A 56,842-nucleotide genomic window follows, 5' to 3' on the forward strand; every position below is an offset into this window, starting at 1 on the left:
ACAGGTCGTTCATGATCAATCTCCTCCCGGAGCCTGAATCACATCGCCTCTCGCCAATCAATGGGTCCTGAGCCTAGAAACCGAAGCGGCCGAAGCGGCTCCGATGGCGGTCGACGGACAGCCGGTTGCCGGTGACTATACCGTGACCGCTGCAGACGGTTCGACCATGTCGGTCACGCTGACCGAAGACGGCAAGGCGACATATACCAACGCTGACGGCGAAGTATCGACCGGCACCTACACTGGCGGCACGGCAGAAGAGCCCTATTGCGTCACTTCCGACGAAAGCGGGAATCAGGCCTGCTATGCACAGTCAATGGTAGACGGCGTCTGGACTTCGACTGCGGTCGACGATCCTGAAAGCGTCGGCACGGTGACGCGCGTCGTCGCCGAATAAGCCGGGCTGACAAGTGCGGCAGGGGGGGCGTTGAAAGCTGATCTAGCCCCCCTGCAAAGCATTCTGGCTGGCATACTGTGGGCCATGCGCGCATCTGCCTTGCATGGCCAATGCTGCAACCACTCCCGGACGGGTCTTTCTCGTCGGCGCAGGACCGGGTGATCCGGACCTGCTGACGCTGCGCGCTGCGCGGCTGCTTACCTCGGCAAGGCTCGTCGTTCACGACGGGCTGGTCGAACCCGCGATCCTTGCCATGGCGCACCCGCATGCCAAGCTGGTCTCGGTCGCCAAGCGCCGCGCGCACCACACCATGCCGCAGGAAGACATCTGCGCCCTGCTGGTCCGCGAAGCGCTGGCCGGTAACGACGTCGTGCGCCTGAAAGGCGGCGATCCGCTGGTCTTCGGACGCGGCGGCGAAGAGGCAGAGGCCTGCCGCGCCGCTGGCGTTCCGGTCGAAATCGTCCCCGGCATTTCCGCCGCCAACGCCGCCGGTGCCGCCGCGCAGATCGCCCTCACTCACCGCGACCATGCCAGCGTCGTCAGCTTCGTCGCGGGCCAGTGCAAGGGCCTGTCGGATCAGGACTGGTCGGGCCTTGCAGGGGTCGGCCGCACGCTCGTCATCTACATGGGCGTGAAGACCGCGCCGCAGATCGCGGACAAGCTGATGGCCGACGGCCTTGCCCCCGAAATGGCCGTTGCCGTCATCGAAAACGCCGCGCGCCCCGAGATGCGGGTGCTGCGCGGCCTTCTCGCCGGTCTGCCCGATCTGGTCGAGGACAATCGGGTGAAGAGCCCGGCGCTTATCGTCATCGGCGAAGTCACGCGTGAACGTGACGACGCACTCGCCGCCCTTGCTGTGGAAGCCAACAAATGAAGATCCTGACCGGAAACGACCTCAAGACCGGCGACGTGACCTGGTGGGACGGCCAGGGCTGGTCGCGCCACGTCAACGATGCCGTCGATGTCGGCGAAAAGGCCGACGAGATCGCCGCGCGCGAGGAAGCTTCGCGCAATGTCGTTGGCGCCTACGCCATCGACGCGGCAACGGACGAAAACGGCGTGCGCCCCGCGCACATCAAGGAACGCATCCGCGCCCTTGGCCCGACGGTCCGCCCCGACCTGACCCTCAAACCTGCCGACCCCGAAGCCGGCAACTGGGTGATCTGAGATGTACAAGTACGACAACTACGACCAGCAGATGGTCGATGCCCGCGTCGAGGAATTCCGCGACCAGACCCGTCGCCGCCTGTCGGGCGAGCTTTCGGAAGAGAAGTTCCGCCCGCTGCGCCTGATGAACGGCCTCTACCTGCAGCTTCACGCCTATATGCTGCGCGTCGCCGTGCCCTATGGCACGCTGTCGGGTGCGCAGATGAAAGTGCTGGGCGACATCGCGGACAAGTACGACCGCGGCTACGGCCACTTCACCACGCGCCAGAACATCCAGTACAACTGGATCAAGCTGGAAGAAGCGCCCGATCTCCTGGCTGATCTCGCCAAGGTCGAGATGCACGCCATTCAGACCAGCGGCAATTGCATCCGCAACATCAGTTCCGATCACTTCGCCGGTGCCGCCGCCGACGAACTGGTCGACCCGCGCCCCTATGCCGAACTGCTGCGCCAGTGGTCGAGCTTCCACCCCGAATTCAGCTACCTTCCGCGCAAGTTCAAGATCGCCGTGATCGCATCGGATACCGACCGCGCGGCCATGCGCCTGCACGACATCGGCATCCAGATCGTGAAGAATGAAGCAGGCGAAATCGGCGCTGCATTCTACGTCGGTGGCGGCATGGGCCGCACCCCAATGGTCGCGCCCTGCATCAACGAATTCGTGCCGATCGACCAGCTGGTGACGTATTCGGAGGCGTGCCTGCGCGTCTACAACCGCCACGGTCGCCGCGACAACAAGTACAAGGCTCGCATCAAGATCCTCGTCCACGAAATGGGCAAGGATGAATACACGCGTCAGGTCGAGGAAGAGTTCGCCCACCTGCTTACGCAGGGCATCGAGCCTCCGCTCGCAGAGCTTGAGCGGATCAAGCCCTACTTTGCCGACCCCGCCTTCAAGGCCGGCCTGTCGGACGAGATCGACCGTACCGACCCCGACTTCGCGCTCTGGGTCGATCGCAACACTGTTGCGCACAAGGCCCCCGGCTATGTCAGCGCGGTCATTTCGCTGAAGCCCGTCGGCGGTATCCCCGGTGACGCCAGCGCGGACCAGATCCGCCTGATGGGCGAGCTTGCGACCGACTATTCGTTCGACGAATGCCGCGTCACACACACGCAGAACATCGTCTTGCCGCACGTCGAAAAGGCGCGCCTCAAGGACCTGTTCGACGTGCTCGACGCGAATGGCCTGTCCTCACCCAATCTCGACACGATCGAGGACATCATTGCCTGCCCCGGCCTTGATTACTGCACGCTGGCCAATGCGCGCTCGATCCCTGTCGCACAGAAGATTTCGGAGCGTTTCTCGGGCAACGGCAAGACCGCCGAACTGGGCGAGTTGAAGCTGAAGATTTCCGGCTGCATCAACGCCTGCGGCCACCATCACGCGGGCCACATCGGCATCCTTGGCGTCGACCGCAAGGGCGTGGAGAACTACCAGCTCCTCCTCGGCGGAAGCGAGGCGGAGGACACTTCGCTCGGCAAGATCACCGGCCCCGGTTTCGACGAGGACGGCATCGTCGACGCGGTCGAGAAGGCCGCCGACGTCTACATCGCCAATCGCGAGGATGGCGAACGCTTCCTCGATACCTATCGCCGTATCGGCATGGATCCGTTCAAGGAGGCGATCTATGGTTGAGTTTCTCCGTTTCCGCGACGACGAAGTATCGGAAAGCCCCGCCGTCACCGTCGATGCTTTCGGCGACCAGTCGAACGCCGGCGCCGTCCGCATCGAACCGGGCGACGACGCACGCGAACTGCTGCCCCACCTTGCCCACATCGCCCGCGTGGAAGTGAACTTCCCCGTGTTCGGCGACGGGCGCGGCTATTCGGCGGCACGGATCCTGCGCGAGGCCGGTTACGAAGGTGAAATCCGCGCCGTCGGCGATGTCGCGGTGGATCAGATCGCCTATATGCGCCGTTGCGGTTTCGACGCGTTCGAACCCGAAAAGGCCATGAACGAGGCCGACGTGAAGACCGCGCTGGAGCGTTGGGAAAACGTCTATCAGAAGACCGTCGACGGCCGCACGCCGATCTGGGCGCTCAGGCACGGCTGATGACCGAAGCTGCCCGCCGCCTCGACCGTATCGACACTGCCCCGCGCTTCACCGCCGAGGACGCCGCCGCGCTCAACGCGCGCTTCGCGGATGCTTCGGCGGCTGAGATCCTGCACGCGGTTCTGGTCGAAGGCGTCGTGGGCCGCGCGGCGGTGGTTTCCAGCTTCGGGGCGGAAAGCTCGGTCCTGCTCGACATCGTGTCGGGGGTCGAACCGCAGGCGCCCGTCCTGTTCCTGGAAACCGGCAAGCACTTCCCCGAAACGCTGGAATATCGCGACCTGCTGGTAGGCAAGCTGGGCCTCAAGAACCTCGTCAACCTGACGCCCGATGCCGAGGCGCTGGCCGCGAAGGACGAGAGCGGCCTGCGCTGGTCCTACGACCCGGACGGCTGCTGCGAAATCCGCAAGGTGATCCCGCTGGCCAAGGAACTGGCGGGCTATGACGCGTCGATCACGGGGCGCAAGGCGTTCCAGTCGGCTACCCGCGCCGACTTGCCGATCTTCGAACTCGACACCTCCGACACGGCGGGCCGCCTCAAGGTGAACCCGCTGATCGGGTGGAGCCGCGACGACCTCAACACCTACATGGATGAACGCGATCTGCCCCGCCATCCGCTGGTGGCGCAGGGCTACCCGTCGATCGGCTGCATGCCCTGCACCAGCACGGTCGCAGACGGCGAAGACCCCCGCTCGGGCCGCTGGCGCGGTTGGGACAAGACCGAATGCGGTATCCACCAGGTGCCGGGCCTGACCAAGGACGGCGACCTGCCGCCGGACTACGATCCGGTTTTCTGAGGTGGTCGCCGCGAAGTAACGGCGATCAGGAAGGCTCGTCGCTTCGCGTGCTCAGTAGTTCCGCCACAACGGTGACGCGTTGTTGCAAGCTGTCCAGAAATGGTTTGCCGTATTTCTGCATTCGGTCCGGCGGGTAATTGCGGATCGTATCGCGATAGCGCGCTACTTCATTTTCCAGCGCCGAGAGCAACCGCTCCAGTTCGCTAGTCGTCAGATCGGTGCGTCGTTCATAGGCTTTGTCGATATGCATTGTGCTTACGCCACCTGAACCTAAAGCCACCCCTCGGCGCGATACCACTGGGCCGTCTGCTTCAACCCTTCCCCCGTCGCGATCTGGGGTTGCCACAGATCGGCAGGCGGGCGGTGTGCCGGGTCGGCGGTCCAGTCGGGGTGGACCATGTAGCTGGCGCGATCGGGGGTCAGTTTCGCCTTTGTCCCGCGCACCATGCGGTCGATGCGCGCCGCGCCTTTCACCAGCATCGCGGGCATCGATAGCGGCGTGACCTTGCGGCCCACCGCCTCACCGATGGCCTTTGCCATCTCGACATGGCGCCAGCCGCCTTCGCGTCCGTCGTCGGGGTCATAGACCTTGCCCGCATGCGCGCCGCCGTCGGTGGCCAGCGCCAGCAACAGCGCGGCAAGGTCGGCGGCGTGGATCATGGAGGCGCGGCCTTCGGGCGGCAGGGGCACGACGCCCAGCTTCGCCGCCTTGAACAGCTCGAACATCTCGGTATCGCGGGGGCCGTAGATCGCAGGCGGGCGTACGATGGTCCAGTCGAGCGCGCTCGCTTCCACCGCGACTTCCGCGCCGAACTTGGACTTGCCGTAGTCGGACAGGAAAGGCTCCCGCGCAGAGAGCGAGGAGACATGCACGAACCGCTGCGTGCCCGCAGCCGTGGCGGCATCCAGCATCGCTTTCGTGCCGGTGACGTTGCCCGCAACGAAACCCGCCTTGTCGGGCGCGTTCACCACGCCCGCGACATGCACGACCGCGTCCACACCGGTGCACAGCGTTTCGAGCGCATCGGTAGCGGCCAGATCGCCGCGCACCCATGTCACGCCCTCGCGCTCCGGCTGTTCGCGCCGTGTCAGGGCGCGGACTTCGTGCCCCTTGCCCGCAGCGAGATCGAGCAGCGTCGAGCCAACAAAGCCCGTTGCGCCCGATATCGCGATCTTCACTTGCGGATGCTCACGATCACCATCTGGTCGCGGTGGACCACCGCGCTGCGCGGGGCATAGCCCAGCAGGCGTTCCTGGTCGTCCGAATGGCGGCCCATGATGGCGAAGACTTCCGATGCGTCGTATTCGGCAAGGCCCTTGGCGATCTGTTCGCCGTCCGGTCCCCGCACTTCGACGACGTCCCCGCGTGAGAAATTGCCGGTGACGTCGGTAATGCCCTTGGCAAGCAGGCTGCGCCCGTCGTGCATGGCCTTGGCCGCACCGCTGTCGACCACCAACGTCCCGCGCATCCGGATACGTCCGCCCAACCACGCCTTGCGCCCGCTGTCGCGGCGGCGCGGCAGGAACAGTGTGCCGATCCCGCCCTGCAAAGCGCGGGCAAGCGGCGCGGTATACTGGCCATTGACGATGGCGAGCGCGATGCCGGCACGTTCTGCGATTTCTGCCGCCTGAAGCTTCGACGTCATGCCGCCCGAACCCAAGCCAGAGCCCGATCCACCGTCGGCCATGTCGTGAATCTTCTTGGTCACGCCGTGGACCAACGGGATCATCTGCGCGCCCGGTTCCTTCGGGTTGCGATCGTAGAGTCCGTCGATATCGGACAGCAGCACGACCGCATCAGCCTTGCCCGCCTGCGCCACGCGGGCGGCAAGACGGTCATTGTCGCCAAAGCGGATTTCGTGAGTCGCGACCGAATCGTTCTCGTTCACCACCGGCACGACGCCGCGATCGACCAGCCGCTTGAGCGTGGCCGAAGCATTGAGATAACGGCGGCGACCCTCAAGATCCTCCAGCGTCACGAGAAGCTGGCCCGTCGTCAGGCCATGCCCGCCCAGCAGGTCCGCCCAAAGCGCGCTAAGTTCAATTTGGCCAACAGAGGCTGCGGCCTGCGCATCGGCAAGGTTGGCGCGGCCACCCTTTTCAAGCTGCAGCCGCGACGCGCCCAGCGCGATCGCGCCTGACGATACGACAATGACTTCCTGACCGCGGATCGTGGCCGCGGAAATTTCGCCGGCCAGCGAGGCCAGCCATTCGCGGCGCGGATGCCCGTCGGGGCCGACCAGCAGCGCAGAACCGACCTTGATCACGATCCGCTTGCAAGTGCGCGGCAAAGTGAGGTCGTGGAGTTCAGTAATCTTTTCGGTTGGTTCGGATTTTTCCATCGTGCCTGTCGTGTCTGCCTTCCGGTCGTGTCTGCCTGCCGTCACGCTTAGCGCGTCAAATGGGGGACCATTCTTCCGGCGCGTCATCGCCGGAACCCTCTTCGGGCCCTTCGCGTTCCGCGCCCTTGGTTTCCGTGCGGGTCTTGTCAGGAAGATAGCCGAGGATCGCGTCCATCAGCGGTTCCAGCCCTGCACCCGTCGCGCCCGAGATCGGGAAGACCTCGTCCGCGCCTGCTGCCTTCAGCTCCTCGGCAAAGCCCGCGACCAGTTCCTCGTCAGCGAGGTCGACCTTGTTGAGCGCGACGAGACGCGGCTTGTTTTCGAGGTTTTCGCCATAGGCGGCCAGTTCTTCTTCGACGATGTGCATCGCCTCAACCGGCTCCTGCCCTTCGCCCGTGCCGGAAATGTCGATCAGGTGGATCAACACGCGGCAACGTTCGATGTGGCCGAGGAAACGGTCGCCGATGCCGGCACCTTCCGCCGCTCCCGCGATCAGGCCCGGAATGTCGGCCAGCACGAATTCGCGGCCCTTGTGGCGCACGACGCCCAGCTTGGGCACCAGCGTCGTGAAGGCATAGTCGCCGACTTTCGCGCGGGTATTGGTGACCGCGTTGATGAAAGTCGACTTGCCCGCATTGGGAAGCCCGACAAGACCGACATCGGCCAGCAGCTTCAGCCGCAGCCAGACCCACATCTCCTCACCCGGAATGCCGGGCTGATGCTGGCGCGGGGCGCGGTTGGTGCTGGACTTGTAACTGGCGTTTCCGCGCCCGCCCATCCCGCCTTCAAGCAGGACGATCCGCTGGCCGACCTCTGTAAAGTCGGCAAGAACGGTCTCGCGGTCCTCGTCAGAGATGATCTGCGTGCCGACGGGCACTTCGATTACCAGCGGCTTGGCCGACGCGCCGGTGCGGTCCTTGCCCATGCCGTGGCCGCCGCGCGGCGCCTTGAAGTGCTGCGTATAGCGGAAATCGATGAGCGTATTGAGCCCTTCGACCGCTTCGAACACGACGTCGCCGCCCGAACCGCCGTCACCGCCGTCGGGACCGCCGTACTGGATATATTTCTCGCGCCGGAACGAGACGGCACCGGGGCCGCCCCCGCCGGACTTAATGTAGATCTTGGCCTGGTCTAGAAAATGCATGGGCCGCCATTTAGGGCGCGCAACGCCATTTAGCCAGTGGGCGCGTAACCGTTGAAGTAGGCGCAGAGCCTTTCATAGGTGCCGTCAGGGGCGTGAAGCCCCATCTTGCTACGCCGCCAAAGCACGTCGTCGGCGCTTTTCGCCCATTCGTGGACGACCAGATAATCGACTTCGGACTTGGTGAGGCCTCCGCCGAAATCCTCGCCCATGTCAGCCAGCGTGCGGGCCTTGCCGATGATCACTTCCGCCTTCGTGCCATATGCGCGGGCCAGACGGCGCAGCATGTCGTGCGGCAATTTGGGATGCGCGCGGGCCAGTCCGACGAGATAATCCTCGAAATCGGCGAAATCGCCGCCGGGCAGCGTCGCGCCAGCCGTCCACGCACCGCTGGCGCGCGGCAGGTCCATTTCTTCCATCGCGTGTTCGGCAAGGCGGCGATAAGTCGTGATCTTGCCGCCGAATACGTTGAGCAGCGGCGCTTCCTCGCCCGCTCCGCGATCGAGGTCGAGCACGTAGTCGCGCGTTACGGCAGAGGCGTTCTTCGCCTGATCGTCGAACAGGGGACGCACGCCCGAATAAGTCCAGGCGATGTCGTCGCGCGTCGTGTTCTTCTCGAAATAGCGGTTTGCGGTGTCGAGCAGGTAGGCGATCTCCTCGTCCGAGATTTCCGCCTTTTCGGGGATTTCGGCACATGGGACGTCGGTCGTCCCGACGAGGGTGTAGTCATGCTCATACGGAATGGCGAAGACGATGCGCCGGTCCGGGTTCTGCAGCATGAAAGCATGGTCCCCGGGGTAGAGGCGCGGCACGATGATGTGGCTGCCCTTGATAAGCCGGACCTGCCCCTTGGGCCGCGCATTGGCGACATGGCCGATCACATCGCTGACCCACGGGCCCGCAGTGTTGACGATGGCCCCTGCCTCGACCGTGTGGATGCCGTTCGCGTCCTCGACCTTCGCGGCCCAGCCCGACCCTTCGCGGGCGGCGGAGACAAAGCGGGTGCGGGTCTTTACCACCGCGCCGTGTTCGACCGCGCTCATCGCGTTCAGGACGACAAGCCGCGCATCTTCGACCCAGCAATCGGAATAGACGAAGCCCTTGCCCTTGCGATTGGCGAGCCCTTCGCCCTGCCGCGCCTGATCGAGCCGCACGGTTTCCGTCTTGGGCAGGCGTTTGCGCCCGCCGATATGGTCGTAGAGGAACAGCCCGATGCGAACCATCCAGCCCGGCCGCGGGCTCTGCGTCTGGGGCAGCACAAAGCGCAGCGGCCAGATGATGTGCGGCGCCATGCCCCAGAGCCGTTCGCGTTCCTGCAGGGATTCGCGCACCAGCCGCACTTCGCCATATTCGAGGTAACGCAGCCCCCCGTGGATCAGCTTCGTCGACGCGGACGAGGTGTGGGAGGCAAGATCGTCCTTCTCCACCAGCAGGACCGATAGGCCCCGCCCTGCCGCATCGCGCGCGATCCCCGCACCGTTGATGCCGCCCCCGATAACGAGGAGATCGACGGACTGGGGAAGGTCATGGACTTGCTGCATTGCACCAAACCTAGCGACGACCGCGCCAAGGTTAAACCCCCCGCGGTCAGGCAGGACTTGGCATGCGGGGTTGACCATCGCGCCCTGCATCGCGACTTTCGCACGTGCACAAGCCACCAACCGGAGAGACGATGACCGCCAGCGGCCCCTATATCCTCGCCATCGACCAGGGCACGACTTCCACGCGAAGCATCCTGTTCGATGCCCGGCTCGACAGGGTCTCGGTCTCCCAACAGGAATTCGCCCAGCACTATCCGAAACCCGGCTGGGTCGAGCATGACGCCGAGGAAATCTGGACGAAGACGCTGGCAACCGCGCGCGATGCCCTGGCCAGCGCTGCGGTCATGGCCGCGAATGTCGCTGCCATCGGCATCACCAACCAGCGCGAGACGGTGGTTATCTGGGACCGCGCGACGGGTGAACCGATCCACAAGGCGATCGTGTGGCAGGACCGCCGCACCGCCGCGACGTGCGAGGCGCTTCACGAGGCGGGGCACGAGGACGTCGTGCGCCAGACGACGGGCCTGCTGCTCGATCCCTATTTCTCGGCCACGAAGATCGCGTGGATCCTTGATGAAGTGCCCGTCGCGCGCGAACGGGCCGAACGCGGCGAACTGGCCTTCGGCACGATCGACTGCTTCCTGCTCTGGCGGCTGACCGGCGGGCGGGTCCATGCGACAGACGCCACCAATGCCAGCCGCACGCTTCTGCTCGATATCGAGAAGGGCGAGTGGAGCGAGGAGCTTTGTGAACTGCTGCGCGTGCCCCCTGCCCTGCTGCCGCGCATCGGCGACAGCGCGGAAATCTACGGCGAAACCGACCCTGATTTGCTGGGTAGTGCGATTCCGGTCGCGGGCATGGCAGGCGATCAGCAGGCCGCGCTTTTCGGGCAGGCCTGCTTCCATCCGGGCATGGTGAAATCGACCTATGGCACGGGCTGTTTTGCCGTCGCCAATACCGGTGAGACGCCGCTGCGTTCGGACAACCGCTTGCTGACCACGGTCGGCTACCGGCTGGGCGGCAAGACGACTTATGCGCTGGAAGGATCGATCTTCGTCGCAGGCGCTGCGGTCAAATGGCTGCGCGACAGTCTCGACCTTGTCGAGAACTCGGCGGAAACGGCAGAGCTGGCCGCCACGCTGGACGACAATGGCGGGGTCTACATGGTGCCCGCCTTCACCGGCCTTGGCGCACCGCACTGGGATCCCCATGCGCGCGGAGCCCTGCTGGGCATGACACTGGGCACGACCCGCGCCCACATCGCCCGCGCCACGCTAGAGGCGGTGGCCTACCAGACGATGGACCTGCTCGACGCGATGAACGCCGACGGCGCGCCGCCGCCCGATGCCATGCGCGTCGATGGCGGTATGGCCGCGAACGACTGGTTCTGCGCCTTCCTTGCCGACATGCTGGCCACCCGCGTCGACCGTCCGCAGGAACTGGAGACGACTGCAAGGGGCGCAGCGGCGCTGGCGGGTCTGGGTGTCGGCCTGTTCGAAAATCTCGAGGCTATCGAGGCGCTGTCGAACTTCGACCGCAGCTTCGAGCCGACAATGGGTGAGGCCGAGCGCACTGAACTGGCCGATGGCTGGCACGAAGCGCTTTCAAGAGTGAAAGCCGGGCGCGCCTGACGCCCGGCGCAATCGAAGGTTAGTCCGCCCCGTCTTCGCGACTGGCCTGCGCGGTCAGCATGACGACTGCACCTTCCGCGCCATAGGCACCGTGCAATTGCACGATCGACAGCTTGGCATAGGCGACTCTGCCGCTGTTGTTCAGAAATCCGACTTCCATGCGCTGCGGCGGACCGCCGCGCAGGACGCCTTCCAGCGTATCGCGAAAAGCCACACGATCCTCGCGGGTCACAAGGTCGACAAGGGCAATGCCCATCAGGCGGTCTTCGTCCAGTTCGACCATGCGGGCGAAAGGATCGTCGATCCGTTCGATCGTGCCGCGGATCGAAAGGCGGACATAGCCTACCTCGCCATGAACGCTCATCGCCTCGAGGATCGAGGTTTTCACGTCGGCAAGACGGTGGCGCTGCCCGTCTTCGGTGATGTCACGGAACATGAGCACGTTGGTGCCTGCCAGCGGGAATGACTGAAAACGCAGCCACGCCCCTTCCTTGAAGGGCGAAGGAATGTCCGCCGCGCTGGGTTCACCGCCGACGACGGTGCGACGAGCGTGGACTTCCATCAGCGATCCGGCGACCGAGGGCAAAGCCTCGACCAAAAGGCGTCCGGCAAATTCTGTAGAATTCTTGCGACAGATCGCGCCTGCCACGCGGTTCGCATACTGGATACGCAAATCGGAATCGCAGATGACCAGGGCTTCGTCGATCCATCCGGCAAGTCCGACCAGTTCGTTGCCGTTCCCGACATTTTTGCCGGAATCGCTGGTCAGGTCGCGGTATTTCTCGATATCCAGAAGTACGTGGGTTTCCTTACCGTGGTTCGTAATGAAAACCGCCTTGTCGGACGCGACATCACGCCAGTGCGAAAATGCCCGGACGACCTCGGCTGCAGTAGCGGTAACACCGCTCATCGCTCGTCTCCTCGATCAGGAAAGTTCATGCTCTCCGGTTGCCTCTGACCCCACAACATATCCTCCAGTTACTAACCATATATTGATATTGCACAAAAGTCTCAGATGTTTTCGCAGATAATCATGAACCAATTGTCAGATGAAGTCCTGAAAAGGATTGCACCTGTGACAATCCCTGACATCAACATACTTGTGTGATCGCTCTCAAAGGGCGCGGAAGTGATATTTATGTATTTTGAGAAAAACTAAGTAACCGAACTATTCACCTCATCTTTTTGCCAGCACGGCGACCATCCCCTCATCCCGGAATGGGTTTAACAGGGGAGAATTCGTCATGTATTTCCAGAACAAGAACGCCCGCATTGCTATGCTGGCAACAGTAGGGATTGGCGCGCTTGCCATGTCCAGCAACGCCCAGGCGCAGACAATTACGCCTGTGGTCGACGTTTGTACCGGCCTCAGCCTCGATCCCTCGCTCGTCACAGACATCGTCGGTGAAACGGTTCAGCCGGTCGAGGATCTCGAAACGGTATTGAATGGCCTTGTCCTCAGCCCGCTGCTTGTTGGCCTGGGTCTGCCGGTCCTCAATAGCGATCTTGCCACCACGCTCGATACGATTGCCAACGGCAACCAGCTTTCGCTGACGGTGCTCGACACCGACGGCAATATCGTCACCTCGTCCGATGCCTGTAACGTGACTGCGGACGGCTTCACGCTGGACCAGGAAGCGGGCATTTCCATCGGCGGCAATGCCATCACCGGGCTTGGCGCGGACGGCCTTGGTGCGTCGGCGGGCGAGCTTGATGCGATCGCTTTCGGCAACAGCGCCTCGACCTCGGCTGGCGCCACCGGAGCGATTGCGATCGGCGCGAACGCTTCGGTCTCGGAAGTGGACGGCGTTGCCCTTGGCAACGGGGCAAGCGTCACTTTCGCCAACTCGGTCGCCATCGGTGCCGGTTCGGTCACGTCGCGCGGCGCAGTGGCGGGCTATAGCTCACCCGGCCTTACCGGCACGTTCGATTCGGTCGGCGAAGTGTCGGTCGGGGCGCCGGGTGCAGAACGCCAGATCACGAACCTCGCCCCCGGCACGGCAGCCACCGATGCCGCCACGGTCGGCCAAGTGCAGGGCGCGCTCGACGCCGTCGATGCCTTGGCCGATGTCGCGGTCCAGTACGACGACGGCACTTACGCCACCGTCACCTTGCAGGGCGCGAGCGGCACGACCGTAACCAACGTTGCCGACGGCGCGCTGAACGGCACATCGACCGACGCGGTCAACGGCTCTCAGCTGTTCGCGACCAACCAGAACGTGCAGGTCAATGCCGACGCGATCACCGCGCTTGATGGCCGTGTCACGGTCAACGAAGGCGACATCGCGAACCTCGACGGCCGCGTCACCGTGAACGAGACGGACATTGCCAACCTAGATGGTCGTGTCACCGTGAACGAAGGCGACATTGCCGCCCTTGATGGCCGGGTTACCGTCAACGAGGGGGATATCGCCAACCTCGACGGCCGCGTTACCGTCAACGAAGGCGATATCGCCAACCTCGACGGACGCGTGACCACCAACGAGACCGACATCGCCAATCTCGATGGACGCGTCACGACGAACGAGACCGACATCGCAAACCTCGATGGTCGCGTCACGACGAACGAAACCGATATCGCGAACCTCGATGGTCGGGTGACCGTCAACGAGGGCGATATTGCGAACCTCGATGGCCGCGTCACGACTAACGAGACGGACATCGCCAACATCGACAACCGGGTCACGGTGAACGAGGGCGACATCGCGAACCTCGACGGTCGGGTCACTGTCAACGAGACGGATATCGCCAATCTGGACGGCCGGGTTACGGTCAACGAAGGCGATATTGCCAACCTCGATGGTCGCGTCACTGTGAACGAAGGCGACATTGCCAACATCGACGGACGCGTCACGGTCAATGAAACCGACATCGCCAACATCGACAGCCGCGTCACCGTGAACGAAGGCGACATCGTTGCCATCGACGGCCGCGTCACCACGAACGAGACCGCGATTACCAACCTGCAGACGCAAGTTGCAAACGTTCCGCTGGGCTATGTCGACGACGTTGACGGCACCACGCCCAGCAGTTCGCCGACGCAGACGGTTGCCATGATCGGCGCCGCAGCTGGTCCGGTCACGCTGACCAACGTTGCCTCCGGCGCGCTGTCGGCCACGTCGAGCGATGCGGTGAACGGTTCGCAGCTTCACGCAACGAACATGCAGGTCGATCAGAACACGACCAACATCGCGAACAACGCTGCCGACATCACGACCAACGCCAGCAATATCGCCACCAATGCGACGAACATCGCCAACAACACGGCGAACATTTCGCAGAACACCAGCGATATCGAGATCATCCAGAACAACCTTGCCGGCAGTACGGTCGTCGCGGTCCAGTATTCGGATGCCAGCAACCCGCGATACAGCAATGGCGGCGTGGTTTCGCAGGACGTGACGCTGGTCGGTCTTGACCCCAACGCCACGGTGGGTCTGCACAACGTTGCCGACGCGGTGGATGCATTCGACGCGGTGAACCTGCGCCAGATGCAGTCGGGCATCGATGCCGCGCTCGCCACGGCCAATGCCTATACCGACATGCGCTTTGCTGAGATCGCCTTCGATCTCGACGATGTCCGCCGCGCTTCCTACGCCGGTACGGCAGGCGCGCTGGCGGTGTCGGGCCTGCCGCAAGTGATCGAGAGCGAGGGCCAGATGATCGCTGGTGCAATCGGCCACTATCGCGGGGAAACCGCCTTCGCCATCGGCTATTCCGCATCGTCCAGCGACGGGCGCGCCGTGTTCAAGTTCAACGGCACCGTCGACACGCACGGGTACGCGGGCATCAGCACCGGCGCGGGTTTCGCCTTCTGACCCTTTGACGAACCTACGCCTTGCGGGGGTGCAGCGGGGTCGTGCGACCCATTCCCTGACACCTGCGCACCCTCGGGCCAGCCCTCGCGATCTCGATCGCGGGGGCTGGTTTCTTTACGAGGTTGCGAGCCCGCGCCAAATCGATACCAACCAAAAGTGCAATGTCGGCCAAGCCGCCGAAATGCGATTGACCGCTTTGAAACAGATAGTTCGAGAGGACAGCCATGCGTAAATCGTCCCTGGTCCTGGCCGGCCCTACCCTTGCTCTTGCCTTGTCGCTCGCTGCATGCGGCGGCGCGCCTGAAGAAGCCGAGGAAGCCCCCGTCGCAGAAGTGACCGAAGAAGTGGCCGAGGTCGTCGAAGACCCGGCCATGGAACCGCCGGTCGCCGAAGAGACGGCAGAGCCCGAGGTCGAGGCAACGCCGACCCCGACGCCCACGCCGACGAAGACCGCCGAACCCAAGAAGGAAGTCGCAGCCGCGCCCGAACCCAAGCCGGAACCGGTGCAGGTCGCCGCGCTGGCCCCGCCGGCCAGCTACAGCCGCTGTGCCGTTTGCCACACCTGGGAAAAGGGCGGCGAGAACAAGCTGGGCCCGAACCTGTGGGGCACTTACGGCAAGGGTGCCGGCTTCCACGAAGGTTTCAAGTACTCGACCGCGCTCAAGGAATCGGGCGTCACCTGGGACGAGGCTTCGCTCCACCAGTGGCTGGAAAATCCGCGCAAGTTCATCCCGGGCAACCGCATGAGCTTCCCCGGCCTTCGGGACGAAGCCAAGCGCCAGGAACTTATCGACTTCCTGAAGCAGCTGAAGTGATCACGGCGTAAACGCGAGCTCAGGTATACGCCAGATAAGGGACCCGGCCTCACCTCTCTCGGCCGGGTCCCTTTTTCTATGTGCGGGTCCGTTTTACGTGCGGGTCAGGCCGTGCGGTAGATGGCCGGTTCGATATCGGTGAACTTCGCGACATCGGCCAGCACGCCGGGCGTTGCGGGCGACCCCAGCGCGGCGTCGATTTCTTCCTGACTGTCGAAGTTCAACGCGACGAGGCAGGCGAAAGGCTGCGCATCGTCATAGGGCCAGCTGACGTCCGCGCTCTTGAGGCCATGCGGGCCCCATGCCTCGTTCACGATGTCCATGTGCGTGCCGTTATAATAATCGCGGTCGAACTTGTGCCCTTCGTGACGCGGGTAATAAACCATCAGCTTGGCCATTGCGGAAAACTCCTCTTCCTTGTGAATATCAGGGTGCCGGTACGGTTACGGGTGTCGCCACGACCAGCTCTTCGCTCGTTCGCCAACCCTCTATGCCCTCGGCCAGCCACCAGACGCCTTCGTGCCCTTCGGCGGCCAAACGTTTCGCCGCGTTCCAGCCCATCCAGCAATCGGTGCGGCAGAACAGGATGACGGGCAGGTGCGGATTGTGGTGGCGGGCCTTGGTGACTTCGCCGACAAGCGCGTTCCACAGCGCCGGATCGGCATCGCCGCGCCCGGCCTCCGGATGCCAGACAGCACCGGGGATCGTCAGGTGTTCTTCCGAAAGTCGCCACTCGCCCGTATCGGGATCGCGCACGCCGCCGTTCACCGGCAGAACATCGATGAACAGCGCATCCTTGCCTGGGTCGAGTAAAAGCGCGGCGGGAAGCGCAAGACGGGCCGAAGGGTGCGGGTCCCTGTCGACCGGCGCGCGGTAGCGGGCGGTGCGATATCCGTCCTCGTCGAACTCGGCGCGCTGCTGCGCCGCCGCGGGCGCGCAAAGGCAGGATAGCCCTATGCAGGCCAGCAGGATCGCGCTTGCCTTCACCGTCTCTCCCGTTCCCTTATTCTTGGACCAAAGTGCAATGTGGCGCAGACGGTGTCCGCCCTACATTGTTCTTTGGACCTATGCGCTTGATAAAAACGATCCTGCCCTCCGCGGCCTCGGTTCTCCTCGCCGCCTCACCCGCTCTGGCAGAGGGGCTTCCGGCCGATCCGCTGGGATCGCCGATGTGGGAATATCACGCTGAAAAGCTATTCACCGGCGGGCCCGTCGTCTTCGACAACCGCGTGAAAGTAATCCTGCCCGTCATTGCAGAGGATCAGCACGTCGTTCCCGTCACGGTCGATGCGCGCAAGCTCGATGGCGTGAAGCGGATCGTGGTCTTTGCCGATCTCAACCCCATTCCCGTTGCCATCGACTATCGCCCGATGGACGCCGCGCCCTTCGTCGCCACCCGCATCAAGCTTGACCAGCGCACTCCGGTCCGCGCCGCGGTGCAGCTGGAAGATGGCAGCTGGCACGTCGCGGGCGACTGGATCGACGCGGCCGGCGGCGGCTGTTCCGCCCCGCCCCTGTCCCGCGTGCGCGGCGACTGGGCCGACCACCTTGGCGAAATGCGCGGTGCGGCATGGTCCGACGGCAATTCGACCCGCCTGCGCTTCGGCTTTCGCCATCCGATGGATACGGGGCTGGTCGAGAATATCCCGGCCTACAATATCGAGACCGTCCGCGTGACCGACGCCGAAGGCCGTGAGGTCGCGAGCATGGACGTATACGGTTCGGTCGCCGAAGACCCCGCCTTCACGCTGGTCGTCGATCGCGATGGCCCGATGGAAGTCGCCGCGCGCGATACCAGCGGGCTGGAATTCGCAGGCGAACTCTCGCCCGCCAGCGGCAAAAGGCTGTCGTCGGGGCAATGAGGCTTTCCCGCCGCACAATGTTTGCCGGTCTCGGATTGGCGGGTGTGGGGCTGGCCGGTCTTGCCCCTGCCCTCGTCTATGCCGAGCAGTTTGCAGGCACTTACAACCCGCAAGCCGAAGAAGTCGCCGATGGCATCTGGATGGTGCGCGGCGCGGACGAGCCGATCGCCTTTGCCAACGGCGGGGCGATCGCGAACACGGTGATCATCGCAACGAATGACGGCACGATCGTCGTCGATCCCGGCCCGTCGCTGTCCTACGGCAAGGCGATCCGCGCATTGGCGGAGAGCGTGACAGGAAAGCCGGTCATCCGCGTCTACATCACGCATCTCCACCCCGACCATTCGTTCGGCGCGGGCGCTTTCGATGCCGGGATCGTCCACGCGCTTTCCGCCACGCGCCACGATCTAGAACGTGACGGCGAGGGCTTTTCCGATGCCCTGTTCCGTGTGCTGGCCGACTGGATGAAGGGCACCACCGTCGTACTGCCACAAGGCGACGTAACGGCAGGAAAAACCGTGATCGGCGGGCGCAAGTTGCAGCTCTTCGCGCTGGGCGGTCATTCGAGCGGGGATCTCGCCATTCTCGACGAGGCGACCGGCACGCTCATCGGCGGCGACTTGGTCTTTCACGACCGTGCGCCTGCCACGCCCCATGCGAATATCGACGGCTGGCTATCCGCGCTCGATACGTTGGAAGGCGTGCCGCACAAGCTGGTCATTCCCGGCCACGGCCCGATCGACAGCGGTAACGTCGCGATCCCGCAGACCCGCGACTGGCTGAGCTGGCTGGACAGCATGCTCAACGAAGCGGTTCTGTCGGGCATGGACATGACCGAAGCAGGCGCGACCGAAATCCCCGCGCGGTTCGCGAACATCAAGGTCGCGCGCTACGAACTGCAGCGCAGCGTGTCGCACTTCTACCCGGGGCTTGAGGCAGAACTTTTGCCGATGGTTGGCAGTTAAGCCATCCGGCGAAGGACGTTGTCCTTCAGTACGAAGTGGTGCCGCAGCGCCGCGCCGACGTGCAGCACGATCAGGAATACCGCGACCCAGCCCATGATCTCGTGCGCTTCATGCGCGAAACCGTCGATCGCGCCGTCCGGCGTGATGCCGAACTTGGGCACGTCGAACAGGCCGAAGAAATTCAGCGGATACTTGCTGCCCGAAGACACCAGCCATCCTGTCATCGGCAGCCCGATCATCAGGACATAGAACAGCGCATGCGTCAGGTGCGCCGCGCCCTTTTCCCAGGCAGGTGTATGTGCGGGCAGCGGCGGCGCAGGGTTCATCACACGCCAGACCAACCGCATCAGCGAGAGTGCCAGAACGGTCAGCCCGAACGATTTGTGCAGCGGCATGACGTTGACGACATCTTCCAACGCATCATGGAAGAACCCGCCGATGATGTTGCCGATGATCACGACCGCGATGACCCAATGCAGGGTCCGCGCGACCGCGTTGTAGCGTTCCGTGCCCGCGCCTGCCGTCACAGGCTGAACCCTATACCCGCCCACACGGTGCGGGGGATGCCAAGGTCGATCGATCCGGACTGGTTGCGCGTCACGATTTCCTCATCGGTCAGGTTCTCGCCGCGAAGCACCAGCGAAACGCCGCCTGCCACGGGGATCCGGGCATAAGCGTCGAGTGTCGTCGCGGACGGCATGATGTTGCTTTCAAGGTCGTCCTCGAACTGCTTGCCGATGTATCGCAGCGTTGTCGAGAGCAGCCAGCCATCCATAGGTTCGATCGCCAGCGTCGCGCCCGCGACCCACTTGGGCGTCTGCGAGGGACGATTGCCGTCGAGCGCGGCGGCAAAGCCGCTGCCCTGCGCCTCGGCATCGGTATAGGCCAGCGATCCGGTGAAGCGGAAAATGCCCTGCTCAATCCCGGCCTGCAGTTCCACGCCCTTGGCGCGCACCGCGTCGATGTTCTGACGCTGGCGCAGGTTATCGGCGATGGTGACGTTGGCGATCGCGCCCTTCACCTTGTTGTGGAACGCGGTCAGCGACAGATTCACACCCTCGCCCGGCGTCAGGTCCAGTCCCGCTTCGAACCCTTCCAGCTTTTCAACGTCGAGATTCTCGTTCGCCTGCGTGACGACGGGGAAGACCACGAAGGGGCGGTACAGTTCGTTCAGCGTCGGCAGGCGCAGGCCGGTATAGGCCGCCGCCCGCAGGCTGAGCGCGTCGCTCGCAGCGAAGACCAGGCCGCCGCGGAACGATTCCTCCCAGCCAGAGCGATCGTCGAACTGCTGGTCCGATATCACCACGCCGTCGATGTCGCGGGCGGTATAGAACCCGTCGTTGATCGTGTAGCGGTCGACACGCGCCCCCGCGGTCAGCGTAAGCGCGCCGAGCAGGAAGTCGTTTTCGATGAAGAGCCCGAGATCGGTATTCGTGCCGCCGGCATTGCGGCGTTCGCGGATCGCGCCGGTGAAGCCGCTGATCGAATCTTCGTAAAGCTCGCCATCGGACTTGCGGTAATCGACGCCAAGGCGAAGCAGGTTGGCGTCGCCCACCGGCGGGCGCAGTTCGAACTTGCCGCCGATCCCGGTCGAAGGGGTATTGCGCTGGTCCAGAACCGGCACGAACAGGCTGGACGAGACGACCACGTTCGAGAAATTGCGCGACTGGATATAGCCCAGCAGATCGAAGGCCCATTCGCCCTGTCCGACGAAGCGGATGCTGGCGTCCTGCCCTTCGCTGGACGAATTCGCACCGTCGAAACGCAGTGTGCGATTGTCGTCGAACAGCAGCAGGTTGGCCTGCACCTCGACATCGTCACTGATGGGAGCAACGCCGCGAAGCTGGGTCGACCAGCTGTCGTAAGCCGCACGCGCCGTCGCCGGAACGCGCTGGTCCTGGGGAGTGGTATAGAAGCCCTTGCCCCGGTCCCAGCGGCCCGAAACGAGCGCGAAGCCCGCGCCAAGCCGGGCTGCAACCGTGCCGCTGATGTCCGTTTCCTCGCGGTTGTTGACGAGCGCATGGCCCGAGAACGTGCCGAGCGATTCCGGGTCGCCGCTGGTCAGCTCGATCGTACCGGCAAGCGCGCCCGATCCGAACGGGCCAGACCCGCCGCCGCGCGTGACGCGGGCGCTGGCAAGACGTTCGGGCGCAATCGCCGAAAGCGGGATGTAACCGAAGAACGGGTTCGCCATCGGCACGCCGTCAAGCAGGACTTGCGCGCGGCTGGAGGCATTGCCGCCCAGTGCACGCAGCGTGACGCCCTGCGCCGACGGGTTGGCCGAACGGCTATCGGAACGGCGGAACTGCTGGAAACCGGCGATGTTGCTCAGCGCATCCTCGATCCGGCCCGAACCGGTGGCGACCAGTTCGTCGTGATCCAGCACCGTGACGTCATAGGCTTCCGTCGCGGGGGTGACGGGCAGGCCTTCGCCGGTGACCACGATCGGCGGCGCATAGCGGGTGACTTCGACATCGTCGTCATCTGCATCCTGCGCCATGGCCGGAACCGCGACCAGCGCAGCGCCCGTCATCAGCGTGGCGACTATCGATTTGCGACCAAAAATGTTCATCCCTGCCCTCTTTGATCCGTCCCGAGATCTTTGTTCTGGTGTCGTAGAGACACGTTCGGCGACCACGGATCCGTGGCCGCCGACGCGTTTTTCCATAATGCAATCCGAAGTATCGGAAAACGTCAGAAGAAGAGAATTCCCCCGACCGCGATTGCATTGCTGTCCGCTTCGTTGCCGTTGTGGGCTTCTGCCTTCGAATGGATGTATTCGCCGATCAGCGTCACCCACGGCGTCAGGCCGTAGCGAACCTGTCCGACCCAGCTGGAGTTGGTGTCCACCAGCGTCGGGTTGGCTGCCTCGTCGGCCGCATTGGCATAGTCGAGACGGCTTTCACCATAGCTGCCGCCGACCGAGACCTTGCCGAAGGTGGCAAGAGCTTGGAGGTAGAAGCCGTCGCTGGAACGGGCATTGCCTGCGCCGTCGGTGTCAAACAGACCCAGCACCGTCGTGCCGAGGCCGTCGGCAGTGTAGTAGTAGCCCAATGCCGTAACCGGACCGGCCGTTACCTTCGCACCGACATCAAGACCCTTGCCGGTGTAGGAACCGCCGGCAACCAGATCATGCTTCTGCGTGATACCGCTGGTCCAAAGGTGTGCATTCACGCCGCCGAAGTCCCCGTCGTAGGTCAGCTTTGCCTGGAAACCGGGGTCCGAATTGGTCTGGTCCTGACCAGTCAGCGACTTCAAGGGCTGGAACACGCCGACGCTGGCCTGAACGCCGCCGAAGCTGGGCGATGAGTAGGTGATCTGCGGCTGGAAGTCCGAATAGATGTAGCCCGAACCGATACGGCCCAGCGTAGTATTGGCCGGAGCGACATTGCCGCCCGGAGGGCCGCTGGACAGCAGGGTGATGTCGTTCAGGATCGCGTCCGAACCGAACAGGCCGATGTCGCGGCCGATCTTGAACGTACCCAGGTTCTTCTTGCCGAACGTCATGAACGTCTGGCGGAAGTCGATGCCCGCCGTGGCAAGCGCGGTCGGCTGACCACCGTTGTTCGCGCCCAGCGCGCCCCATGCGGCCGAGTTGATGCCCGGATACATGCCGAAAGTCGCTCCGACGTCCCAGCCGGCCTGCTGCGTCGTCACGTTGATGACGAGGAAGCCGGGAAGAAGACCGTTACGAATGGCGCTGGAGTTGCTGCCCGAAACACTCGCGATACCGCCGGTCACTGCCGTCGTGGCGCTGGGCGTATCGGGATTGTCGTGCACGTAGAAGCCGTTGACCGACCCTGCGAACTTGATCGTTGCCGGGCCGACTTCGAAGCCGATGCCGCTGTCGGTCATCTTGACCATCTTTTCCGGCTCGAAAGTCGCGGGTGCCTGCGCCTGCGCCATGGCCTGCATCTGCTGGGCTTCGGCCGCCTCTTCGGCCTGTTCCTCGGCAAGCAGGGCGGCGTATTCGTCGTCCGAAAGAATACCCTTTTCGTGCAGTCGCTTGAGCAGGCTCTCGCTGGAGCCCGCGTAGGCAGGTGCAGTCGTCAGGGCAATGGCAATCGCCGCGGCAGTGCCGCGCAACATGATCTTGGAGATCATTCTCTCCCCCTTCCTTTCTTATCTGTATCGCATCCAAGCGACCAGGAAGAGGATGCTGCGCCCTTGCGCGCGGCACTATTGGACTTTGGTTCTCATACTTTGGAACAAGGCGCCAATTACTTGCGCCGACACCCGCATTTAGTTCGCGATCGCGACGCCCCACGGGCCCTTGCCGGCCTCGATACGCTTGGTCACCTCAAGGCTGGCAAGGTCGAGGAAAGCGATGTCGCCTGTCGTGCCGTTGGCGACGACGGCGGTGGTGTCATCCTCGGTTATCGCCAGGTGCCAGGGCCGTCCGCCGGTCTCGGCATATCCGGTGACCTTGCGGCTGGCGACATCGACCACGGCAACTGCGTTCGCGCGGCCCAGCGCAATGACCGCCGTCTTGCCGTCAGAGGTAAAGCGGATGCCGCAGGGCAGGACCTTGTAGGCAGGCACGCCCGGCGGTGCGAAGGAGATGGTCTCGACGATTTCCTTGCTGGCCGCGTCGACGACATGGACGGTTCCGGCGATCTCGGCCGCGATCCAAACCTGGCCTCCGTCAGGCGCGAACTCGATGTGGCGCGGGCGATAGTCGGTCTCTGTCACGTGGACGATCTCGCGCGTGGCGATATCGATCCAGTCGACGATGTTTTCCTCCTCGCTCGCCACCAGAAGGTACTTGCCATCGGTGCTCTGCGCGATGCCTTCCGGCTCCTCGCCCACGACGACCTGCCATGCAACGCGCCGCGTTTCGAGGTCGACCGCCGTCGTCGCGGCATCATCCTCGTTCGAGATGAAGAGGTACTTGCCGTCGTTCGAGACGAAGAACTGTTCGGGATCGTTGCCCGAAGGCAGAACGCCCACCAGCTCGCCCGTTTTCGCGTCGCGAATCTCCACCGCGTTGTCGATGCTGGCGCAGATAAGGACGTACTTGCCGTCCTTCGTCAGCGTAATTCCGCGCGGACGCTCACCCACGTCCCACGTCGCGACGACCTCCCGCGTGTCGAGATCGACGACCGTGACGGTGTTCGACCGCTCGTTACTGACATAGGCCGTCGCCGCCTGCACGGACGGGGCAAGGACGATGCCGAGGGCGAATGCCGCGCCGGCAAGGAGATGACGGTTTTTCATACGCTTCGGTCTACCTTCGCCCCTGTCAGCAGCAACATTGTACCAAGGTTCAATGGGTCGCTGCCGCTCGGGTCGCTATCTATAGAAGCCAAGCAAGGGGGCTTGTTGGACTGATGGCCCTCGGGTCGCAAATGAGGATGCACTGAAATGTCGAAACTGACCAGCCGGCTGGCGCTTGCCGCCACCGCGATGGCCTTTGCCGGCCTTACCACTTCACAGCTCATGGCCCACGGCGACGTCACGCCGCAGGCGGTCGACACGTCGGCTCTGCCGGACATCGGCGAAGAGTGGCTGGACGAAAACCCCTATTCGGGCAACGAAAAGGCGATCGAAATCGGCGCCTCGGCCTACAACCAGAACTGCGCACGCTGCCACGGCCTTGAAGGCATTTCGGGCGGCATCGCGCCGGACCTTCGCTACCTCGAACTCGGCCCCACGGGCGATGAATGGTATATCGAGCGCTATCGCAACGGATCCAGCCACGACGGCAAGGTCTACATGCCGCCGTTCGGCGAAGTCCTCGGCCAGAAGGCCGGCTGGGCGATCCGCAGCTGGGTCGAAACCAAGTACACGGACGACTATTAAGCCATGACATATAGGCGCAGGGCCTTTCTGGGCGGTCTCGCAGCAGGTGCGGGGTCGCTCGCCCTGCCCCGTATCTCGATGGGCGCCCCGCTCGCCAACGTGCGCGAGCTGGGCGTTCTTCGCGTCGGCCTCTATACCAACAACCGTCCGTGGTCGTGGGAAGAAGGCGGCAAGGTGATGGGCATCGATGCCGACATCGCCCGCGCCGTGGCCGAAAGCTTTGGGGTCAGAACCGACCTCGCGCTGTTTCCGGCGGACGAGGAAGTATCCGACGATCTTCGCAATGTGGTGTGGCGCGGCGGCCTTTTGGGTTTCCGCAAGTGCGACGTGATGATGCACGTCCCCTTCGACCGCACTTTTGCGGCGCAGGAAGACCAGGTCGTCATCCTTGCCCCCTATTACCACGAAGGCTTCGGCGCGGCCTGTTCGCCCGGCATGGCCGAGTGTGAAGGGACGCCGACCGAATTTCGCGGCAAGCGTCTTGCCGCCGAAATCGATTCGATCCCCGATTTCTACCTGATCGGCAGCTTCGGCGGCATCCTGCGCCCCGATGTCACGCATTACACGACCGGCTTCGAAGCCGTTGCCGCGGTCAAATCGGGCGAGGCCGATCTGGCCGTTGCCACCGATGCACAGATCGAATCGGCCCTCGCGAATGCGCCGGGCGAAGGCAAGCGGCGCAAGGGGCCGCTGCCTGCGATGCTGTCACCGGGCTGGGACATCGGCATCGCCGTCGACGAAAAGAGCCGCAGCCTTGGCTTTGCCATCGAAGAAGAAATGGACGCGATGATGGCCGACGGCCGGATGGCGGAAATCTTTGCGCGCTATGGTGTCACCTGGCGTCCTGCCAACGCAGTCGCGCCCAACGCATAAATTTGGGTGCCTGAATTTGGGCGCCTCAAGACCGCTCTCGTCCTAAGGTTCAATTGTTCCCGACAGGGGCGGGGATAGTCTCGACACCACCAAGATACCGGAACGGGCGCAAAAGCGCTCAAATCAAAGAAGACTTCGGTCTTACGAAGGAGGGAAGGATGAAGGGGCGTTTCAAGACTCTCGCCGTGGCGCTCGCGGCTTCATGTGCAGCGATGGGCGCACCGGCAGTGGCGGACAACCACGCTGGCCCGACCATGAATGACCTGCTGAACGACGCCAACTCCACTGGCGACGTCCTGACCTACGGCATGGGACCGTGGCAGCAGCGTTATTCCAAACTCAACATGGTCAATACCGAGACCGTCAACCGGCTCGTACCCGTGTTCTCCGCCTCGCTCGGCGGTGAAAAGCAGCGCGGTCAGGAAGCTCAGCCGATCGTCTATGACGGCACGATCTACGTGACGGGTTCCTATTCGCGCATGTTCGCCTTCGACGCGAAGACGGGCGAGAAGAAGTGGGAATACAATGCCCGCCTGCCCGACGGCATCATGCCGTGCTGCGACGTCGTCAACCGCGGCGCCGCCATTCACGGCGACAAGATCATCTTCGCAACGCTCGATGCGCACCTCGTTGCGCTGAACCGCGAAACCGGCAAGGTCATCTGGAACAAGGAAATCGGCGACTACAAGGCCGGTTATTCCGCGACCGCTGCTCCGATCATTGCCAAGGACATGGTGATTACCGGCAACTCGGGCGGTGAATTCGGCATCGTCGGCGCCGTTCAGGCCCGCGACGTCAACACCGGCGAACTGATCTGGGACCGTCCGACCATCGAAGGTCACATGGGCACCCTCCGCGGCAAGGACAACGGCATCTCCGGCAAGACCAACGCCACCTGGGAAGGTGACCTTTGGAAGACCGGCGGCGGCGCGACCTGGCTTGGCGGCACGTATGATCCGGGCACCAACCTGGTCTACTTCGGCACCGGTAACCCGGCACCGTGGAACAGCCACCTGCGTCCGGGCGACAACCTCTACACCTCGGCTACGGTCGCGATCGACGTCGATACCGGCAAGATCAAGTGGTACTACCAGACCACGCCGCACGACGGCTGGGACTTCGACGGCGTGAACGAATTCATTCCGTTCGACGCCACGATGAACGGCAAGAAGATGCAGCTGGGCGCGAAGGCCGACCGTAACGGTTACTTCTACGTGCTCGACCGCACCAACGGGAAGTTCATCGGCGCGCACAAGTTCGTCATGCAGACGACCTGGGCCGATGGCATCGACCAGAAGACGGGCCGCCCGAACTTCACCAGCGATGGTCGCCCCGGTGCGCCCACCGGTGCGGATAAGGGTGAAGTCGTGTTCGCATCGCCGTCGTTCCTTGGCGGCAAGAACTGGATGCCGATGGCCTATAGCCAGGACACCGGCCTGTTCTACATCCCGTCGAACGACTGGGGCATGGACATCTGGAACGAACCGATCGCCTACAAGAAGGGCGCGGCGTACCTGGGTGCAGGCTTCACCATCAAGCCGATCGCCGACGATCACATCGGCGCCCTGCGTGCGATGGATCCCAAGACCGGCAAGATCGTATGGGAAGCCAAGAACCCGGCCCCGCTGTGGGGCGGCGTGCTCGCCACGGGCGGCAACCTCGTCTTCACCGGTACGCCCGAAGGCTACCTGAAGGCATTCGATGCCAAGACGGGCCAGGAACTGTGGAAGTTCCAGACCGGTTCGGGCGTCGTCGGTTCGCCGGTGACGTGGGAAGATGGCGGCGAACAGTATGTCGCCGTGATGTCCGGCTGGGGCGGCGCAGTTCCGCTCTGGGGTGGTGAGGTCGCCAAGACCTTCAAGGACATCTCGCAGGGCGGTTCGCTCTGGGTCTTCAAACTCTACAACCAGTAAGCAAGGACATGGCCCGCCCGGCATCTGTCGCGGCGGGCCATTTTCCACTATGGCAACAGTAATCACAGACTTCCCGAGGCAGAGGATGAACGAAGCTCCCGCTCCCGATCGCGTGCTGATCGTCGACGATCACTCGCTTGTACGTGACGGGCTGCGTTCGATCCTGGAAGTCAGCTTCCCCGAATGCGAGATCCTCGAGGCAGACAGCTTCGAACAGGCTCTGGAAGCGCTGCAGAAGGCGGACGAGGTCGATCTCGTCCTGCTCGACCTCAATATTCCCGACGTGAACCGCCTGTCCGGCCTGAAACAGCTGCGCGCCGATTTCCCGAGCACGCCTGTCGTCATGGTGACCGGCGTCGTCGACCCGATCGTGATGCGCGACGCGCTGGCCGCAGGGGCCGCCGGTTACGTTCCGAAATCGCTAAAGCGTCAGGCCATCCTCGACGCGTTGCAGCAGGTGCTGGCGGGCGAGATCTACCTGCCCGACCTCGAAACCACCGAAAGCGACGATGCGCGCCTTCGCGAGGACGAGGAAATCCGCGCCCGCATCGACAGCCTCACCCCGCAGCAGCGGATCGTGCTGGGCCACCTTGTCGCAGGGCTGCTGAACAAGCAGATCGCGCACGAACTCAGCGTGTCGATGACGACGGTGAAGGCGCACGTCTCTGCCATCCTGCAGAAGATGAACGTCTATTCGCGCACGCAAGCCGTGATCATGGCCAACCGCGTGGGCTTCTCCGACTGATCTACCGATGCTTGCGGGCGGTCAGCCCGTGATCGCCAGTTGCCGCAACAGGGCGCGCAATTGTGCGGGCTTTACCGGCTTCGTCAGGATCGGCAGGCCCTGCGATCCAAGCTTCAGCTTCACCTCGTCGCTGCGGTCCGCCGTAATGATCACCGCCGGCAGGTCGCCCGCATGCTTTTCGCGCAGCATGGCCACGGCCTCGTCGCCGGTCATCCCGTCATCGAGGTGATAGTCCGCGATCAAGAGGCCGGTGCCCTGCTTCACGCTTTTCACCACGGCCGGATCGTCGGGATGCCCGCCGGTAACGACCTTAAGCCCCCAGTTTTCCAGCAGGACACGCATGCCCTGCTGCACCTGTTCGTCCTTGTCGACGACGGTCACGGTGCCTTCCCCGCTACGCCCGATGCGTTCGCCCGCCGTCGTCGTCGCGGCCTCGGTCACGCGCGGCTCGGCACGGGGCACCAGGATCGTGAACGTGGAGCCGCGCCCTTCCTCTGACTGAAGGTCGATCTCGTGGCCCAGCATGGCGCTGGCGCGGCGCACGATGGCAAGGCCAAGGCCCTTGCCCGGCGTTTTCTGCGTCTTCTTGAGGCGGCGGAATTCCTCGAAGATCGCCTCGCGCTTTTCAGGGTCGATGCCCGGGCCGGTATCGGTGACCGAAATGGCGATGTGGTCGCCTTCCTCGCGGGCCTGCACCTCGACGCCGCCTTTTTCGGTATAGCGGATGGCGTTCGACACGAAATTCTGGAGGATACGGCGCAACAGGCGAAGGTCGCTCTTCACCCAGAAACCCGTCTCGGGAATTTCGAACGTCAGCCCGTCCTTGCGGGCGAGCGGTGCAAATTCGATACGCAGGGCCGACAGGATGCGATCGAGCGGAAGCGCCGCGATCTCGGGCTGGATCGCGCCTGCATCGAGGCGCGAGATTTCGAACAGCGCCTCCAGCAGTTCCTCGACCGAATCGAGCGCCACCGCGCTCTGCCGGACGAGCCCGCGATTGGTGGCGGCAAGGCGGCGTTCGGCAAGGGCGGACACGAACAGTCGCGCTGCGTTCAGCGGTTGCAACAGGTCGTGGCTCGCCGCCGCGATGAAACTGGTCTTCGAACGGTTGGCCTGTTCGGCCTCGTTCTTCGCCTCGACCAGCTGGCGGTTCACCTCGATCAGTTCGGCCGTGCGTTCCTGCACGCGCTTTTCCAAGGTCTCGGCCTGTTCGGTCATCGATCGCTGGAACCGGATGCGGTCGGTCACGTCGTCGAAGGCATAGGCCATGCCGCCTGCCGACAGCGAAACCGAGCGGATGACGAAGTTGCGCCCCTTCAGGGTGCAGTCGGTGCTGATGCGCGGGCCCTTGCCGCTGCGCCATTCGACCGCGTGGGGCATGTCTAGCCCGCACTCGTTGACGCACCAGTCATTGAGCCGCTCATGCCGTCCGATCGCGCCGTCAAGGTCGCTCTCGATGCCGAGCATGCGTATCAGCGGTTCGTTCCAGGCGACAAGGCGGTGCTGGCTGTCGAACAGGCATGCGCCTTCGGACAAAGTGTCGAGCGAGGCCTGCAGCGCGAGGTTGCGTTCGGCCAATTCGCGGGCGCGTTCGCGCGCGTCCTCGGCCTTTACCGAGGTGATGTCAGTATAGATGCCGACCGTCCCGCCCTCGCTGGTGCGAAGCTCGTTGATCTGCAGCCAGCGTCCGTCGGACAGCAACTGGACGTGCGCGCCCGATGCGTCGCGGTACCTTGCCATGCGCTCCCGCATCCAGCGGTCGGGCGACAGGCGCGATCCCATCGTGCGTCCGCCGCGTGCAAGCTGTTCGGCAAGGTCCGTAAAGGTCGGCGAGGCTTCGGCGATGTCGGCAAATTCGGGCCAGATCTTCAGGAAGGCCTTGTTGTGCGTGACAAGGCGATCTTCGGCATCGAACAGCGCGAAACCGTCCGACAGGCTCTCGATCGCATCGCGCAGGCGCGCCCGCGCAGCATCCGCATCGCGGCTGACGGTTTCGAGGTAGGCGTTGACTTCGGCCAGCTTGCCCAGCGCGTCTTCCAGCTCGCCGGTGCGGTCGCGCACCATCGCCTCGAGCGCGATGGCGGTTTCGAACATGGAATAGGACCCTTCCATGTCGCTCGACCGTTCGGCGCGGTCGATCAGCGCCTCGTTGACCTTTTCCAGCCTGCGGACACGCTCCTTCAGCGCGGCGATTTCCGCGTCACGCTCGTCCGGGGCCGCCGGGGCCAGGTCCTTGCCCTTGGTAGCCATCAGCGTCCGATCGCAAGGCCGCTGAAGGTCTGGTTCACGTGGGCGGTGCGAAGCTGCTCGCCATAAGTGTTGAACCCGATCACGCCCTTCTCGGTATAGAGCGCGGAAACCTCGTGCGCGACTTGCCGACGTTCGGCATCGATACGGTTCAGCACGCAGTCGAAGGCGATGATGTGGTCGATCTTGCCGACTTTGCCCTCTGTCTTGTCGAACAGGTCACGCATGGCGGCGACGCGGTCGACGGGTTCTCCCACGGTCATCACGACGCCGCGATCGATCGCGCAGTAAAATGTCAGCGATCCGTCGGCATTGGCCGACTGGATCGAACGGACGTGATATTCCCCGCCCGTCCGCACCATGAGCGGGTGCGAGGCAAAGAATGCCGCATCCAGCGTCTGGCTCGGTTGACCGACGACGCGCAAGTATTCCTCCGCCGCCGGAACGGCATTGATCTCGAACGCGGTGCGCGTTTCGGCGTCTGCTTCGGTGATGACCATACGCTCGCCGCCGGGACGGTAGTGGTTGGCTGAAAAGACCTGCATCGGGCGGGACGAGGACAAGAGGCCGATGACGGCTGCGTCGCGCTGGAAATGGCCGTCGAAGAAAATGCCGGTTTCCTTGAAGGCCAGCCCATCCCCGCTCGACCCACCGATCAGCTCGATTTCGCCCAGCGCTTCCTGTGCGGTCATCGTCAGCAGTTCTTCACGATGGGAAAGCCCGTCGACAAGGAACAGCGCGACGTGGCTCAATCCCTCGCCCAGCGCCAGGGCGGCATCGTTGCGGCAACTGCCCGCGAAATGGCGCACCTGCTTGCGCGCGGTCTCGGTGTCGAAGCTGTCGAGATCGGTGAAAGGTAGCAGTTCGAGGTGGAAAGCGTCCGCCGGAAAGCCGACGAACACGATGCTGTCGCTGTCATAGCCCCGCGTCGTCAGTTCACCCGCGCTTGTACAGCCGAACAGGGGAACGCCGGGCATCAGCTTGTCGAGCGCCTTGGCCAGCTTAGCCCGTTCGAACCGGTGCGAACAGAATACGAGGCCGCCCGCCAGCGGCACGCCCGCGATGGCGCGCGCGATCTCCGCGACCGCGGCTTCGGGCTCGCTGGCATGGGTCGTGACGGCGACAAGGCCGTCCGCGCTCACCTCTGTATCAGTCAGGTGCCCTCTCCTTCATCCCCTCAGCGGCCGTGTCGCGCCCTTTTTGCGGGCGTCTTGGTCTGGCCGTATCAGATCGCCGATCCTAGCGGTTTGCGCCTCTCCGGCCAAGCGGCAAGCGACACACAGATAGCGCTAAATCGCAGCCCTCAGGCCACTTCGTCGCCGCGCAGCGGTTCGCCAGCCGCATTCAGCGCATCGACCTCTTCATCCGTGAACACGCGGCTGCGCACGATGAAGCGCACGCCTTCGGGCGCCTCCAGGCTCATGCCCGATCCGCGGCCCGGTACGACATCGATGGTGACTTGCGTGTGGCGCCAGTATTCAAACTGCGCCGCCCCGATCCAGACCGGGGTATCGGCGACCAGCGTGCCGAGAAGGACGTCCTGCTTGCCGACGCGGAATTCGCCGCGTGGAAAGCACATCGGCGCGCTGCCGTCGCAGCATCCGCCCGACTGGTGGAACATCAGCGGGCCGTGCATTTCGGTCAGCTTGAAGATCCAGTCCTCGGCCTCTGGCGTCGCGACGATGCGGGCGGGTGCGGTGGAAATCGTGGTCATGACCTTTGTCCTTACAAGGATTGCCCCGGATGCACCAAGGCCGGAGCAGGTTTGCACCTGCCCCGGCCCGGGATGGCCTCGACCCCGACCGGCACCTGGAAGATATGTCGGCAGGGGTTTCGAGGTGGGAGGTCGTAAGCCCTCAGTGGCGGCATCAGAAGAAGCCGAGCGCCTTCGGGCTGTAGCTCACCAGCATGTTCTTGGTCTGCTGGTAGTGTTCGAGCATCATCTTGTGGTTTTCGCGGCCGATACCCGACTGCTTGTAACCGCCGAACGCTGCGTGCGCCGGATAGGCGTGGTAGCAGTTGGTCCAGACGCGACCGGCCTGGATGGCGCGGCCAAAGCGGTAGCAGGTGTTGGCATCGCGGCTCCACACGCCGGCACCAAGGCCGTAGAGCGTGTCGTTCGCGATCGAGAGCGCTTCCTCGTCCGACGAGAACTTGGTCACGGCCAGAACCGGGCCGAAGATCTCTTCCTGGAAGACGCGCATCTTGTTGTGGCCTTCAAGGACGGTCGGCTTCACGTAGTAGCCGTCGGCCAGTTCACCGTCGTGCATCGCACGCTCGCCGCCGGTCAGGACCTTGGCGCCCTCGTCACGGCCGATGCCGATGTAGGACAGGATCTTTTCCAGCTGGTCGTTCGAAGCCTGCGCACCGATCATGGTGCTGGGATCGAGCGGGTTGCCCATCTTGATCGCTTCGACGCGGGCGATGGCACGTTCCATGAACCGGTCGTAGATCGATTCGTGGACCAGCGCACGGCTCGGGCAGGTGCAAACCTCGCCCTGGTTCAGCGCGAACATCGCAAAGCCTTCAAGCGCCTTGTCGAAGTAGTCGTCGTCTTCGCGCATCACGTCGGCGAAGAAGATGTTCGGGCTCTTGCCGCCCAGTTCCAGCGTGCAGGGAATGAGGTTTTCCGAAGCATACTGCATGATCAGGCGGCCGGTCGTCGTCTCGCCGGTGAAGGCGATCTTGGCGATGCGCTTGTTCGATGCCAGCGGCTTGCCCGCCTCGACGCCGAAGCCGTTGACGACGTTGAGCACGCCTTCGGGCAGCAGGTCGCCGATGACTTCCATCAGCACCATGATCGACATGGGCGTCTGTTCGGCAGGCTTAAGCACGATGCAGTTACCTGCGGCCAGCGCCGGCGCCAGCTTCCACACGGCCATCAGCAGCGGGAAGTTCCACGGAATGATCTGGCCGACAACGCCCAGCGGTTCGTGGAAGTGATAGGCCACGGTGTCGTGGTCGATTTCCGAGATCGAGCCTTCCTGCGCGCGCAGGCAGCCTGCGAAGTAGCGGAAGTGGTCGACGCCCAGCGGAAGGTCGGCCGCGGTCGTTTCGCGGATCGGCTTGCCGTTGTCGATGGTTTCCACCAGCGCCAGCATGTCGAGGTTTTCCTCCATGCGGTCGGCGATGCGGTTCAGGATGTTCGCACGCTCGGTCGTCGAGGTGCGGCCCCAGGCGTCCTTGGCCTTGTGGGCGGCATCCAGCGCCAGCTCGATATCCTCGGCAGTGCCGCGGGCCACCTGGCACACAGGCTTGCCGGTCACCGGCGAAATGTTGTCGAAATACTGTCCCTTCACGGGGGCGACCCACTTGCCGCCGATGAAGTTGTCAAAACGGTCGCGGATAAGCGACTGGCCGCTGAACTTGCTGAGAGCCTGTTCGAGCATATTGAATTCCTCCTCTCGCCAAAGACGTTTCGCCGGTCACTTTGCGCGCCGCGCCGACACTCGCCAATTATACCTTGGACCGAGACGGGCCCGGCCGGTCCGCCCATGCGGCGGGTCGGGTCATGGCGGATCGGCTTGCCGCGCGTGGCGAAGCCCCTATGTTCAGAGGCATGACGGACATGAGAAACAGCGCGAACAAGGTCGACATCACCCGGATAGAGCGGGACATCAACGCCATCGCGCAGTTCGGCTTCAACGAGAACGATCGCGGCGTTTATCGCCAGGGCTTCAGCGAAGAGGACATGGCCGCGCGCCAGTGGATGCGCGACCGGTTCGAGGAACTGGGCATGAGCCACCGGCTCGACGGGGCGGGCAATGTCATCGGGCGCTGGGGCCCTGACGACAAGCCCGCGATCATGATCGCATCGCACCTCGATTCCGTGCCCGCGGGCGGCATTTTCGACGGCGTTCTGGGCGTTGTCGCGGGGCTCGAAGTCGTGCGGACCATGCAGGAGGCAGGGATTGAGCCCGCCTTCCCCATCGAAGTCATCGGAACAAGCGAGGAGGAAGGCCGGTTCGGCGGCATGCTGGGCGCGCAGGCGATGACCGGCAAGCTGACCCGCGAGTGGCTGGACACGGCCAAGGACGAACATGGCTTTGCCCTGAAGGACGCGATGCGCGCAGCAGGGCTTGAACCCTACGACGCGCTTCACGCCTATCGCCGCCCGGATGAAATCCACGCATTTCTCGAAATCCACGTCGAGCAGGGGCCAGTGCTCGACATGGAAAAGACGACCATCGGCATCGTCGAAGGGATCTCGGGCGTCTTCAAGTGGAACTGCCGCCTGATCGGCAAGGCCGACCATGCCGGCACCGCGCCGATGGACATGCGATCCGACGCGTTGATGGGCATGGTCGACTTCGCACACGAAATCCGCCGCATTATCGACGAACACGGCACGGACAAGAGCCGCATCACCATCGGCCATGTCGCCTGCAAACCGGGCTTCCCGCACACTGTGCCGGGCGAAGTCGACTTCACTATCGTGGGCCGCGACCTCGACGAAAGCGTAATGGAAGCCTTGGCAGAGGCGTGCGAGCGCGTGCTGTCGTCCATCGCGCGGCGACACAAGCTGCGCTTCGAATATCAGCAGATGAGCTGGCTGAAGCCCGCTTATTGCGACACTGACCTGATGAACCTTTTCGAACGCAAGGCGCAGGCCCTGGACCTGTCCTACAAGATCATGCCGTCAGGTGCGGGGCACGACGTCCAGTTCTTCTGCAATCACGCAAAGGCCGCGATGTTCTTCGTGCCCAGTGTCGGCGGCGTCAGCCACGCGCCGGATGAATGGACACACTGGTCCGATATCGAGCGCGGATGCCAATTGCTGCTCGAAGCGGTGATGGAACTGGCGGTGGAGCAAGTGCCCGCCTGATTGCCTCAATCCGGCGCGTCGCGCTCCGCAAGTCGGATTGATCGCGGCACGCGGCCCCCGTCGATGTCGATCACGATGTCGGCGGCCATGTCCTCGATCTGCCAGCGCGTCAGCCGCTCGTAATGCGAGATGAAGCGGCGCAGTTTGTCCGGCGTCATTGCCGCCCCGGCCCCCGCGCCGCTGCGGTCGAGGCCGCGCTCCTGCTCGCTGCGCCAGCTTTCGACGACGGCGAAAGACGGCGTACGCAGGAGGATCGACAAGTCGATGCGGTCGAAGAAATCGCGATACTCACCCGCCAGCGCCGCGTTCACTGCGCGCCGCCAGTCGCCGTTCTCATCCTCGAGGCGCTCAAGTTCGTTGACGGGTTCGGCCAGCATTCCTTCGGGTTGAGGCCGCGCACCAACGCACCAGCCCTCTAGCAGAACAATATCAACGGGCGCGTCGATGATTTTCCATTCGCTTGCCGCCCACCGGTCGTCAGCAGCTTTGTCGAACCCAGGCACCCGCACCGCCTCGCCAGCCAGCAGCCCCGAGACGGTAGCATTCATCAGCGCCACGTCATGCGTGCCGGGAACGCCTCGCGTTGCCAGCAGCGGGTGCCGGGTTCGCGCAAGCTCGGCCCGCTCTCCCTTCGTCAGGTAGAAATCGTCGATCGAGCAGACTTGCGTGGCCAGCCCCCGGTCCGCCAGCTTACCGGCCAGCCGCGCCGCGGTGGTCGACTTTCCGCTGCCCTGCGCACCGCTCAGCCCGATCAGGACCGGCCGTTCTGCATCCTGCCGCGCACCAGCAATCGCCTCGACCAGAAAGGCGTCGGCGGAGGCAAAGGCAGTGGCCGCCGATACGGCCCCCGCCCCTGTTTTGCCGCCGCCGGACATGCTCTTAGACTTCGTCGCTCTCGGCTTCCGCGACGTCGCTCTCGCCGCGTTCGGCCTTCTCTGGCTCCGACGGGCTGATCGGCGCGTCGTTCACCACGCCTGCCTTGGCGATCCCTTCCAGCGAGCCGCCGTCGAGGCCGAGTTCCTTCATCAACCCGTCGATGACCGGCGCCTGCGCGCGGTAGGACAGCGCCGCGCTCAGCGCATCGCTGGCAAGGTTGCCGCCACCCGGACCTGCCGCAACAGGTTTGCCGTCGGCACCTCGGGCACCCGTAATGCCGTCGACCTGAACGATCTTGATCGAATCGATCGCCTCAAGCGGCTTCGCGCTTTCGCGTACGAGGTCGGGCAGGACCTTGAGCAGCGCGAGTTTCGTCTGCAGCGACACCTGGCTGCTCGACAGGATATTCGCAGCCTCGTTCACCGCGCGCTGACCGGCGGCCTCGACTTCGAAGCGGACGCGGTCGGCCTCGGCGCGAAGCTTCTCGGCCTCGGCCTCACCCTCTGCCTCGAGGCGCGCAGCCTCAGCCCGGTTGCGAGCGGCATCGCGCTCGGCCTCGGCCTCGACCTTTACCTTAATCGCGTCGCGTTCGGCGACCTTCGCAGCCTCGATCAGCTGGATGCGCTTGTCACGCTCGGCCACTTCGGTCTCGCGGCTGGTCGAGACAGATTCCTCGGCCGCGACTGCCTTGGCGCGGGCCTCGTCGGCCTCGGCCTTGGCCTGGCTTTCCTCGCGGCTCTTGTTCTGGACCGCGATCTGCTGTTCCTGACGCGCGATTTCGAGAGCGCGCTGTTGGTCGATGCGGGCTTCCTCGACAAGGCGGTCGGCCTCGATCTGCTGGGCATCGACTTGCTTCTTCGCCTCGATCCGCGCGGCATCGGCCTCGCGGTTGCGCTCTGCCTGTTCGCGGGCGATCTCTGCGATCTGCGCGGCGCGGCGCACCTCGACCTCACGCTCCTGCTCAAGCCGGGCGTATTCCTGGTCGCGGCCGATCTCGAACGAACGCTTGTCGGCTTCGAGGTTCTTGGTCTCCATCTGGACGCGGGTGTCCTGCTCGATGTCGTTGCGCAGTTTCTTGCGTGCCTCGATCTGCTCGGTCAGCTTGGTCAGGCCCTCGGCGTCGAATGCATTGTTGGCGTTGAAATGCTCGATGCTTGTCTGGTCGAGACCGGTCAGAGAGACCGATTCCAGCTCAAGCCCGTTCATAGCAAGGTCGTTCGACGACACCTGCTGCACTTTCTGGACGAAGTCCGCGCGCTGTTCGTGCAGTTCGTTCATCGTCATGCCCGCCGCGACCGAGCGCAGCGCGTCGACGAACTTGCCCTCGACAAGATCCTTCAGCGCCTCCGGGTGCATGGTGCGTTCGCCCAGCGTCTGCGCGGCCATGGCGATGGCGTTGGCGTCGGGCCGGACGCGCACGTAGAACTCGGCCTTCACGTCGATGCGAAGCCGGTCGAGCGTGATGAGCGCGTCCTGGTTCTTGCGTTCGACCGCAAGGCGCACCGTGTTCATGTTCACCGGCATCGTTTCGTGCAGCACCGGCAGCACCAGCGCGCCGCCGTTCATCACGACCTTCTCACCGCCGAAACCGGTACGGACGAAGCCGACCTGCTTGGTCGCGCGGCGATAGAGCCGGGTGATGGTGAAAGCGATTATGAGCAGGACCGCGAGAACGGTGCCCGCGTAGATCCCGATGGTGATCAATTGATCCATTTGCGTACCCCCTTGAAAATTGAAATCAGCGTGCCAGCCGGAACGGTTCGGACCCGCCGATGGCAAAGAAAAGCTGTTCGTCGCGGCGGACGAGCATGACCTCGTCGCCCTCGATGAATTCGGATGCGTCCTCGTGCGGTTCGACCATCACGTTGTGCGCCTGGCCGAACCGGTCGGTGACTTGCGCGCGGGCAGGACTGCCGCGCCGCGCAGTGCCGATCGAGATCGTGCCCCGCCGGCCAAGCAGTTCGTCAACCGAAACGGCCGTCGTCTCGTCATGCGGCCAGATCCGGCCCAGCGGCCGTGCGAGCAGGCCCGTTGCCGGCAAGCCGACGACGACACCCATGACCGCCGCCGCAGCAGCGGGCAGCGGCGCGCCGATCAGCGCGACGAGCAGTTCCTGCAGCGACAGGCCGATCAGCCCGAACGAAGCGCAGAACAGCGCCAGCCAGGCCACCAGCGGCAGCCGTTCGAGCCCGACGATGCTGGCCAATCCGCCAACTACATCGGCAGCGTCCGCCCCTTCGACATCGACGTCACCGTCGAAATCGGGCCCGAAATCGCCAAAGCCGAGAAGTTGAACGAAAAGCAGTAATAGAAGAAACGCCAACGCCACCGCGAACGGCGTGTTGTGTGGCGCAAGAATATCCATTTCCAACCCCTTTCCACGTTCGGAAAGATGGCAGGAAATTGTTGCATTTCATACCAAAATCGGACGAACCAGAACCGATTTTCGGGTGCAGCCGAAGGCGCCTCAGCCCTCGATCAGGTCCTCTATCGCGTGGAGCGCGATGGCGTGGTTCAGGATGATGTCCTTGCGCGTGTTCTGCGCGTGGTCGTCGCTCTTGCGGTAATCCTCGATCGAGGCGCGCAGCTTGGCTTCGTCGAAAATGCCGTGTTCTGCGATTTCCTTCGACGACAGCCACTTTTCGATCAGCTTGTCGATCTCGGCCGTCTTTTCCTTGTCGGTATGCGCGGGCGGGGCCATGAAGGCGAACTTCTCGCGCTTGTAGAGCACTTCGGGAAGGACGTGCTTCATCGCCTCGCGTACGACCCACTTTTCGATGCCGTCGCGGATGCGGACATGAGGCGGGATGCGCAAGGCCAGTTCGGCGACGTGATGGTCGAGGAAGGCCGGCCGGCTTTCGAGGCTGTTGGCCATGTCGACACGGTCGCCGCCCCAGTTGAGGATCTGGCCTTCCAGCATCGTCTTGATCCAGGAATACTGCACCTTGTCGAGCACGTGACGCCCGTCGAGCATCGAACGATCGAGGCTGTAGGCAATGGCCGCGACCGGATCGTAGTCACCCAGCTTGGCCTTGAATTCTTCCGACAAAAGCGGCTTCACCCGTTCCAGCACCAGCATCCACGGCTGGATCCAGCTGGGCGTAAAACCCATGACTTCCTCGAATGCGGGGTGGCTGATCTGCTTTTCGGCCAGCACGCTGCCTGAGAAGATCGCGTTGCGCTTCTTCATGTCCTCGCCCGCCGCGGTCTCGGAATAGGCGGGATCGTGCAGGAAGTAGTCGGCCTTGAACTGGGCATAGCCGCCGAACAGTTCGTCGCTGCCTTCGCCGGTGATGACGACCTTGTAGCCGACTTTTCGCACGTGTTCGCTCATCAGCATCTTGGCGACGCCCAGCGTGTTGTAGAACGTGCGTTCGGAGTAATAGACCGCCTTCTCGAAGTTCTCTCCGTAAAGGTCGACGGCCTTGATCTTCAGGATGTCCTGGTCCGCGCCGACCATTTCGGCCATTTCGGTCGCGATGTGCGCTTCGTCATAGCGGTCGTCGTCGAAGCTGATGGTGAAGGCTTTCACCGGCGACTGCTGGATCGCGGCGGCCATGCCGAGGATCGAGCAGCTGTCGATCCCGCCCGAAAGATAGCAGGCGACCGGCACGTCTGCCTCAAGCCGCAGCGTGATCGATTCCACCAGCGCGCGACGCACGTTCTCGATGTGCTCTTCATCGGGCAGGTCGTCGTGCTGACCTTCCAGCGGGAATTCGGCGTCCCAGTAGCGGCGTTCCTCGACCTCGTAATCGTCGCCTTTTCGGCTCACGATCAGCATGTGCCCGGGCTTCAGCGCGTGGATGTCTTCGAACAGGGTCATGCCCGGGACCATCACCTGCATCAGCTGGTGAAGCTGCGCCTTGGGGCAGACGTTGCGCGGCACGTCGGGGTGGGCCAGCATCGCCTTGATCTCGCTGCCCCAGAAAAAACCCTTCTCGCCCTTGTGGTAATAAAGCGGGCGGATGCCGAAACGGTCACGCACGATGATCAGTTGCTGCTTCTTTTCATCGAACAGTGCGAAAGCGAATTCGCCCCGCAAGTGGTGGACGAAGTCCAGCCCGTGCTTGTCGTACAGCTTCATCGCGATCTCTGAGTCAGAGCGCGTGTTGAACCAGTAGCCGTCGGTGCGCAGCAGGCCGCGGATGCGCTTGAAGTCGTAGAACTCGCCATTGACGGTCAGCTTCAGGTGCGCCGTGCCGTCATCCTCGCGCCCGTGGATCGGCTGTGTCCCGCTGTCCAGTCCGATGATCGACAGGCGCGTGTGGATCATGGCGAGGCCGTTTTCCCGATCGTGCAGGAAACCGCGCCCGTCCGGTCCGCGATGGTACATGCGGTCGGCCATCTTCTCGGTATGGGCCTGCGTCTGCTCGTCGTAGTGGGGGCTCCACAGCCCGGCGATGCCACACATGGGTCGGTCTTTCCTTTTCGGTGATCGGGCCTGTCGGGCCCGTCGTTCTGGCAGATATCAGGCGATGAATTCGCGGGGAACCACGTGGCGCACGCGGCCGAAAATGGCCAGCAGAAGCGCCTGTCGCAGCCAGACCGCACCGTCCGCCTGGTTGAAGTAAAGGTTGTGCTGAGTCTCGTCCAAGTCGGTCGACAGCTCTTCGCCGCGGGCCAGCGGATGCAGGATCACGGTGTCAGGCTTCAGCTGGCTTTTCTGCGAAAGCGAAAACGCCTCTCCGAAGAACCGGTATCCGTCGCCCAGAAACGCGATAGCGTTCATGTAGATGACGTCGAGATACTCGAGGCTCTGCTGCAGGTTGCGGCTGAAATCGATGCCGATCGGGCTGTTGTTCGTCATCTCGCGGATCTCATCGCCCAGCGGGTCGGCCATTTCCGAGAAGATCGTGATGTGATTGATATTCTCGTGAAAATTGAGCGCGAGAGTAAGGAAGCTCTTCACCGTGCGCATGTTGCCCGGCGTGCCGATGATCCCGATGTTCAGACGGAACTTCTCCGGCAATTGCCCGAACGCCAGTTCCGGCCGCCACTTGCACAGCGCATACCAGTCCGCCAGCGCCTGCGTCGGATGTTCGTCCGACCCGTTGCCGCCGTTGATCAGCGGGATGCGCAAGTATTCGCACAATTCCTGCAGGCTCTTCTGCTCGGTATGCCGGACAACGACGACATCGGCATAGGAATTGAACATCTGCCCGATGTCGCGCATCGATTCGCCCTTGGCGACGCCGGTCGTCTTGGCATCGGCGACCGACAGCGTCTTGCCGCCGACGTGGAGCATCGCGCTTTCGAACGACAGGCGCGTACGCGTGCTGGGTTCGAAGAAGGCGGCGGCAAGAATTTTGTCCTCAAGCGCCCGCCCGACGTCGAACTTGCGCTGCTGCATATAGGCGGCAAGCTTCATCAGCTCGCGCATCAGCGGCAGGTCGAACTGCGATGCCGAAAGGACCGAGGTATCGTGCAGCCGGTCCAGTTGTTCCAGATCCAGCTTCGGATCGTGATTGATGAAGTTCTGCGGGTCGGGGCAATTGCCCAGCCGCCCCGCCTTGCGCAGCGGGTCCGCGACGTGTTCGACCTGGCTTGCCGGGCGGATCACCAGATCTCTCCCGACTTGCCGTCGCGGATCAGCATCGCGGCAAGGCCCAGCGCGGACACGCCGCACCAGATCAGCGATCCGTAGATCAGGACGGAGAGGAATCCTTCGCTAAAGGTCATGCGGCCTCCTTGAGGCGGGTCCAGTCGAAGCGGCCCTTGGCAAGGGCGCAGGCGCCCAGCGTCCAGACCATCGAAACGGCAGTTGCAATCAACGTGGCGACGTAAAAGCCGATCGCGAAATAGAAATAGAGACCAACGCCTGCGCCCAGCACCATCGCGCCGATGGCACCAACGGTATTCGCGCTGCGCCAATAAAGGCCGGTGACGATCGGCCAGATCATCGACCCGACAAGCGGCCCTGCGAAAAACAGCACCGTCGCCAGCGTGCCGATGCGCGGCAGGCAGACCAGCCACGTCAGCACGCCGAGGCCAAGGGTCACCCACTGGGCCGTGCGCTTCAGGTTGTCCGCACTGGACGAAGGGTGCAGCAGGCGGCGCCAGATATCTTCGGTGACCAGATCCGATGTCGCGGCAAGCAGGCTGTCGATGCTGGAGGCTAGCGAGCAGAACACGACGATGAAGATCGCCACTGCGCCCACCCCGCCCAGCACTTCGGCAATGACCAGCGGGCCCACCATGTCCGCGCTCGGCACCGCGACGCCCAGTGCGCCCGATGCCAGTGCGATGAAGCCGGCGGCAACCGGGATCGGCAACCAGACAAGCCCGCCCATCAGGAACGCCCTGGACGCGACGCCTTCACGGAAGGCAAAGGCGCGGCTCCACCACACGTTGTTGTGAAACACCTCGCCCAAGCCGAAAAGCAGGTTGTTGAAGATCGCCATGATCGCAGCGGGGAACAGGACGTCGAGCAGGGCTGGCTTCGTCGCGGTCAGGTTCGCGTGGATTTCCGAGACCGAGACGTTCTGCAAGACCGCGAAACCGGTGACGCAGATGCCGACGATGATGATCAGCGACTGGATGAAGTCGGTCCCGATCACGGCGGCCAGACCGCCGCGCATCGTGTAGATCACACAGACGGCAAGGATGACGCTCATCCCCCAGGCATAGTCAATGCCCGCCAGTGCTTCGAGCAGGATGCCGCCCGCCATCGCCATGCTGACAAGCCACGTGAGCGAGTAGAACAGCGTGAAGACGAGGAATATCGCCCACGCGACACGGCCATATCGCAGGCGGAAGAAATCGCCGCTGGTATAGCCGTGCGGCATCAGCTGGCGGATGCGCTTGGCCATCGGTGCAAAAAGGATCAGCCCGAAAGCCGCCGTGGAATAGGCAAGCATCCCCCAGATGCCCAATTGCAGCGCAAATTGCGGGGCCAGCATCGTGGTGTTCGACGTAATCCAGGTCGCAGCCGCCGTCGCTGTGCCAAGCGCGAGGCCGACGTTCCGGCCCGCCAGCGCGTGATCCTCAAAGCTCTTGTTTCGGCGGCCCCAGTAAACGCCAAGGCCGATCCAAAGCACGCTGAACAGCGCGAGCAGGATCCAGCCGACAGTGGGGTCGAGGAAGACCTTGTCCTCAGCCATCTGCACCCTCCCCGCGCGTGCCGCGCAGGATGACGATGACCGTCAGCAGGAAGACGATCGCCCCCAGTCCCGCAAGCCACAAGGCCTGTTCAAGTGATTGATGGCTTACGGAAAGTGTCAGAGGCGCAGCTTTCGCGCCGCTCTCCCCGACGAGGTTCAGCGCATATTCGCCATCGGCCAGACCGGACAGGAATATGCCGTCGTTCGTCCCATTATACACGGGACGGACCTGCCCATCGGGTGCGGTCAGGGTAAGTGTGACGGGTTCGTCCGTCGTCCAGCCGACGTGAACGTGGCCCGTATCTGTCGCCAAGGGGCCGTCGTCGACAAAAGCCGGTGCCGCGAGGCCGGATGCGGGCAGTCCCCCTGCCGCAAGGAATACTGCCGCGACCAAGGCAGTTCTCCGCGAGTTGCGCGATGGAAAAAAGATGCCGCTGGTGCCCCGATTACCTCATGAAAAAGCGCTGAAACCCGGAATGTCCGCAGCGTGGAACACGGGGTATCAAACACCGTGGGGCCTGTGAACCACCGTAATCGATTTCATCCCCTGCACGGGGGCAGATGAAATGTTCCTGTCACTAATCGGGCTTGCAAGACCGTGCGCCTTGCTTCAGGCGAATTGGCAATGGCCCGTGCCATAGGCGCGGTCCCCTGATGAATACGTGCAAGGACGAGAGCGTGACGCAAGCAAGTGCAGCCCCCCGCAGCGACTGGACCCGCGAGGAGATCGCGGAGCTTTTCGACCTGCCCTTCACCGAACTGGTGTTCCGCGCCGCATCAGTGCACCGCGACAACCACCCCGCGAACCAGGTGCAGCTGTCGACCCTGCTCTCGATCAAGACCGGCGGTTGCCCCGAAGACTGCGGCTATTGCTCGCAATCGGCCAGCGCCGACAGCGGCGTGAAGGCGACCAAACTGCTCGACGTGCAGCAGGTGCTTCAGGCCGCCGCACAGGCCAAGGACCACGGCTCGACCCGTTTCTGCATGGGCGCTGCTTTCCGCAACCCCAAGGAACGCGACATGCCCGCGATCATCCAGATGGTCGAAGGCGTGCGCGCGATGGGCATGGAAACCTGCATGACGCTGGGCATGCTCAACGAAAAACAGTCGGCCATGCTCGCCGAGGCAGGGCTCGACTACTACAACCACAACATCGACACTTCGCCCGAGAACTACGCCAACATCACCAGCACCCGCACGTTCGAGGACCGGCTGGATACGCTGTCGAACGTGCGCAAGGCAGGCATCAACGTCTGTTCGGGCGGGATTGTCGGCATGGGCGAGACGCGGGCCGACCGCGTGGGCTTCATCCACACGCTGGCAACGCTGCCCGAACATCCCGGTTCGGTGCCGGTTAACGCGCTGGTTCCGGTGAAGGGCACGCCGCTGGGCGACATGCTGGCCGATACGCCGCTCGCCAAGATCGACGACATCGAATTCGTCCGCACCGTCGCGGTCGCGCGCATCACGATGCCGGGTTCGATGGTCCGCCTCTCGGCTGGGCGCGAATCGATGAGCGAGGCGACGCAGGCGCTGTGCTTCCTGGCGGGCGCGAACTCGATCTTCACTGGCGACAAGCTGCTGACCGCGCCCAACGCGGGCGATGACAGCGACGCGGCCATGTTCGCCCGCCTCGGCATCGAGGCGATGCCGGCGAGCGAGCCGCGTGACGCTCAGGCGCCGTCGTGTGCCGGTTCGCGTAGCGAGCGCAGCGCAGAGGCAATGACCTCGTAAACGCGGGCGAGCTGCGTTTCTGAAATGCAGTAGGGCGGCATCACGTAGACGGTGTTGCCCAGCGGGCGCAGCAGCAGGTCGTTCTCGCGGAAGAACTTCAAGAGGCGCGGCTGCACGTCGGCCAGATAGCCTTGCGCACCCGGAACGTCGAAAGCCGCGATCGTGCCGCACTGGCGCACGTTTTCGATCTCGTGCTCTGCGGCCAGCGCGGCAAGGTGCTGCGCCTGCCGCTCCGCGAGCGTCGCCACCTGATCGCGCACCGGCCCATCGCGCCAGATCGCAAGGTTCGCCACCGCCGCCGCGCAGGCGATGGGGTTCGCGGTGTAGCTGGACGAGTGGAAGAACATCTTGGCCCGGTCAGTGCTGTAATGCGCCTCCCAGATCGGCTCGCTCGCCATCGTGACCGCCAGCGGGATCGCCCCGCCGGTCAGCCCTTTCGACAGGCAGAGAATGTCGGGCACGACGCCCGCCTGTTCGCAGGCCAGCAGCGTGCCGGTGCGGCCCCAGCCGGTCATGACCTCGTCGGCGATGAACAGCGTGCCGTGGCGCGCACAGATCGCGCGCATTTCACCCAGCACCTCGGGCGAATACATCAGCATCCCGCCCGCGCCGAGCACCAGTGGCTCGACAATGAAAGCCGCCGCCCCGTTCGCGCAGGCGCGGTCGAGCGCGTCATAGCAGGCCTGCTCTGCGCCCTCGGCTGGAAACGGCACTTTGGCGACGTCGAACAGCAGCGGCTGATAGGCCTGGTTGAAGACCCCCCGCTCGCCCACCGACATCGCGCCAATGGTGTCGCCGTGATAGGAATGCTCCATCACCACGATGCCTTCGCGCCGTTCGCCCTGCGCCTGCCAATAGCCGAGCGCCATCTTCAGCGCGACTTCGACCGCCGTGGAGCCGGAATCGGAAAAGAACACGCGGGTCAGCGCATCGGGCATCACCTCGCGCAGACCGCGCGCGACTTCTTCCGCCGGCTCGTGGGTCCAGCCCGCGAAGATCACCTGGTCGAGCTTCGTCGCCTGTTCGCGGATCGCCTCGATGATCGGCGGGTGGTTGTGCCCGTGCGTCGTCACCCACCACGAGGATATGCCGTCGATCACCTCACGCCCGGCTGCGGTGTGGAGCAGCGCGCCCTCGCCCTTCACGACCGTCGGGATCGCCTCTTCCAGTCCGTGCTGGGTGAAGGGATGCCAGATCGGGGAAGTCATGCGCGGAAGTCCTGAAGATCGAAGTTTTCGCCGAAGGCCGCAGCCAAAGTTGCCGCGTCGAGCGGATCGACGAAAGGCAGCCGGCCCAGCCGTTTCACCTTGCCCATGGCGGCAATGATCGTCTCGCTGTCCTCGACCGCATCACCGACGAAAGCGACACCAAGGATCGGCACCCCGCGCGACCGCAGCGCCTCGATCGAAAGCAGCGAGTGGTTGATCGTGCCGAGCGCGGTTCGCGCCACCAGCACGACAGGCGCGCCCCACGTGGCGAAGACGTCAGCGTAGAGCAGGTCACGCGTCAGCGGCACGAGCGCCCCACCCGCGCCTTCGACGACCAGCGGGCCTTCGACAGCGGGCAATACAAGCCGAGCCGGATCGATCGTCACCCCGTCGATCTCTGCCGCTATGTGCGGCGATGCGGGCGTGGCGAGATCGTAGGCGGACGGCACGAAACGGTCTTGCGGCAGGCCCGAAAGCTCGATCACGCGGTCGCGGTCGGTGCGGCCTTCGTCGTCGGTGCCCGCCTGCACCGGCTTCCAGTAATGCGCGCCCAGTGCCCCTGCCAGCGCGGCGGCGAAGACGGTCTTGCCTATGTCGGTGTCGGTGCCGGTGACGACGATGGTGTTCACGGCGCGCTCCTGCGGAAATGCCCGATAACGACTTCGTAAGTGACCGCCGCCCCCTGTTCTTCGAACCGCGCCATGACGCGGCGCATCTCCGCAGGGCCGAGCGGGCGATGTGTCGGCTGAGGAGTGCCGGCCCCAATGGCGCGAAGGCTGCGCAGGAAGCCCAGCGCATTGTCGTGGCTTTCGACACGATTCTGCACGACCAGATCACCGACCCGTGCATCCGATTGCATGGATTCCAGTTCCTCGACAGGCGCAAACTGGCGGGTTCCGGCTTCCAGCCCTTCCGCCTCGTGCGCCGCGCGCCATTCGGCAAACGTCGCCGCGCCCAGCGTTGCGAACAGGCAATGCCCACCGACTTTCACGCTGCGTAGCATTCTCTCCAGGCCCATGTCCTGATCGTCGAACCACTGCATCGCGAGGCTGGAGCAGACGAGATCGAATTCGCCCGTCTCGGGCAGTCCGTATTCGCCGTCCATCACCGCAAAGCGCCGCTCCGCGCTCTCTTCCACGCGCGCCTTGCAGCGGTCGACCATGGCGGGCGCTATATCGGTGACGAGCCATTCGCCGCCGACGCCCGCATCGATCAGCGCCTGCGTCAGGAACCCCGTCCCGCATCCGATCTCGAGAATGCGCGGGTTGTCCCGCAGGTCGAGCGCGGCGATCCGCGCGGCAAGGTCGCTGGCAACATCGTGCTGGACCCGCGCATGGCGATCATAGTCGCGGGCCGAACCGAAGGCCGCGCCGATCCGGTCGCGTTCGACCGCGTTCATGCCGCGGCCCTCGCGAAGTCGGCGATGGCCTTTGCGGTCCATTCGGGCGCTTCGAGCGGGAGGAGATGGCCTGCATTCTCGCAAGTCATGCGAGTCACGCTTGCCTTGGCGAATACCGCCTCCCGCATCGCTTCGGGCAGCAGGGGATCGTTCGCGCCCTGCAAAGACAGCACCGGCAGGCCGCCCGCAGCATCGCGGAAGTCGCCGTCACGCAGCAGCTCCAGATCGGCGAGCAGTGACGCAGGTTCAGGCACCCCAGCCGCAGCATCCGCACCGCATCGCGTGCGAAAATCCGACAAGACTTGCGCCGGAGCCTGCGGCAGCCGCGCGATCATCCGGTCCAGCGGGCGGCGCGGCACACCGGGAAAGTCATCGCCCTCGAAGAACCGGTCGAACCCGTTCACCGCCACCATGCCGCGGCACCCTTCGGGCAAGCCCGCCAGCCAGTGCATCGCGCCAAGGCTGTGCCCCACGACGACGCAAGGTCCATCGCTCTCCACCATGACCGGCGTGCCGAAATAGCCTCGGTCGGCCAAGCGGCAATCGAACCCGTACAAATGCCTCACGACACCCGACCAGATCGAGGCATCGAAGCCCCATCCGTGCATGAACAGCAACGCCGTCACGACCGCTCACCAATCGCGGCCAGCAGGGCATCGACGTCCCCTTCCCCATGCGTCGCGCGCAGGGCGAGGCGCAGGCGGCTCGTGCCCTTGGGCACCGTCGGCGGGCGGATGGCAGAGGCGATCATGCCGGCCTCTTCCAGTCGCGCCGAAAGCGCCAGTGCGTCCTCGGCCTCGCCGATCAGGGCAGGGACGATCTGCGTGCTCGACGCAGCGACATCGAAGCCGCGCGTGGTCAGCCCTTCGCGCAGCCGGTCGCCCAAAGCGGCAAGATGGGCGCGCTCCGCGTCCATCTCCGGCACGAGATCCAGCGCCGCATCGATCGCGCCCAGAACGGCGGGCGGCGGCGCGGTGGTGTAGATGAAGCCGCTGCTCGCATTGACGAGGTAGTCGATCAGCACGCGCGATCCCGCGACATAGGCCCCGAACCCGCCCAGCGCCTTGCTGAACGTGCCCATCGTGACGTCCACCGCGCCCGGCACCGTTGCCGAAAGTCCCGCACCTTTCGGCCCCAGAACGCCGGTCGCATGGGCCTCGTCGACATAGAGCAATGCGTCGTATTCCCGCGCCAGACGCGCCAGTTCTGCCATGTCGGCGCGGTCGCCGTCCATGCTGAAGACGCTTTCGGTCAGGATCACCCGCGCAGGCGCATCGGCGTTTTCGGTCAGCAGCTTTTCGAGCGCTGCCATGTCGTTGTGCGCGAACCGCGTCTGGCGAATGCCCGCGACATTGCAGCCTGCGTGCATGCTGGCGTGGTTCAGCCGGTCGGTCAGGACAACCGCCCCCGGCACTGCCGCGAGGATCGCCGGAATCACCGCCGCGTTCGCCTGCCAGCCCGATGCGAAGATCAGCGCCGCCTCGGTCCCCTTGAACCGCGCGATCTTGTCCTCCAGCGCGAGGTGCGCCTCGTGCGTGCCGGTCACCAGCCGCGATGCGCCGCTGCCGCTGCCCATGCGCGCCGCCCATTCGCCGGCGCGTTCGGCCAGCAGCGGATGGCGCGCGAGGCCGAGGTAGTCGTTGCTGGAGAAATCGAGCATTTCCCGCCCGTCCCGCACGATCCGCCCATTCCCTGCCAGCGCGGCAGAACGCAGCGTCCGGCTCAGGCCGCGCGCGGCTTTCTGCGCGAGCAGGTCCTCGAAAATGGGGTCGATCCTCGTCATCCGGGGGCTTCTTGGTCGAAGTCGCGCCGCGCGGCAAGTTTCACTGGCGATCAGGGGCGGGCGCTCGCCCTGAACTTAACGTCAGGTCAATGGACTTGATGTTCGCATCATGTTTCCGCTACCGACGCCCAACACGTTGAGCAAGGACGAGAATAGACGACATGACGGGCGCTGCGGCACCTTCATCAAACTCCAGCGGACTTGCCGCTATCGTGATCGATGCGCAGGCGAAAATCCTGGCCCGCACAGCCGCATCCGTTCCCGGCTTCACCGGCCGCGATCTCGAACCCGGCCGCTTTCTGGACGAAGCCGACACCCCCTTCGGAGAAGCTTTCTACGAATGCGTGAACACCGTCGCGCGCAACGGCGAACGCCGCTTTGAACGCAGGCTTGAGAGCGAGGACGGCAGCCACGCCGTTGACCTCTGGTTTCAACCGTGCAGCGCGGGCCAACCCGCAGCGGACGGAGCCGTCGTCGTCGTGATCGAGGAAATGCAGCCGGACGCGGAACAGGGTGAAAGGCACAACCTACAGAACATCCTTGCGCAAGTGCGGGGCCTGGTCACCCTGGGCCAGAGGGAAGCCGCATCGATTTCCCAGTTCGCCAGCCTGCTTTGCGACCGTATCGACGTGCTGATCGCGGTCGACACGCTCTATGCCGATGGCGACAAGGCACCCCTTCGCGCCGTGACCGAGAAAACGGCACATGCCGCCGGTCTTTCCGAACTCGCGATGGATGGCGAAGACCTTTCGATTTCACGTGCGCTGGCCCTTCCGCTGGCCCTGATCCTGCATGAATGGAGCAGCCCGCTGGCCCGTCATGCCCATGCAACGCCGGATCAGCCGCCGATCGCGGTGGCATGGCGCATGGAGGAGGCGGAACTCCTGATCGACTGGACCGAGGCCGGCGCTAACGAATACGCGGGACGCGCATCGGCGCTGGCGGATCGCATGGTCGAGGCCACGGTCTATCGCGCGGGCGGCATCGTGCACGAGCGTGAGACCAGCGAAGGCATGCGCCGCACGATCCGCCTGCCGCTCGCCTGATCGCTTCGCACAGGTCTGCGCAGCAGACGTGCCAAGAGCCTTGCGCGATAACGGGCAGTGGGTTCAGAACCTGTCCGCATGATCGCCGCCTCCGCACTCGACTACCGCGAACTCTCCCGACGGCGCCTGCCGCATTTCCTGTTCGAATATATCGACGGCGGCTCCTACGCCGAAGTCACGCTGGAACGGAACGTCGACGACCTGAAGCACATCGCCTTGCGCCAGCGTGTGCTGCGCGATGTGTCGAACCTCGACCTGTCGACCGAGATCTTCGGTCAGAAACTGGCGCTTCCCGTCGCGCTGGCACCGATCGGACTGGCCGGTCTCAACGCGCGGCGCGGAGAGTGCCAGGCTGTGCGCGCGGCGGAAAGCGCGGGCATTCCCTTCACGCTATCGACCGTGTCGGCCTGCAACATCGAGGAAGTGGCAGCCGCCGCAACCAGACCGTTCTGGTTCCAGCTCTACATGATACGCGACCGCGCCTTCATGCGCGACCTTATGGCCCGTGCCCGCGCCGCTGGATGTTCGACAATGGTGTTCACGGTCGACATGCCGGTGCCGGGAAGCCGGTACCGCGACTATCATTCCGGGCTCGCCGGGGCCGCAGGGTTGAAAGGCGCGCTCCGGCGCACTTTTCAGGGCGCTTTGAAGCCGCACTGGGCTTGGGATGTCGGCGTGATGGGGCGGCCGCATTCACTGGGCAATGTCGAGCCTGTGCTGGGCGATCAGTCCGGGATCGAGGACTTCTTCGCGTGGATGCGCAACAATTTCGATCCCTCGATCAACTGGAAGGATCTCGACTTCATTCGGGCGGAGTGGGACGGGCCGCTGATCATCAAGGGCCTGCTCGACCCCGATGACGCGCGCGAAGCCGCGGAATTGGGCGCGGACGGGATCGTCGTGTCGAACCACGGCGGCCGTCAGCTCGATGGCGTGCTTTCGACCGCACATGCCTTGCCACCGATCGCCGATGCGGTCGGCGACCGGCTGACCGTGCTGGCCGATGGCGGCATTCGATCGGGGCTCGACGTCGTAAGGATGCTCGCGCTGGGCGCAAAGGGCGTACTGATCGGACGGGCTTGGGCCTATGCGCTGGGTGCGCGCGGGCAGGCCGGCATCGAACACGTGCTGAAACTGATCGATGCGGAAATGCGGGTTGCGATGTCCCTTACCGGCGTCACCCGCATCGACCAGATCGACCGTTCGATCCTCGCCGAATAGCGTTACGCGGTCAGGAGCGCCTGCTTTCTAGGACGCGGTCGCTGCGCCATTCCGCAAAGGCCATCGCCTCACACAAGCCGGAGATGACGAGTAGCAGGAACGCCGCAGCAGGTTCAACGCCCGCAGGGGATTTCAGCCCCTCGATCACGAAACCGAGGGCGACCAGCCCGGCGGAGAACCAGCAATAATAGCGCAACACGCGTGCGTGCTCGTCGAACATTAAACAAAACCCTCGTCCAAGATCCCGTCCGTAAGATATGCGCAGACGATTAAGATCGGCTGAAGCCGGGCGCCTTATCGCTTGGCCTTTTCGATGAGGTCGATCAGTTCGCCGAACTTTTCGCGCTGTTCGTCCTCGCTGCCGCTGGCAATGGCCTCGGCAACGCAGTGCGCTGCGTGGTTTTTCAGGATCTCGCTCTCGGCCCGGCCCAGCGCGACCTTGATCGCCTGGACCTGATGCAGGATGTCGATGCAGTAGCGGTCGTCGACCACCATCTGCGCCACGCCGCGCACCTGCCCCTCGATCCGGCGCAGGCGGTTCACCACGGCCGTGTTGTCCTTGCAGTGCGCCATTGCGTGTCTCGCTTGAAATACCCTCGGGGGGTATCTAGAACCGCATTGTCATGACAATCAAGCCCTCGCTGATTTCACCCCATTCCCGCCGATCTTTCCTGCGCCGTGGCCTGCAATCGGGCGCGGTCGCAACGGCTGCGTTCTCGGTACCGGCATGGGCGCGCGGGGCAGACATGAACGGCGCGCACGTCCGCAAGGGTTTCGACGAGGTGTCGGGCCACCGCATCGACCTGACCGTCGGACAGGGGATGCAGATGGTTCAGGGGCGGCAGGGCCATGCCTTTGCCGTCAACGGCAGCGTTCCGGGCCCGCTGGTTCGGTTGAAGGAAGGGCAGCATGTCCAGCTTGCCGTCACCAACACGCTTGCAGAAGATACCTCGATCCACTGGCACGGGCTGCTGCTGCCGTTCCAGTATGACGGCGTCCCCGGTGTCAGCTTTCCCGGCATCGCGCCGGGCCAGACTTTCGTCGCCGATTTCACCGTGCGGCAGTCGGGCACCTACTGGTGGCACAGCCACTCCAACCTGCAGGAACAGGCCGGTCACTACGGCCCGCTCGTCATCGATCCGGCCGGGCCCGATCCGGTGCAGGCGGACCGCGACTATGTCCTGCTGTTGAGCGAGTTCACCCCGCTCCACCCGCATACGATCATGGACAAGCTGAAGAAGGGCGAAGGCTACTTCAATTATCAGCAGACGAGCTGGACCGACGATTATCGGCTGGACGGGTCCGATCGCCGGATGTGGGCGCGCATGCGGATGATGGCGACCGACATTCTCGACGTGACGGGTTCGACTTATACCTACCTCGCCAACGGGCACGGGCCGGAAGAAGGGCTGGAATACGCGTTCAACGTGGGTGAGCGCGTGCGCCTTCGCGTCATCAACGGCAGCGCGATGAGTTTCTTCAACATTCGTATTCCGGGCGTGAAGATGTGGGTCGTGGCCGCAGACGGCCAGAACGTGCGCCCGGTCGAGGTCGACGAATTCCAGATCGGCACGGCAGAGACTTACGACATCGTGGTCGAGCCGACGGGCGAGGCGCATACGATCGTGGCAGAGGCGATGGACCGTTCGGGCATGGCCGTGGCGACGCTGGCCAGCCGCCCCGGTGCGCGTGCCGAAGTCCCCGCGCTACGCGATCCGCCGCTGCTGACGATGGCCGATATGGGCATGGGCGGCATGGATCACGGATCGGGCGGCGACATGTCGGGGATGGATCACGGTTCCATGGATCATGGCTCGATGAACCACGGCTCGATGGACATGGGCTCGATGGATCACGGCTCTATGGATCACGGCGCCACGGCTGGCGGCGCGATGGACATGTCGGGTCACTCGATGCGCGATACCTCGCTCCTGCCCGATGACGTCAAGGTCGGCCCCGGCATCGACATGGTCGCGATGAACCCTGTCGACCGCATGGGCGATCCGGGCATCGGCCTGTCGGACGTTGGCCACCGCGTGCTGAATTACCGCGATCTCGTTGCACTCAAGATGAACCCCGACCACCGCGCCCCGTCGCGCGAGATGGAGATCCATCTTACCGGCAACATGGAACGCTACATGTGGTCGTTCGACGGCAAGAAGTTCAGCGCCGTGACCGACGAACCGATCCGCTTCGGCTTTAACGAGCGTGTGCGGGTAAAGCTCGTCAACGACACTATGATGGCGCACCCGATCCACCTGCACGGCCACTTCTTTGAACTGGTCAACGGCGCGAACGCGATGCACCAGCCGCTCAAACATACCGTGATCGTACAACCCGGCGGCAGCGCGCGCTTCGACCTCACCGCGAACGAGCCGGGCGACTGGGCGTTTCACTGCCACCTGCTCTACCACATGCATTCGGGGATGTTTCAGATCGTCTCGGTCGATTTCCCGGAGAACGGCGAATGAACCGCGCCGTGAGCATGCTGCCGCTCGTGCTCGCAGCCCTCGCCCTTCCCGCAGCGGCATCGGCGCAGGAGGCCGATGGCGAAGAGCCGGTTATGGATCACTCCACCATGGATCATGGCGAGATGGACCACTCGACCATGGACCACGGGGAGATGGATCACTCCACCATGAGCCACGGCGAGATGGACCACTCGACCATGGACCACGGCGAGATGGACCATTCCACCATGAACCACGCCACCATGAACCACGGGGAGATGGACCACTCGACCATGAACCACGGTGCGATGCCGATGGGTACCGCCGTGCCGCCGTCGACCGCAACCGGCCCCGCCAATGCCGCCGACGCCATCTGGGGTGCAGATGCCATGGCGGCCAGCCGTAGCGCGCTCGTGCACGAGACCAGCGGAATGCCCGTCCTGTGGCTGCAGGCCGACAGGCTCGAGTATCAGGCAAAGGACGGCCCCGACGGCTATCTCTGGGACGTGCAGGGCTACTACGGCGGTGATCTCGACAAGTTCTGGCTGAAGTCCGAAGGCGAAGGCGCATTCGGTGAAGGCGTGGAAGATGCCGAGATCCAGGCCCTCTACAGCCGCGCCATCGGCCCGTGGTTCGACCTTCAGGCCGGTGTGAGGCAGGATCTCACCGGTCCTTCCCGTACCCATGCCGTGATCGGTGTGCAGGGCGTTGCACCCTACATGTTCGAAGTAGACGCCGCCGCCTTCCTGTCGAACAAAGGCGATCTGACGGCCAAGATCGAGGCCGAACTGGACCAGCGCGTGACGCAGCGCGTGATCCTGCAACCGCGAGCGGAGCTATCGCTCTCCGCGCAGGACATCCCCGAACTTGGCATCGGTTCAGGCATCGACGCGATCGAGGCGGGCCTTCGCCTGCGCTATCACTTCAACCGCGAATTTGCGCCATACATCGGCGTCGAACAGCACTGGAAGCTGGGCAAGAGCGCCGACTACGCCCGTGCCGACGGGGACGCGACATCGTCAACCGCCTTCGTCGCAGGCCTGCGCCTCTGGTATTGATCGGAAAGAGCGTTCCGACAGTGGGAGCATCTGACAGCTAGGCGCTTCTCTCATGCTGCGCGTGCCAAATGGCTCTATCTGTCGCCGCCTGCCCTTACCCCGGTGCTGAGCCGTCACCTGCGTTCCAGCACAAATCGCTGTCGGCTCGTCCCTGTTTGGGCGTGCGGTCGGAACGGTTCGGACGACAATGCTTTGGTCCAGTGAACCAGACTGCAAACGACTGCCCTTTCTGACATCGCGGCGATCGGTCGATGCCGTGCCCTTTGCGGCGCCATCCACCACGAATTGCGCGAGCATGAGGGCGTACATCCGACAGGACATTTCATGCCAGACAAACATCTCACCACCACGAACCCTCTGACAGAAGAGGTAATCGCGACTTACCCTTACATGACCGACGACGAAGCGGATGCGGTTATCAAGGCCAGCCATGACGCTTTCCAAGAATGGCGGCTTCGCGATCTGGATGATCGCGCTTCAGTGATCGCCGCCATCGGCGTGAAACTGCGCGAGAAGAAGGAAGAATTCGCGCAGTTGATGACCCGCGAGGTCGGGAAGTTGATCGGCGACAGCCGCGACGAGATAGAGCTTTGCGCCGCCATCTGTGACTACACCGCCGAACACGGCCCCGAAGTGCTGGCCGACGAGGAGCGCGAAGTCGACGGTGCCAATGCCTTCGTCTCGCACGCGCCAGTCGGTGTGATCTACGGCATCCAGCCGTGGAATTTCCCCGCCTATCAGGCCGTGCGTTACTCTGTCTCCAGCCTGATGGCCGGCAATGGCGTCCTGCTGAAGCATGCCGAAAACTGCACCGGCAGCGGGGCATTCCTGCGCGATCTTTACGAAGAAGCGGGCCTGCCCAAGGGCCTGTTCGGCGTTCTCTTCATCACGCACGATCAGTCCGATCGGGTGATCGAACACGATCTGGTCCGCGGCGTGACGATGACGGGTAGCGACAAGGCCGGTCGTCACATTGCCGCCAAGGCTGGCGCGCAAGTGAAGAAAACCGTGCTCGAGCTAGGCTCGAACGACGCTTATCTCGTGCTCGATGATGCCGACCTCGACGTTGCCGTAAAAACCTGTGTCGCAGGCAGGATCTACAACAACGGGCAGACTTGCGTGAATGCGAAGCGCTTTATCGTGACCGAGGCGAATTACGATGCCTTCGTCAAAGCCTATGCCGAACAGTTCGAAGCTCTGAAGGTCGGCGATCCGACCGAAGACGACACCCAGCTTGGCCCGATGGTCAGCAAGTCCCAGCGAGAGAAGCTGCACGAGCAGGTTGAAGAAAGCGTCGCCAAGGGTGCACGCCTCGTCACCGGCGGCAAGATCCCTAACCGGACCGGCTGGTTCTACCCCCCGACCGTTCTTGCCGACGTCGCCCCCGGCCAACCCGCCTATGAGGACGAGCTGTTCGGCCCCGCCGCTTCGATCATCAAGGCGAAGGATGATCGCGACGCGATGCGTATCGCCAACAGCAGCCGCTACGGCCTTGGCGGCGGCATCTTCAGCAAGGACGTTGAAAAGGCAAAAGAGCTTGCTGCCGAACACTTCGACACCGGCATGGTCTTCATCAACAGCTTCGACGTTGCCTCGCCAAGCCTGCCGTTCGGCGGTGTGAAGGATTCAGGTTACGGGCGAGAGCATGGTCCCGAGGGCCTGAAGGAGTTCGTGAACGCCAAGGCCATCAAGGTCGCGGCCTGATTCTTGGGGCGCACTTTCCCCGTCTTCTTCGGGATTGGATTTTCGGCATGCTAAACCGATAGTCTTGGTCAAGCTTGGGGCCAGCGATCTACGCACCTGCGTAGTCATGGCCCCACCGACCTGCAATCGGGCAGGAAGACGTGATCGTCGACGTCGCGCTCGACCTGCTCAAGGAGTGATCGCTCCGCCCACGGTTGCGTGGCGGGACCTTCTATCCGAACTGGCTGGGGCGGCAGGATTCGAACCTGCGCATGCCGGTACCAAAAACCGGTGCCTTACCGCTTGGCTACGCCCCATCATCCGTTCGGATGGGCCCATATAGCGCGGCGGG

General features: G+C 63.9%; 52 protein-coding genes, 1 tRNA gene and 1 pseudogene. 22 read left to right on the forward strand and 32 right to left on the reverse strand.

Features of this window, described 5'->3' with window-relative positions; all coding sequences use genetic code 11:
* The first annotated feature begins 103 nt into the window (after window positions 1-103).
* From KIH45_RS09370 to KIH45_RS09395, 6 genes are all read left to right on the forward strand, one after another.
* Window positions 104-397, forward strand: a complete 294-nt coding sequence (locus KIH45_RS09370; protein WP_213175755.1) for a hypothetical protein — start codon at window positions 104-106, stop codon at window positions 395-397.
* Between the two features lie 103 nt (window positions 398-500).
* On the forward strand, window positions 501-1,271 hold the full coding sequence (gene cobA / locus KIH45_RS09375; protein ID WP_213175756.1) for a uroporphyrinogen-III C-methyltransferase: 771 nt from the start codon (window positions 501-503) through the stop codon (window positions 1,269-1,271).
* On the forward strand, window positions 1,268-1,564 hold the full coding sequence (locus KIH45_RS09380; protein ID WP_213175757.1) for a DUF2849 domain-containing protein: 297 nt from the start codon (window positions 1,268-1,270) through the stop codon (window positions 1,562-1,564). Before cobA ends, KIH45_RS09380 begins: the two co-directional genes overlap by 4 nt.
* Window position 1,565: 1 nt before the next feature.
* Window positions 1,566-3,200, forward strand: a complete 1,635-nt coding sequence (locus KIH45_RS09385) for a nitrite/sulfite reductase (protein ID WP_213175758.1) — start codon at window positions 1,566-1,568, stop codon at window positions 3,198-3,200.
* A complete protein-coding gene (locus KIH45_RS09390) occupies window positions 3,193-3,618 on the forward strand; it encodes a DUF934 domain-containing protein (protein ID WP_213175759.1) in 426 nt (141 codons plus the stop codon). Before KIH45_RS09385 ends, KIH45_RS09390 begins: the two co-directional genes overlap by 8 nt.
* The gene (locus tag KIH45_RS09395) at window positions 3,618-4,412 is read left to right on the forward strand and encodes a phosphoadenylyl-sulfate reductase (protein ID WP_213175760.1); all 795 of its coding nucleotides are present in this window, start codon (window positions 3,618-3,620) and stop codon (window positions 4,410-4,412) included. The genes KIH45_RS09390 and KIH45_RS09395 overlap by 1 nt, the downstream gene beginning before the upstream one ends.
* 25 nt (window positions 4,413-4,437) lie before the next feature.
* Here the strand turns inward: KIH45_RS09395 and KIH45_RS09400 are convergent, their stop codons facing one another.
* Genes KIH45_RS09400 through KIH45_RS09420 form a run of 5 tightly spaced genes read right to left on the reverse strand, consistent with a single transcriptional unit; the run spans window position 4,438 to window position 9,436 of the window.
* A complete protein-coding gene (locus tag KIH45_RS09400) occupies window positions 4,438-4,662 on the reverse strand; it encodes a hypothetical protein (protein WP_213175761.1) in 225 nt (74 codons plus the stop codon).
* 20 nt (window positions 4,663-4,682) lie between these two features.
* Entirely contained in the window at window positions 4,683-5,591 is a 909-nt protein-coding gene (locus KIH45_RS09405) for an NAD-dependent epimerase/dehydratase family protein (protein WP_213175762.1), read from the reverse strand.
* Window positions 5,588-6,754 (reverse strand): glutamate 5-kinase, encoded by a 1,167-nt coding sequence (gene proB, locus KIH45_RS09410; protein WP_213175763.1) that lies wholly within the window; start codon window positions 6,752-6,754, stop codon window positions 5,588-5,590. Before proB ends, KIH45_RS09405 begins: the two co-directional genes overlap by 4 nt.
* Window positions 6,755-6,809: 55 nt before the next feature.
* Window positions 6,810-7,898 (reverse strand): GTPase ObgE, encoded by a 1,089-nt coding sequence (gene obgE, locus KIH45_RS09415; protein WP_213175764.1) that lies wholly within the window; start codon window positions 7,896-7,898, stop codon window positions 6,810-6,812.
* 29 nt (window positions 7,899-7,927) lie between these two features.
* On the reverse strand, window positions 7,928-9,436 hold the full coding sequence (locus KIH45_RS09420; protein ID WP_213175765.1) for a glycerol-3-phosphate dehydrogenase: 1,509 nt from the start codon (window positions 9,434-9,436) through the stop codon (window positions 7,928-7,930).
* A gap of 131 nt (window positions 9,437-9,567) precedes the next feature.
* On the opposite strand from KIH45_RS09420, the gene glpK reads away from it, so the two are divergent.
* Window positions 9,568-11,067: a glycerol kinase GlpK gene (glpK, locus tag KIH45_RS09425; RefSeq protein WP_213176089.1), complete on the forward strand. Its 1,500-nt coding sequence runs from the start codon at window positions 9,568-9,570 to the stop codon at window positions 11,065-11,067.
* Window positions 11,068-11,086: 19 nt separating this feature from the next.
* Here glpK and KIH45_RS09430 read toward each other — a convergent pair whose 3' ends face one another.
* Window positions 11,087-11,977: a PAS domain-containing protein gene (locus tag KIH45_RS09430; protein ID WP_213175766.1), complete on the reverse strand. Its 891-nt coding sequence runs from the start codon at window positions 11,975-11,977 to the stop codon at window positions 11,087-11,089.
* A gap of 334 nt (window positions 11,978-12,311) precedes the next feature.
* On the opposite strand from KIH45_RS09430, the gene KIH45_RS09435 reads away from it, so the two are divergent.
* Together KIH45_RS09435 and KIH45_RS19355 are read left to right on the forward strand one after the other, a co-directional pair.
* Window positions 12,312-14,885 (forward strand): YadA family autotransporter adhesin, encoded by a 2,574-nt coding sequence (locus tag KIH45_RS09435; protein WP_213175767.1) that lies wholly within the window; start codon window positions 12,312-12,314, stop codon window positions 14,883-14,885.
* 224 nt (window positions 14,886-15,109) lie between these two features.
* The gene (locus KIH45_RS19355; protein ID WP_273544152.1) at window positions 15,110-15,700 is read left to right on the forward strand and encodes a c-type cytochrome; all 591 of its coding nucleotides are present in this window, start codon (window positions 15,110-15,112) and stop codon (window positions 15,698-15,700) included.
* 104 nt (window positions 15,701-15,804) lie between these two features.
* On the opposite strand, the gene KIH45_RS09445 is transcribed toward KIH45_RS19355, so the two are convergent.
* Window positions 15,805-16,098, reverse strand: a complete 294-nt coding sequence (locus KIH45_RS09445; RefSeq protein WP_213175768.1) for an EthD family reductase — start codon at window positions 16,096-16,098, stop codon at window positions 15,805-15,807.
* Window positions 16,099-16,126: 28 nt separating this feature from the next.
* Entirely contained in the window at window positions 16,127-16,687 is a 561-nt protein-coding gene (locus KIH45_RS09450) for a rhodanese-like domain-containing protein (protein ID WP_213175769.1), read from the reverse strand.
* 80 nt (window positions 16,688-16,767) lie between these two features.
* Between KIH45_RS09450 and KIH45_RS09455 the strand changes: the two genes are divergently transcribed.
* Window positions 16,768-17,562, forward strand: coding sequence for a quinoprotein dehydrogenase-associated SoxYZ-like carrier (locus KIH45_RS09455; RefSeq protein ID WP_213175770.1), 795 nt, complete (start codon window positions 16,768-16,770; stop codon window positions 17,560-17,562).
* Window positions 17,559-18,527 carry a quinoprotein relay system zinc metallohydrolase 1 gene (locus KIH45_RS09460; RefSeq protein ID WP_213175771.1) on the forward strand — a complete coding sequence of 323 codons (969 nt, stop codon included), beginning with the start codon at window positions 17,559-17,561 and terminating at the stop codon, window positions 18,525-18,527. The genes KIH45_RS09455 and KIH45_RS09460 overlap by 4 nt, the downstream gene beginning before the upstream one ends.
* Here the strand turns inward: KIH45_RS09460 and KIH45_RS09465 are convergent.
* The 4 genes from KIH45_RS09465 to KIH45_RS09480 form a co-directional block, all read right to left on the reverse strand.
* Window positions 18,524-19,054, reverse strand: a complete 531-nt coding sequence (locus KIH45_RS09465; protein ID WP_213175772.1) for a cytochrome b — start codon at window positions 19,052-19,054, stop codon at window positions 18,524-18,526. The two genes, KIH45_RS09460 and KIH45_RS09465, sit on opposite strands and share 4 nt — an antisense overlap.
* A complete protein-coding gene (locus KIH45_RS09470; RefSeq protein ID WP_225899807.1) occupies window positions 19,051-21,099 on the reverse strand; it encodes a TonB-dependent receptor in 2,049 nt (682 codons plus the stop codon). Before KIH45_RS09470 ends, KIH45_RS09465 begins: the two co-directional genes overlap by 4 nt.
* Window positions 21,100-21,221: 122 nt before the next feature.
* Window positions 21,222-22,631: a porin family protein gene (locus KIH45_RS09475; protein ID WP_213175773.1), complete on the reverse strand. Its 1,410-nt coding sequence runs from the start codon at window positions 22,629-22,631 to the stop codon at window positions 21,222-21,224.
* A 138-nt stretch (window positions 22,632-22,769) separates the two neighbouring features.
* Entirely contained in the window at window positions 22,770-23,744 is a 975-nt protein-coding gene (locus KIH45_RS09480) for a PQQ-dependent catabolism-associated beta-propeller protein (RefSeq protein ID WP_213175774.1), read from the reverse strand.
* Window positions 23,745-23,891: 147 nt separating this feature from the next.
* On the opposite strand from KIH45_RS09480, the gene pedF reads away from it, so the two are divergent.
* The 4 genes from pedF (at window position 23,892) to KIH45_RS09500 (ending at window position 27,860) form a co-directional block, all read left to right on the forward strand.
* On the forward strand, window positions 23,892-24,329 hold the full coding sequence (pedF, locus tag KIH45_RS09485; protein WP_213175775.1) for a cytochrome c-550 PedF: 438 nt from the start codon (window positions 23,892-23,894) through the stop codon (window positions 24,327-24,329).
* A gap of 3 nt (window positions 24,330-24,332) precedes the next feature.
* Complete coding sequence (locus KIH45_RS09490) at window positions 24,333-25,202, forward strand: substrate-binding periplasmic protein (RefSeq protein WP_213175776.1); 870 nt, start codon at window positions 24,333-24,335, stop codon at window positions 25,200-25,202.
* Window positions 25,203-25,360: 158 nt separating this feature from the next.
* On the forward strand, window positions 25,361-27,115 hold the full coding sequence (locus KIH45_RS09495) for a methanol/ethanol family PQQ-dependent dehydrogenase (protein WP_213175777.1): 1,755 nt from the start codon (window positions 25,361-25,363) through the stop codon (window positions 27,113-27,115).
* Between the two features lie 49 nt (window positions 27,116-27,164).
* Window positions 27,165-27,860: a response regulator gene (locus tag KIH45_RS09500; RefSeq protein WP_213175778.1), complete on the forward strand. Its 696-nt coding sequence runs from the start codon at window positions 27,165-27,167 to the stop codon at window positions 27,858-27,860.
* Between the two features lie 21 nt (window positions 27,861-27,881).
* Here KIH45_RS09500 and KIH45_RS09505 read toward each other — a convergent pair whose 3' ends face one another.
* The 4 genes from KIH45_RS09505 to adh all read right to left on the reverse strand — a co-directional run bounded on the left by KIH45_RS09505 (window position 27,882) and on the right by adh (window position 33,496).
* A complete protein-coding gene (locus tag KIH45_RS09505; protein WP_213175779.1) occupies window positions 27,882-30,110 on the reverse strand; it encodes a hybrid sensor histidine kinase/response regulator in 2,229 nt (742 codons plus the stop codon).
* Window positions 30,110-31,249 (reverse strand): FIST N-terminal domain-containing protein, encoded by a 1,140-nt coding sequence (locus KIH45_RS09510; protein ID WP_213175780.1) that lies wholly within the window; start codon window positions 31,247-31,249, stop codon window positions 30,110-30,112. The genes KIH45_RS09505 and KIH45_RS09510 overlap by 1 nt, the downstream gene beginning before the upstream one ends.
* Before the next feature lie 161 nt (window positions 31,250-31,410).
* A complete protein-coding gene (locus KIH45_RS09515; RefSeq protein ID WP_213175781.1) occupies window positions 31,411-31,821 on the reverse strand; it encodes a DUF779 domain-containing protein in 411 nt (136 codons plus the stop codon).
* A 154-nt stretch (window positions 31,822-31,975) separates the two neighbouring features.
* On the reverse strand, window positions 31,976-33,496 hold the full coding sequence (adh, locus tag KIH45_RS09520; RefSeq protein WP_213175782.1) for an aldehyde dehydrogenase: 1,521 nt from the start codon (window positions 33,494-33,496) through the stop codon (window positions 31,976-31,978).
* 170 nt (window positions 33,497-33,666) lie between these two features.
* Between adh and KIH45_RS09525 the strand changes: the two genes are divergently transcribed.
* The gene (locus KIH45_RS09525) at window positions 33,667-34,932 is read left to right on the forward strand and encodes a Zn-dependent hydrolase (protein ID WP_225899809.1); all 1,266 of its coding nucleotides are present in this window, start codon (window positions 33,667-33,669) and stop codon (window positions 34,930-34,932) included.
* Between the two features lie 5 nt (window positions 34,933-34,937).
* Here KIH45_RS09525 and KIH45_RS09530 read toward each other — a convergent pair whose 3' ends face one another.
* From KIH45_RS09530 to KIH45_RS09560, 8 genes are all read right to left on the reverse strand, one after another.
* The gene (locus KIH45_RS09530) at window positions 34,938-35,807 is read right to left on the reverse strand and encodes a kinase (RefSeq protein WP_225899810.1); all 870 of its coding nucleotides are present in this window, start codon (window positions 35,805-35,807) and stop codon (window positions 34,938-34,940) included.
* Window positions 35,808-35,811: 4 nt separating this feature from the next.
* Window positions 35,812-37,521 (reverse strand): flotillin family protein, encoded by a 1,710-nt coding sequence (locus tag KIH45_RS09535; RefSeq protein ID WP_213175783.1) that lies wholly within the window; start codon window positions 37,519-37,521, stop codon window positions 35,812-35,814.
* A gap of 25 nt (window positions 37,522-37,546) precedes the next feature.
* The gene (locus KIH45_RS09540; RefSeq protein WP_213175784.1) at window positions 37,547-38,173 is read right to left on the reverse strand and encodes an OB-fold-containig protein; all 627 of its coding nucleotides are present in this window, start codon (window positions 38,171-38,173) and stop codon (window positions 37,547-37,549) included.
* A gap of 102 nt (window positions 38,174-38,275) precedes the next feature.
* Entirely contained in the window at window positions 38,276-40,219 is a 1,944-nt protein-coding gene (gene asnB / locus KIH45_RS09545; protein WP_213175785.1) for an asparagine synthase (glutamine-hydrolyzing), read from the reverse strand.
* Window positions 40,220-40,276: 57 nt separating this feature from the next.
* Complete coding sequence (locus KIH45_RS09550; protein ID WP_213175786.1) at window positions 40,277-41,368, reverse strand: aspartate/ornithine carbamoyltransferase family protein; 1,092 nt, start codon at window positions 41,366-41,368, stop codon at window positions 40,277-40,279.
* Window positions 41,365-41,487, reverse strand: a complete 123-nt coding sequence (locus tag KIH45_RS19360; protein WP_273544153.1) for a hypothetical protein — start codon at window positions 41,485-41,487, stop codon at window positions 41,365-41,367. Before KIH45_RS19360 ends, KIH45_RS09550 begins: the two co-directional genes overlap by 4 nt.
* Complete coding sequence (locus KIH45_RS09555) at window positions 41,484-42,908, reverse strand: sodium:solute symporter family transporter (RefSeq protein WP_213175787.1); 1,425 nt, start codon at window positions 42,906-42,908, stop codon at window positions 41,484-41,486. Before KIH45_RS09555 ends, KIH45_RS19360 begins: the two co-directional genes overlap by 4 nt.
* Entirely contained in the window at window positions 42,901-43,302 is a 402-nt protein-coding gene (locus KIH45_RS09560; RefSeq protein ID WP_213175788.1) for a hypothetical protein, read from the reverse strand. The genes KIH45_RS09555 and KIH45_RS09560 overlap by 8 nt, the downstream gene beginning before the upstream one ends.
* Window positions 43,303-43,586: 284 nt before the next feature.
* Here KIH45_RS09560 and bioB point away from each other — a divergent pair, with 284 nt between their 5' ends.
* Window positions 43,587-44,642 (forward strand): biotin synthase BioB, encoded by a 1,056-nt coding sequence (gene bioB, locus KIH45_RS09565; RefSeq protein ID WP_337925448.1) that lies wholly within the window; start codon window positions 43,587-43,589, stop codon window positions 44,640-44,642.
* Here bioB and KIH45_RS09570 read toward each other — a convergent pair.
* The 5 genes and pseudogenes from KIH45_RS09570 to bioF all read right to left on the reverse strand — a co-directional run bounded on the left by KIH45_RS09570 (window position 44,582) and on the right by bioF (window position 49,032).
* Window positions 44,582-45,850, reverse strand: a complete 1,269-nt coding sequence (locus KIH45_RS09570) for an adenosylmethionine--8-amino-7-oxononanoate transaminase (protein WP_213175790.1) — start codon at window positions 45,848-45,850, stop codon at window positions 44,582-44,584. The two genes, bioB and KIH45_RS09570, sit on opposite strands and share 61 nt — an antisense overlap.
* On the reverse strand, window positions 45,847-46,479 hold the full coding sequence (bioD, locus tag KIH45_RS09575) for a dethiobiotin synthase (protein WP_213175791.1): 633 nt from the start codon (window positions 46,477-46,479) through the stop codon (window positions 45,847-45,849). Before bioD ends, KIH45_RS09570 begins: the two co-directional genes overlap by 4 nt.
* A 350-nt stretch (window positions 46,480-46,829) precedes the next feature.
* A pseudogene (locus tag KIH45_RS19525) lies at window positions 46,830-47,291 on the reverse strand (methyltransferase domain-containing protein); the annotation flags it as partial.
* Window positions 47,246-47,857, reverse strand: a complete 612-nt coding sequence (locus KIH45_RS09585; protein WP_213175793.1) for an alpha/beta fold hydrolase — start codon at window positions 47,855-47,857, stop codon at window positions 47,246-47,248. The gene KIH45_RS09585 and the pseudogene KIH45_RS19525, both read right to left, overlap by 46 nt.
* 14 nt (window positions 47,858-47,871) lie before the next feature.
* Window positions 47,872-49,032, reverse strand: coding sequence for an 8-amino-7-oxononanoate synthase (gene bioF, locus KIH45_RS09590; RefSeq protein ID WP_213175794.1), 1,161 nt, complete (start codon window positions 49,030-49,032; stop codon window positions 47,872-47,874).
* A 161-nt stretch (window positions 49,033-49,193) separates the two neighbouring features.
* Here bioF and KIH45_RS09595 point away from each other — a divergent pair, with 161 nt between their 5' ends.
* The gene (locus tag KIH45_RS09595; RefSeq protein WP_213175795.1) at window positions 49,194-50,078 is read left to right on the forward strand and encodes a hypothetical protein; all 885 of its coding nucleotides are present in this window, start codon (window positions 49,194-49,196) and stop codon (window positions 50,076-50,078) included.
* Between the two features lie 78 nt (window positions 50,079-50,156).
* Complete coding sequence (lldD, locus tag KIH45_RS09600; protein ID WP_213175796.1) at window positions 50,157-51,299, forward strand: FMN-dependent L-lactate dehydrogenase LldD; 1,143 nt, start codon at window positions 50,157-50,159, stop codon at window positions 51,297-51,299.
* Between the two features lie 10 nt (window positions 51,300-51,309).
* On the opposite strand, the gene KIH45_RS09605 is transcribed toward lldD, so the two are convergent.
* Complete coding sequence (locus tag KIH45_RS09605; protein WP_213175797.1) at window positions 51,310-51,519, reverse strand: hypothetical protein; 210 nt, start codon at window positions 51,517-51,519, stop codon at window positions 51,310-51,312.
* A 74-nt stretch (window positions 51,520-51,593) separates the two neighbouring features.
* On the reverse strand, window positions 51,594-51,872 hold the full coding sequence (locus tag KIH45_RS09610) for a metal-sensitive transcriptional regulator (RefSeq protein ID WP_213175798.1): 279 nt from the start codon (window positions 51,870-51,872) through the stop codon (window positions 51,594-51,596).
* Between the two features lie 50 nt (window positions 51,873-51,922).
* On the opposite strand from KIH45_RS09610, the gene KIH45_RS09615 reads away from it, so the two are divergent.
* The 3 genes from KIH45_RS09615 (at window position 51,923) to KIH45_RS09625 (ending at window position 56,511) form a co-directional block, all read left to right on the forward strand.
* A complete protein-coding gene (locus KIH45_RS09615) occupies window positions 51,923-53,770 on the forward strand; it encodes a copper resistance system multicopper oxidase (RefSeq protein ID WP_213175799.1) in 1,848 nt (615 codons plus the stop codon).
* Window positions 53,767-54,807, forward strand: coding sequence for a copper resistance protein B (locus tag KIH45_RS09620; RefSeq protein WP_225899811.1), 1,041 nt, complete (start codon window positions 53,767-53,769; stop codon window positions 54,805-54,807). Before KIH45_RS09615 ends, KIH45_RS09620 begins: the two co-directional genes overlap by 4 nt.
* Window positions 54,808-55,131: 324 nt before the next feature.
* Window positions 55,132-56,511 carry an NAD-dependent succinate-semialdehyde dehydrogenase gene (locus KIH45_RS09625; protein ID WP_213175800.1) on the forward strand — a complete coding sequence of 460 codons (1,380 nt, stop codon included), beginning with the start codon at window positions 55,132-55,134 and terminating at the stop codon, window positions 56,509-56,511.
* 221 nt (window positions 56,512-56,732) lie between these two features.
* On the opposite strand, the gene KIH45_RS09630 is transcribed toward KIH45_RS09625, so the two are convergent.
* Window positions 56,733-56,807: transfer RNA gene (locus KIH45_RS09630), tRNA-Gln, on the reverse strand.
* Between the last annotated feature and the right edge of the window lie 35 nt (window positions 56,808-56,842).

Source organism: Croceicoccus gelatinilyticus, from assembly GCF_018398395.1.
Taxonomy (GTDB): Bacteria; Pseudomonadota; Alphaproteobacteria; order Sphingomonadales; family Sphingomonadaceae; genus Croceicoccus; species Croceicoccus gelatinilyticus.

Bases quoted from the DNA above. Each gene is read 5' to 3' on its own strand.
- KIH45_RS09495 (WP_213175777.1), top strand. From the start codon at position 25,361: ATGAAGGGGCGTTTCAAGACTCTCGCCGTGGCGCTCGCGGCTTCATGT.
- KIH45_RS09395 (WP_213175760.1), top strand. From the start codon at position 3,618: ATGACCGAAGCTGCCCGCCGCCTCGACCGTATCGACACTGCCCCGCGC.
- proB (WP_213175763.1), bottom strand. From the start codon at position 6,754: ATGGAAAAATCCGAACCAACCGAAAAGATTACTGAACTCCACGACCTC.
- KIH45_RS09555 (WP_213175787.1), bottom strand. From the start codon at position 42,908: ATGGCTGAGGACAAGGTCTTCCTCGACCCCACTGTCGGCTGGATCCTG.
- KIH45_RS09610 (WP_213175798.1), bottom strand. From the start codon at position 51,872: ATGGCGCACTGCAAGGACAACACGGCCGTGGTGAACCGCCTGCGCCGG.
- KIH45_RS09390 (WP_213175759.1), top strand. From the start codon at position 3,193: ATGGTTGAGTTTCTCCGTTTCCGCGACGACGAAGTATCGGAAAGCCCC.
- KIH45_RS09430 (WP_213175766.1), bottom strand. From the start codon at position 11,977: ATGAGCGGTGTTACCGCTACTGCAGCCGAGGTCGTCCGGGCATTTTCG.
- lldD (WP_213175796.1), top strand. From the start codon at position 50,157: ATGATCGCCGCCTCCGCACTCGACTACCGCGAACTCTCCCGACGGCGC.
- asnB (WP_213175785.1), bottom strand. From the start codon at position 40,219: ATGTGTGGCATCGCCGGGCTGTGGAGCCCCCACTACGACGAGCAGACG.
- KIH45_RS09595 (WP_213175795.1), top strand. From the start codon at position 49,194: ATGACGGGCGCTGCGGCACCTTCATCAAACTCCAGCGGACTTGCCGCT.
- KIH45_RS09585 (WP_213175793.1), bottom strand. From the start codon at position 47,857: ATGCACGGATGGGGCTTCGATGCCTCGATCTGGTCGGGTGTCGTGAGG.
- pedF (WP_213175775.1), top strand. From the start codon at position 23,892: ATGTCGAAACTGACCAGCCGGCTGGCGCTTGCCGCCACCGCGATGGCC.
- glpK (WP_213176089.1), top strand. From the start codon at position 9,568: ATGACCGCCAGCGGCCCCTATATCCTCGCCATCGACCAGGGCACGACT.
- KIH45_RS09625 (WP_213175800.1), top strand. From the start codon at position 55,132: ATGCCAGACAAACATCTCACCACCACGAACCCTCTGACAGAAGAGGTA.
- KIH45_RS09385 (WP_213175758.1), top strand. From the start codon at position 1,566: ATGTACAAGTACGACAACTACGACCAGCAGATGGTCGATGCCCGCGTC.
- KIH45_RS09420 (WP_213175765.1), bottom strand. From the start codon at position 9,436: ATGCAGCAAGTCCATGACCTTCCCCAGTCCGTCGATCTCCTCGTTATC.
- KIH45_RS09540 (WP_213175784.1), bottom strand. From the start codon at position 38,173: ATGGATATTCTTGCGCCACACAACACGCCGTTCGCGGTGGCGTTGGCG.
- KIH45_RS09400 (WP_213175761.1), bottom strand. From the start codon at position 4,662: ATGCATATCGACAAAGCCTATGAACGACGCACCGATCTGACGACTAGC.
- KIH45_RS09435 (WP_213175767.1), top strand. From the start codon at position 12,312: ATGTATTTCCAGAACAAGAACGCCCGCATTGCTATGCTGGCAACAGTA.
- KIH45_RS09515 (WP_213175781.1), bottom strand. From the start codon at position 31,821: ATGACCACGATTTCCACCGCACCCGCCCGCATCGTCGCGACGCCAGAG.
- KIH45_RS09475 (WP_213175773.1), bottom strand. From the start codon at position 22,631: ATGATCTCCAAGATCATGTTGCGCGGCACTGCCGCGGCGATTGCCATT.
- KIH45_RS09370 (WP_213175755.1), top strand. From the start codon at position 104: ATGGCGGTCGACGGACAGCCGGTTGCCGGTGACTATACCGTGACCGCT.
- KIH45_RS09470 (WP_225899807.1), bottom strand. From the start codon at position 21,099: ATGAACATTTTTGGTCGCAAATCGATAGTCGCCACGCTGATGACGGGC.
- KIH45_RS09500 (WP_213175778.1), top strand. From the start codon at position 27,165: ATGGCAACAGTAATCACAGACTTCCCGAGGCAGAGGATGAACGAAGCT.
- KIH45_RS09525 (WP_225899809.1), top strand. From the start codon at position 33,667: ATGACGGACATGAGAAACAGCGCGAACAAGGTCGACATCACCCGGATA.
- KIH45_RS09530 (WP_225899810.1), bottom strand. From the start codon at position 35,807: ATGTCCGGCGGCGGCAAAACAGGGGCGGGGGCCGTATCGGCGGCCACT.
- KIH45_RS09460 (WP_213175771.1), top strand. From the start codon at position 17,559: ATGAGGCTTTCCCGCCGCACAATGTTTGCCGGTCTCGGATTGGCGGGT.
- KIH45_RS19355 (WP_273544152.1), top strand. From the start codon at position 15,110: ATGCGTAAATCGTCCCTGGTCCTGGCCGGCCCTACCCTTGCTCTTGCC.
- KIH45_RS09445 (WP_213175768.1), bottom strand. From the start codon at position 16,098: ATGGCCAAGCTGATGGTTTATTACCCGCGTCACGAAGGGCACAAGTTC.
- KIH45_RS09535 (WP_213175783.1), bottom strand. From the start codon at position 37,521: ATGGATCAATTGATCACCATCGGGATCTACGCGGGCACCGTTCTCGCG.
- adh (WP_213175782.1), bottom strand. From the start codon at position 33,496: ATGCTCGAACAGGCTCTCAGCAAGTTCAGCGGCCAGTCGCTTATCCGC.
- KIH45_RS09615 (WP_213175799.1), top strand. From the start codon at position 51,923: ATGACAATCAAGCCCTCGCTGATTTCACCCCATTCCCGCCGATCTTTC.
- KIH45_RS09380 (WP_213175757.1), top strand. From the start codon at position 1,268: ATGAAGATCCTGACCGGAAACGACCTCAAGACCGGCGACGTGACCTGG.
- KIH45_RS09620 (WP_225899811.1), top strand. From the start codon at position 53,767: ATGAACCGCGCCGTGAGCATGCTGCCGCTCGTGCTCGCAGCCCTCGCC.
- cobA (WP_213175756.1), top strand. From the start codon at position 501: ATGGCCAATGCTGCAACCACTCCCGGACGGGTCTTTCTCGTCGGCGCA.
- bioF (WP_213175794.1), bottom strand. From the start codon at position 49,032: ATGACGAGGATCGACCCCATTTTCGAGGACCTGCTCGCGCAGAAAGCC.
- KIH45_RS09605 (WP_213175797.1), bottom strand. From the start codon at position 51,519: ATGTTCGACGAGCACGCACGCGTGTTGCGCTATTATTGCTGGTTCTCC.
- KIH45_RS09455 (WP_213175770.1), top strand. From the start codon at position 16,768: ATGCGCTTGATAAAAACGATCCTGCCCTCCGCGGCCTCGGTTCTCCTC.
- KIH45_RS09480 (WP_213175774.1), bottom strand. From the start codon at position 23,744: ATGAAAAACCGTCATCTCCTTGCCGGCGCGGCATTCGCCCTCGGCATC.
- KIH45_RS19360 (WP_273544153.1), bottom strand. From the start codon at position 41,487: ATGACCTTTAGCGAAGGATTCCTCTCCGTCCTGATCTACGGATCGCTG.
- KIH45_RS09570 (WP_213175790.1), bottom strand. From the start codon at position 45,850: ATGACTTCCCCGATCTGGCATCCCTTCACCCAGCACGGACTGGAAGAG.
- obgE (WP_213175764.1), bottom strand. From the start codon at position 7,898: ATGCATTTTCTAGACCAGGCCAAGATCTACATTAAGTCCGGCGGGGGC.
- KIH45_RS09490 (WP_213175776.1), top strand. From the start codon at position 24,333: ATGACATATAGGCGCAGGGCCTTTCTGGGCGGTCTCGCAGCAGGTGCG.
- KIH45_RS09505 (WP_213175779.1), bottom strand. From the start codon at position 30,110: ATGGCTACCAAGGGCAAGGACCTGGCCCCGGCGGCCCCGGACGAGCGT.